We start from the raw sequence: 56,153 nt of genomic DNA, 5'->3' as shown, positions 1-56,153 counted from the left end.
TGCCAGCGCGACCCGGCGGGCAGCACCTCGCCGCGCATCACCAGGGACGCGGGGCCCGCCACCGCGGTGCGTTCCAGGCGGGTGGCGGGCAGCACCACCGAGTGCGGCCCGACGGTGGCGCCCGGCCGGAGCTCGACGGTGCCGAGGCTCATCACCCGGTCGTGGAACAGGTGGGTCTGCAGCACCGTGCCGCGGCCGACGGCGGAACCGTCGCCGAGGCGCACCAGGTCACCCTCGGGCAGCCAGTAGGTCTCGCACCACACCCCGCGACCCACGCGGACCCCCAGGGTGCGCAACCATCCGGTGAGCAGCGCGGTGCCCGTCACGTGATGGGCGAACCAGGGTGCGGCCACGACCTCCGTGAACGTGTCGGCGAGCTCGTTGCGCCACACGAAGCTGCTCCACAGCGGATGGTCACCGGCGCGGAAGCGGCCGACCAGCAGCCACTTGGCGGCCGACGTGACCAGGGCGGCGACGAGACCGGCGGCCAGCAGCGCCGGCCCGCCCAGCACGCCGGCCGCGACCCAGCCGGCGGTGCGAGCCACCTCCAGGACGACCGTCACGACCGCCACGCCGAGCGCCGCGGAGACGACCACGGCCGTCAGGCGGAGGACCTCCACGGCGCCGCGCGCCCACAGCAGCCGTCGGTTCGGGTTGAAGGTGAGTCCCTCGTCGGCGTCGTCGGCCGCCGCGCGCCGCAGCAGGACCGGCGGGCTGCCGATCCACGACGAGCCCTTGCGGGCCTTGTGCGGTGCCGCGGACAGCACGGCGACGAGCCCGTTCTTGGGGACGCTGCGACCGGGGGCGGTGATGCCGGAGTTGCCCAGGAAGGCTCGCCGCCCCACCTTCGCCCGGGCCACGCGCATCCATCCGCCGCCCAGCTCGTACGGCGCCACCATGGTGTCGTCGGCGAGGAACGCGCCGTCCGAGGCCTCCATCATCGAGGGGATGCCCACGACGGTGGACGCCTCGACGTGCTTGCCCATCCGGGCGCCGAGCAGGCGCAGCCAGCCGGGCGTGAACACGCTCGAGTAGAGGGGGAACAGCGCGGTGCGGGCCGAGTCCATCACTCGTTCGGTGCACCAGGCCTGCCAGCCGACGCGGCTGCGGACCGGGTGGTACCCGGCGGTCATCCGCAGGCTCAGCGCGCGGACGAGCGCGAGGGTGAGCAGGGCGTAGGCCGCGAAAGCGGCGAGGGCAGCCAGCGGGAGCCGCGCGGCGGCGGCGAGCATCGCGGCGGACGGCGTGGCCGGGCCGTCCGGCGGGGGACCACCGAGGAGCGCGAGCACCCCGACGGCGACGGCGACCACGGGCAGCAGCGAGAGCAGCACGCCGCCCAGCCCGTAGAGCGCTACCCAGGCCGGACCTCGTGCGGGACGCTCGTCCGGCCACGGGTGCTTGACCTGGCTGCGCCGGCGGGTCGCGGGCGACCCCTCCCAGTACTCGTGGCGGCCCGTGGAGCCGACGACGGCGGACCCGGCGGCCACGTCGGTGCCGCGGCGGACCCGGGCACCGGGGAGCAGGACGCTGCGCGCGCCGACCGTGGCGCCGCGTCCGACGGTGATCGGACCGACGTGCAGCACGTCGCCCTCGATCCAGTGCCCGGAGAGGTCGACCTCGGGCTCGACGGCGGCGCCGTCACCGACGCGGAGCATGCCCGTCACCGGTGGCAGGGTGTGCAGGTCGACGCCGCGGCCGATCCGGGCACCCAGCGCCCGGGCGTAGAGACCTACCAGCGGGGCCGCCGAGACGGTGATGCCGCCGAGCGCGTCGACGAGCCGTTCGGCCAGCCAGAGCCGCCGGTGGACCGAGCCGCCCCGGGGGTGGTCACCGGGGCGCACGCCGCGCAGCAGCAGCCTGGCCCCGAGGGCGGCGAGCGCGAGGCGGCCGAGCGGGGTCACGAGCAGCAACCAGGCGAGCACCACGCCGGCCGCGGGCGGCGCCGGGACGCCCGCCACCACCCGGGCGGCGCCGGACCCGGGGTCGAGGACGCCGACGTCGACGCCCGCCCGGGCGACGGTCACGGCCAGGGCGGTCCAGGTGGCCCAGCGGAGCCCGGAGACCACCCGCAGCAGCACGAGCATCACCTGCTGGAACAGGTGCGTCCCGGGCGTCGTCAGCGGGACGGGCGCCGCGGGGTCCGCGGCCGGGGCGAGGCCGGCGGGTCCGTAGGCCGTCTCGAGGCGGTCGGCGAGCCCTGCCACGGTGGGGTGGGCGTAGAGGTCGGCGACCGTGGCGGCGGGGTAGCGCTCGCGCACGGCCGAGACGACCTGGGCCGCGGTGAGGCTCCCGCCACCGAGGTCGAAGAAGTCGTCGTCGGAGCCCGTCGGCGCGACGCCCAGCACCGCCGCCCACCGCGCACCGACCCAGTCGGCGGTCGGTCCGCCGAGCGCGACGGGTCCGCCGTCCGTGGCGGTCCCGCCACCGGGCCCGGCGAGCGGCCAGGCGAGCGCGTCCCGGTCCACCTTGCCGCTGGTCCGGGTGGGGATCTCGTCGACCACGCCCAGCATCGGCACGAGCGCCGCGGGCAGCACCTCGCGCAGGTGGGAGGTCAGCGCGTGGGCGTCGAAGGTGCCCGGATCGGTGGGCACGACGTAGCCGACGATCACCTGGTTGCCGGCACCGGACCGGCGCACCGCCGCGGCCGCGGCCTTGACCTGCGGGTCGTCGAGCAGGGCGGAGTCGATCTCGCCCAGCTCGATCCGGCGCCCGCCGACCTTGACCTGGTCGTCGGCGCGCCCGACGAACAGCAGCCCGGCGGGGTCGTTGACCACCAGGTCCCCGGACCGGTACGCACGCTGCCAGCCGAGCGAGGGCAGGGGGGCGTACTTCTCCGCGTCCTTGGCGGGGTCCAGGTAGCGGCCGAGCCCGACGCCGCCGATGACGAGCTCACCGGTGGCGCCGGCGGGGACGGGGGTACCGGCGTCGTCCACCACGACGAGGTCCCAGCCTTCGAGGGGGAGCCCGATCCGGACCTCGCTCACCCCGTCGAGCGGCGCCGCGCAGGCCACGACGGTCGCCTCGGTGGGGCCGTAGGTGTTCCACACCTCCCGGTGCTCGCCGACGAGCCGGGCCGCCAGCTCGGGCGGGACCGCCTCGCCGCCGAAGATGAGCAGCCGGACCCGCGCCAGGTCGGCGGCCGGCAGCAGCCCGGCGAGCGTGGGGACTGTCGAGATGACGGTGATGCCGCGGTCGGCCACCCACGGGCCCAGGTCGAGACCGGTGCGCACCAGCGCGCGGTCGGCCGGGACGAGGCAGGCACCGTGGCGCCACGCCAGCCACATCTCCTCGCAGCTCGCGTCGAACGCCACGGACAGGCCCGCCAGCACGCGGTCACCCGGTCCCAGCGGTGACCGCTGGAGGAAGAGGCGGGCCTCGGCGTCGACGAACGCGGCCGCGCTGCGATGGGTGACCGCCACGCCCTTCGGCACGCCGGTCGACCCGGAGGTGAAGATGATCCAGGCGTCGTCCTCGGTCCGTGGTGCCTCCGGTCTCCCCGCGTCGCGGTCGCCGACGGCAGAGGCCGTGCCGTCCGGCCGGGTGCGGCCCGGTCCGGGGGAGAGCCGTCCGTCGTCGCCCAGCACGGCGACGACCCCGGCCTCGCCGAAGACGAGCTCCGCGCGTTCGGCCGGGTCGTCGCGGTCGACCGGCACGTAGGCGGCACCGGCGTGCAGCACGGCGAGGACCGACAGGTACAGGTCTGCGCGGCCGGACGTGGCCCGCACACCGACCCGGTCGCCGCGCCGCACTCCTGCCCGGGCCAGGGCGGCGGCTCGTGCGCGCACCTCCGCCTGCAGCTCGGCGTAGCTCCAGCTCCTGACGTCGTCCTCGACGGCGGGGGCGTCGGGGTACGTGGCAGCGGTGCTCGCCAGGACGTCGACGAGGGTGCGGGCCGGGGGCGTGCGGTCGCTCGCGAGCAGGGAGGGCGTCGGGGACACACGGGTCCTCTCGTGACGGACGAACGGGTGCGTCTTCACGCGGATCGTACGTTCCGGCGCCGTGGACCGCCTGCCGTGCCCGCGCGCGACGACGTCCCGCCGTGCGCTCAGCCCTCGGCCCGGTGCTCCCAGGCCTCGAGCCGGACCGTCCACGGCCAGGGCAGGGCTGCCTGGAGCGCGTCGCGCAGCTGCTCGCCCTCGGCCCGGTGGTCGCCCGCCACGGCGGCGTCGTCCCAGCCGTCGAACGGGTCGAAGTGCTCCTGGAACGTCGTCGCCCAGGTGCGGAGGCGGGTCCGCAGCGCGTCGTCGACACCGTTCTCGATCCGCGTCGGGAGGCTCGACCACAGCGGCCACCCGGCGGAGTAGTCGTTCATCAGGCGGACCTCGTACGCCGCGTGCGGAGAGCGGCTCTCGGCTGCGCGGTCGGCACCCGGGTCCGTGCTGTTCCCGGACACCTCGACGTCGTCGCCGGACCGAGCGTCGTCGGGGCGAGAGACGGCGCCGGACAGCGGCGCAGAGGCGAACCATCCGGACGAGCGAGCCACCTGTGGCTCCGCCAGCGGCCCGCCGCGGGCGTCGAGGCGGTCCAGCAGCTTCGTGAACACGTCGCCGGCGCGCAGACCGTCGTGCTCGAACTCGTTGGTGACCCAGGCGCGGGCGTTGCCGACACGGGCCGCGGTGTCCAGGGACAGGCCGGCGTCGACGAACATGTCGTCGTGGTAGACCGCCGCCTCGAGGGGCACCTCGTTCGCCGCCAACGCGTCGATGTCGTAGAGGTCGCGCCAGTCGCCGCGGGACGCGAGCGCCTCGGCGGCCTCCCGGAACGGCCTCAGAGCGGCGACCTGGTCGAACATCCAGGGGTAGATCATCTCGCCGGTGAACAGCAGCGGTCGCGCGTCCGTGGCGAACGCGGCGTCGCCGTCCCGCACCCGCTGCGCCGCCCACGCCGTCGGCCCGGTTCCGGACTGGGCGTAGATCGATTCGTGCAGCACGGCGTACAGCGGGTTGGTCGCGAACCCGGTGGTGGCCTCGACCTCGGCGAGGAACGTGTCCGTCAGCTCGCCCGGGGCGGCGTCGTCGAACGCCTCGTCGACGATCCAGTGCACCCGCTCGAAACCGGGCCCCATGCCGAACGCCATGCCGAGGGACTGGAACCGCTCGACGCTCAGCAGGTCCCCGCCCGGGAGCCGGACGTCGCCGACGGCGATCCGGTCGGCGATGCGCGCGATCCGCTCGACGTCGTCGCCGTAGCGGTGCCGGTACTGCTCGTTCTTCGCCACGACCCGCGCCTGGGTGCGTTCGTAGACCTCCTCGGCGCTCGCGGTCAGGCCCGCGAGCCCTCCGGTGACGTAGGACGCCGACACGCCCTCCGGCGCGAGCGACAGGTAGGTGAGGGTGAGGAACCCGCCGTAGGACTGTCCCAGGGTGGACCAGCGCCGCCCGTCGTAGATCGTGCGGCGCACATGCTCGGCGTCCAGCACGATCGAGTCGGCGCGAAAGTGGGTCAGGTGCTCGGCCTGCACCTCCGGGGATCCGAGACGCTGCAGCGCGCCCGCCCGGACCGCCGTCGACCGCCCGGTGCCGCGCTGGTCGAGCAGGACCACGCGGAACCGCTGCAGCGCCTCGCCGAGCCAGCCCTCCGCGCCGGTGGGCCGTGGGCCCTTGCCGCCGGGCCCACCCTGGAGGAACACCAGCAGCGGCAGGTCCTCGTGCCGTCGCCGGGGCGCGACGACCTCGCGCACGAACAGCGAGAGGGTGCGGTCGTCGTCGGGGGAGGCCCAGTCGAGGGGGACCGTGAGGGTGCGGTCGGTGACGTGGGCGCCGGGGATCGTGTAGGCGGAGGTCGAGGTGATGCTCACCGCCCCAGCCTACGAGCGCGGACGCCGGCTCGACCGACCTGCTTGATTTATTGGAGCGCCTGCTCCAATAATTGGCGGGTGAAGCCCACCGAGGTGCGCATGCCGCGTTCCGCCGCCGCCCTGGTCCTCCTGTGCGTGCTGGTGCCCAGCATCGGTCTGGGGTTCGGTCTGCCGGCGCTGGCGGGCTGGTTGCGATCCGGCCTGGAGGCCACCCCGATCCCCGTGCCGGGCGCGGTCGGCGTGGTGGCAGACCTGCCCCTGTCGTGGTCCGTGCCGATCGTCGCGACCCTGGGGCTGGTCGGTGGCACGTGGATCGCGCTGGCGATGATCAACGAGTCGTTGCAGGTCACCGTGTTCGACGACCACCTCGAGCACCGTACCGACGGCGGTGCGCTGCGCGGCGAGGGCTGGGTCGAGCGCAGCGAGGTCGCCGCGGTCTTCCGGGACGGCCGCCACCTGGTGCTCCTCGCGGCGGACGGACGGGTGCGGTCCCGCCTCGACGCCGACGACCTGCCCCGGACGGCGCTGCGGGACGCGTTCGTGGCGCACAGTTGGCCGTGGACCGATGCCGATCCGTACGAGACCGAATACGTCGGCTGGGTCGACGGGCGCCCGGGATTCACCGACGAGGAGCACGCCCTGCTGCGGCGCCGCGACCGCGAACGCCGGGACGCGGCGGCCGTGCAGGAGCTCGACGCCGCGCTCGGCCGCCTCGGCCTGGCGGCCCGGGTGCGCGACGGTCGCCTGCAGGTGCGCCGCTGCGACGTCGATGCCGGGAACGGTGGCCGTGGCGCGTCCCGTTGACCCCGAGCGGCACGCGGCCCGCCGGCTGCAGATCATCGACGCGGGGCTGACGGTCTTCGCCGAGCGCGGGTACGACGGCGCCACGACCGCACGGATCTGCCGGCAGGCCGGCATCGGTTCGGGAACGTTCTTCCACTACTTCGCCACGAAGGCCGACCTGCTGCTGGCGATCCTCGAGCTCGGCACCGCCGAGACGAGGGAGCGGGCGGAGGCGCTCGAGGGCCGCACGGACGCCTTGGGTGTCCTCCTCGAGCTGGTCGGCGCGACGGCGGACGACGCCGCCGACCCGCGGATACCCGGCTTCGTCCGGGCGGTGGCCGGGGTGATGCACGTGCCCCGGATCGCCGAGGCGCTGGCGGCCGACGACGACGCCCAGCGCGAGGTGCTGCGCGTCTGGGTCGTGCGGGCTCAGGCGAGCGGCCAGGCCCGCACCGACCTGCCGGCCGCTCGCCTGGTGTCCTGGCTGATGCTGCTCACCGACGGGTTCCTCGAACGGGTGGCCGTCGACGAGGGGTTCACGGCCGAGGGTGAGGGGGACGTCCTGGTCGACACCGCCCGCGGTTTCCTGCGCGGTGGTTGAGCGAGCCGCCGCCCCGGTGTGCCCCGGACGCACGACGGCGGGGACCGGTCGCGATGGCCGGCCCCCGCCGTCGCTCGTGCGGGCCGCCGGACTACTCGCCCGCGTCCTCGTCCACCCAGTCGAAGGTCTTGGTGACGGCCTTCTTCCACTGCCGGTAGAGACGCTCGCGCTCGCCCTCCGCCATCGACGGCGTCCAGCGCTTGCCCTCCGCCCAGTTCTCGGTGACGTCGGACTCGCCCTGCCAGAACCCGACGGCGATGCCCGCCGCGTACGCGGCACCGAGGGCCGTGGTCTCCGCGACCTCGGGGCGCACGACGTCGACCCCGAGCTGGTCCGCCTGGAACTGCATGAGCAGCTCGTTGGCCACCATGCCGCCGTCGACCTTGAGCTCGGTGAGGTCGACCCCGGAGTCGGCCCGCATCGCGTCCATGACCTCACGGGTCTGGTACGCCGTCGCCTCGAGGGCGGCGCGCGCGATGTGGTTGCGGTCGACGAACCGGGTCAGGCCGACGAGGGCGCCGCGGGCGTCCGGACGCCAGTACGGGGCGAAGAGGCCGGAGAACGCTGGGACGAAGTACGCGCCGCCGTTGTTCTCGACCTTGCCGGCCAGGTACTCGACGTCTGGGGCGTCCGCGAAGAGCCCGAGGTTGTCGCGCAGCCACTGCACCAGGGATCCGGTCACCGCGATGGAGCCCTCGAGCGCGTAGACGGCGTCGGCGTCGCCGATCTTGTAGCAGACCGTCGTGAGCAGCCCGTTCTCCGAGGGCACCTTCTCGGTACCGGTGTTGAGCAGCATGAAGTTGCCGGTGCCGTAGGTGTTCTTGGCGGTGCCGACCTCGAAGCAGGCCTGGCCGAACGTCGCCGCCTGCTGGTCGCCGAGGATGCCGGCGATCGGCACGCCGGGCACCATCCCGCGCGGACGGCCGCGGCCGTACACCTCGGAGGAGGAGCGGATCTCGGGCAGCATCGACATCGGGATGCCCATGTCGGCGGCGATGTCCTCGCGCCAGCTCAGGGTGTCGAGGTCCATGAGCATGGTGCGCGAGGCGTTGGTGACGTCGGTGACGTGGACGCCGCCGTCGGGGCCGCCGGTCATGTTCCACAGGACCCACGTGTCGGTGTTGCCGAAGAGCAGGTCGCCCTTCTCCGCGGCCTCCCGGGCGCCGTCGACGTTGTCGAGGATCCACTTGATCTTGGGCCCGGAGAAGTAGGTGGCCAGCGGCAGGCCGACGATCGACTTGTACTTCTCGGGTCCCTCGTCGCCGCCGAGCTCCTCGGCGATGGCCTGGGTGCGCGTGTCCTGCCAGACGATCGCGTTGTAGACCGGCTTGCCGGTGTTCTTGTCCCAGACGACGGCGGTCTCGCGCTGGTTGGTGATGCCGACCGCCGCCAGGTCCTCGTGCGAGATGTTGCCGCGGGTCAGGGCCAGCCCGACGACCTCTCGCACGTTGTTCCAGATCTGCTCGGCGTTGTGCTCGACCCAGCCGGCCCGGGGGAAGATCTGGTCGTGCTCGATCTGACCCGTCGAGACGCTGCGCCCCGAGTGGTCGAAGATGATGGCACGCGAGCTCGTCGTGCCCTGGTCGATGGCGAGGACGTAGTCGGCCATGCTGTGCTCCTTTGCGTTGACGTGTACGGGAAGAGTGGGTGGCGGGTCAGCCGAAGGCCACGGCGGAGGCGAGCAGTCCACCGAGGATGCCGCCGACGATCGGGCCGAGGACGGGGACCCACGCGTAGCCCCAGTCGCTGGACCCCTTGCCCTTGATCGGCAGCAGGGCGTGCGCGATCCGCGGGCCGAGGTCACGGGCCGGGTTGATGGCGTACCCGGTGGGGCCACCGAGGCTGGCACCGATGCCGACCACGATGAGGGCCACGGCGAGCGGACCCATGTCCCCGGGCCAGTTGGCGAACGACAGCACGAGGAAGACCAGGAAGAAGGTGCCGATCACCTCGGTGACGAAGTTCCACGCGTACGAGCGGAGCTCGGGGCCTGTCGAGAAGACGGCGAGCTTCGTCGCGGGCGGCGCCTCCTCGTCGAAGTGCTTCTTGTAGGCGAGGAACGCCAGCGCGGAGCCGACGGCGGCGCCGGCCATCTGGGCCGAGATGTAGATGAACCCGTTCGCCGCGGTCACCGGGATCCCGGGGCCGAACTCGGTGGCGCCGTTGGCCCAGAGCCCGAAGGTCACGGCGGGGTTGATGTGGGCGCCGGACTTGAAGGCCACGAACACACCGGCGAACACGGCGAGGCCCCAGCCGAAGTTGATCAGCAGCCAGCCACCGTTGAACCCCTTGGTCTTGGGCAGGATGACGTTGGCGACGACGCCGGCACCACCCAGCAGCAGGATCATCGTGCCCAGGAACTCGGTGATGAAGAGCTCACCTGACGACATTGTCGTACTCACCTTCTGTCGGACTTCGTTGTCGGATCCCCGGCGGGCGCCGGGGTCGTGCGGATTCGTGCGGCGGCCGCCGGGCGGCCGGCCGGGTCAGGAGCCGTGCAGCGGCCGCATCGGCGCGACGTCAGGCGCCTGCGAGCGAGCCTCCTCGGCCGAGGCGTCGTCGGTCTGGCGCGCGGCCGCGTCCTCGGCGTCGGCGCGGGCCTGGTACGCCTCGATCTCGGACCGGCGCGCCTGGTCGTCCCAGCCGAGCAGGGGGGCGGCGATCTCGGCGATCTCGTCGAGGGCTGCCCGGCCCTTGTCCGGCACCTCGTAGACCAGCCGCGTGCGGCGCAGCAGCAGGTCCTCCAGGTGCAGGGCACCCTCGTGGCTGACCGCGTAGTGGATCTCGGCGCGCAGGTAGGCGGGGGCGTGCTCCAGCGGTCGGGCGAGCGAGGGGTCCTCCTCGCAGAGGGTGACCAGCTCGCGCAGCGCCGAGCCGTAGCGGTGCAGCAGGTGGTCGAGCATGGCTGGACTCCAGCGGTAGCGCTGGGACCAGGCGCGGGCCTGGCGGCGCACGGCGGACAGCCCGACGGCGCCGACGAGCGGGATCTGGTGCGTCACCGACGGCAGCGCGTGGGCACGCTGGCCGATCGCGAAGTCCACGGCGTCCTTGGCCATGACGCGGTAGGTGGTGAGCTTGCCGCCCGCGATGACCGTGAGGCCGGGCGCCGGGGAGGCGACGGTGTGCTCGCGGGACACCTTGGAGGAGCCGGTGCCCTCCTTCGTGCCCGGCTGCAGCAGCGGCCGCAGGCCGGCATACGTCCCGATGATGTCGTCCCGGGTCAGGGGGTGGGCCAGGACCGCGTTGGCGTGGTCGAGCACGTAGTCGATGTCCGAGGCGTTCGCCACGGGGTGCACCGGGTCCTGCTCCCACGGGGTGTCGGTGGTGCCGATGACCCAGTAGCGCGACCACGGGATGATGAACAGCACGGACTTCTCGGTCTGCAGGATGAGGCCCACGGTGCCCTTGATGCGCTCACGGGGCACGACGATGTGGATCCCCTTGGAGGCCAGCACCCGCAGGCCGCCCTCGTCGCCGGCGAGCGCCTCGGTGTCCTCGGTCCACACGCCGGTCGCGTTGATGACGTGCCGGGCACGCACCGGGATCTCCCGGCCCGTCTCCAGGTCGACGACGACGGCGCCGTTGACGGCGCCGGTGGCGCTCTTGGTCAGGGCGACCACCTGGGTGCGGGACGCGGCGTGCGCGCCGTAGTCGGCGGCGGTGCGCACGAGCGTGCTGACCAGCCGCGAGTCGTCGACCGAGGCGTCCCAGTACTGGACGGCGCCGATGGCGGCCTCGTGCGCGAGGTCGGGGAACTTCTGCGCGATCTGGCGGCGGCTGAGGTGCCGGTGGATCGGCATCGCCCGGCGGCCCGGCGCGACGGCGGCGAGGGTGTCGTACAGCGCGATGCCGGCGCCGACGTAGGCCCGCTCCCAGACGCGGTGCTCGAGGGGATACAGGAACGGGACCGGCTTGACCAGGTGCGGTGCGAGCTCCTTGAGCAGCAGGTCGCGCTCGGTCAGGGCCTCGTGGACCAGGGAGAAGTCGAGCATCTGCAGGTAGCGCAGGCCGCCGTGGACCAGCTTGCTGGACCAGCTCGACGTGCCGGCGGACCAGTCCTGCGCCTCGACGATCGCGGTGGACAGGCCGCGGGTGACGGCGTCGAGCGCGATGCCGGCACCCGTCACACCGCCACCGATGACGAGCACGTCGAGCTCGGTGGCGGGCTCCTGCGAGCTCTCCAGGGCGGCCAGCGCTCGGGTGCGTGACTCTGCGGTGAGTCGGGAGGCCATCGGTCGGGCTCCTCTCGGTCGGGTTCTCCACCAGAGCACCACCACCGGAACGTTCTCGCAAGCCAGGTGCACGAACGTGCAGAATGCGTCGTCGCGCGTCATGCTGGGACGGTGACGACCTCTCGGGAACGCGACGTGGTGATGGCCGCGACGATGTACTACCTCCAGGACATGAAGATGGAGTCGATCGCGCGCCACCTGCGGACGTCGCGCTCGACGGTGTCGCGCCTGCTCAAGCGTGCGCGGGACACCGGCGTCGTCGAGATCACGCTGCGGCCGGCACACTCCCGCGCCCCCGGTCTGGGACGCGAGCTGGCCTCGCGGCACGGCATCGAGGTGTACGTGGTGCCCGTCGCGGACTCGGCCGACGAGACCGAGCGGCTCGGTCAGGTCGCCCGGACCGCGGCCCGCCTCGTGTCGCGCTGGTTCGACTCCGACATGGTGCTCGGCGTCGCGTGGGGCACCACCCTGGCGGCGGTGGCCGAGCACCTGACGGACAAGGCGACCCGTGGTTCGTCGGTGGTCCAGCTCAACGGGGCGGCGAACACCCGTACGTCCGGGGTGAGCTACGCCGGCGGGCTGATCGACCAGATCGGGAGCGCTTTCGAGGCGAACGTGCACCACTTCCCGGTGCCGGCCTTCTTCGACTACGCCGAGACGCGGGCCGCGATGTGGCGCGAGCGGTCCGTGCGCCGGGTGCTGGACGTCCAGACGCGCACCGACCTGGCGGTGTTCTCCGTCGGCGCGCTCACGGGCGTGCCGTCGCACGTGTACTCCGCCGGCTACCTCGACCCCGAGGACGTCGCGACGCTGGACCGCGCCGGGGTGGCCGGGGACGTGTGCACCGTCTTCCTGCGACCCGACGGCACCTACCGCGACATCGCGATCAACGCCCGGGCGACGGGCCCGACGCCCGACCAGCTGCGCCGCATCCCGCGGCGCCTGTGCGTCGCCGCCGGGGACAACAAGGTCGTGCCGCTGCGTGCGGCGCTCGCGGCCGGGGTGGTGACGGACCTCGTCGTCGACGAGGCGACGGCGGCCCGGCTCGCCGACTCCGGCGCGTGAACGTTCGTGCGCCCCGGCGGGGTGAGCGGCATGACGCGCGGGCCGCGTCCTACAGTGGCGACGTGCCCGCTGCGAGCTTCTCCGTCCGCCCGGCCCTCCCGGCCGACGTCCGCGTCGTGCGGGACCTCGTCGAGCCGTACGCCGCCGAGCGGATCCTGCTCGCCAAGGAGATGGTCGGCTACTACGAGGCCGTCCAGGAGTTCGTGGTGGCCGACGCCGGCCCCGACGACGGCGTGGTGGGCTGCGGTGCGCTGCACGTCATGTGGGAGGACGTCGCCGAGATCCGGACCCTGGCCGTCGACCCGGCCTGGACCGGTCGCGGCGTCGGTCACGCACTGGTCACCGAGCTGATCGGCCGGGCGCGCGGCATGGGCCTGCGCCGCTTGTTCTGCCTGACGTTCGAGGTCGACTTCTTCGCGGCGCACGGCTTCGAGGAGATCGACGGCACCCCCGTCACGCACGACGTCTACGCCGAGCTGCTGCGGTCCCACGACGACGGCGTCGCGGAGTTCCTCGACCTCGCCCGCGTCAAGCCGAACACCCTGGGCAACACGCGGATGCTGCTCGAGCTGTGAGCTCTGAGCCCGAGCGGACGGTCCCGGCGCGCCGTCACACCGGCAGCAGGTAGCGGCCGGCGTCGTCGGTCTCGGCCAGACCGTCCTCGACGAGCCCGGCGAGGCACCGGTCGAGCTGGGCCGGCGGGCCGGCGTCGGTGAGCAACGCCCGGGGCACGGGTACGTCGGCACCCCGCAGCGCGGCCATGACGCGACCGCGCACCTGCCGGTCGGTGCCCTCCCAGGCCTGGGTCCGCCGTCGGGCGGCGTGCTCGTCCGCGGGGAACCCGGCGAGGCGCCAGGCGCAGGTCGACCGCAGCGGGCAGGCCTCGCACCGCGGCGCGCGGGCGGTGCACACCAGCGCGCCGAGCTCCATCGAGGCGGCGGCCCAGGCTGACGCCGTCGCGTCGTCGTCCGGCGCCAGCGAGGTGGCGAGACGGCGTTCGGCCGCCGTGTACGACGGCGCGGGCAGCGCGACGCCGGTGACGGCCCGGGCCTGCACCCGGCGTACGTTCGTGTCGACGACGACGGCACGGCGCCCGAAGGCGAACGCCCGCACCGCCGCGGCCGTGTACTCCCCGACGCCCGGCAGCGCGAGCAACGAGACCTCGTCCGACGGCACGAGGCCGTCGTGCCCTTCCACGACCGCCCGGGCGCAGTCCGCGAGCCGCAGCGCTCGGCGGGGGTACCCGAGGCGCCCCCACGCCCGCAGCACGTCGGCCGTCGGGGCCGCCGCGAGGTCGGCGGGCGTGGGCCAGCGCTCCATCCACTCCCGCCACACGGGTTCGACCCGCACGACGGGCGTCTGCTGGAGCATCACCTCGCTCACCAGCACGCCCCACGGCGTGCGGTCGGTGGCCCGCCACGGCAGGTCCCGGGCGGCGTCCTCGTACCACGCGGTGACCCGCTCGACCAGTTCCTGCACGGCGCCATTGTGCCTGGTCCCGGCCTCCGGGTGATCCCGCCGGTACCGCGGCGCGGCTTCGTGGAGGAGCGCGCGCGACGACGTAGCGTTGCCGCGGAACGACGTGTCAGGAGGCAGGGGCGCAGTGGCGGCAGCGAAGGACCGGGGTCGGAGCGACCCCTCTCGCGGACGACGGACGACGCCGTCGGCGCGCTCGGCGTCGGGCGGCTCCGGCGGGTCGTCGCGGTCGTCTGCCTCCCGTTCGACGTCGTCCCGCTCGTCGTCGTCCCGAGGTACGAGCGGCACGGCCGCGAAGAAGTCTCCGCCCCGCAAGCCGGCGGCCAAGGGGTCGGCTACCGGGAAGGCGTCGACCGCCAAGGGATCGACCAGGAAGAAGCCGGCGTCCGGGTCGGCCTCGAGGACGTCCGCCGCGAAGAAGTCGTCCTCGGCCGGCCGGCGGTCGGGGCAGCGGCCGGCGGCGAAGAAGTCCGGCGGCCAGCGACCGGCCTCGGCCACGAGCGGCTCGGCGAGCTCCCGCGGCGCTCGTGGCCGGACCGGCCCCGCGCCGCGCAAGCCTGCGGCAGCCCGCTCCGGGCGCAAGGTGACGACGAACGGGCTGGTCGCCCCCGGCGCGACGCCGCGCCCGCGTGCCAAGCCGTCCGCGCGCACCGCACCGCGGCCCCGGCCCAAGAAGCCGACGGCGCGTGAGCTGCGCCGTCGTCGTGCGCTGCGCAACGGGACGCTGCTCGTCCTGCTCGGCGTCGGGCTGCTCGTCGGGCTCGGCACCGCGAGCGGGTACGGGATCGGCCGGGCCGTCGACGTCGTCCGGGACGCGTGGCCCGAGCCGCGCCCCGACCTGAGCGCCGACAAGGCGACGCCGCCCGAGCCGATCGACCTGTTCGGCCCCGCCGAGACCTGCCTGCCGAGCGCCGTCGTCCTGGACGTCACCCCGGGCACGGGCACGCTCACGTCCGGCGACGTGCTGTCGTACACGCTGCGCGTCACGAACGACGGGCGGATGCCCTGCCTGCTGGACGGACGGGGTTCCAGCATGCAGCTAGTGGTGACCGACGCCGAGGGTGAGCGCGTCTGGTCGTCCGCCGACTGCGGGAGCACCGGCGGGGACGACCTCCTGCTCGGCGTGGGGCAGTCCTGGGACCGGACCGTGCGGTGGAGCGGGTCGTCGTCGTCGCCGGGCTGCGAGGGCAAGCGGGAGCGGGTCCCGGCGGGGGACTACGTGGCCACGATGACCCTGGCGGACGTCCCCGACGCGGCCGGCGACCCGGCGTCGATCACCGTCGCCGAGCCGCCGGCTCCCGAGCCGGAGAAGTCGGCGGAGGCCGAGAGGTCGGCCGACGCCGAGGACACGGCGACTGGCGAGGGTGAGGACGACGCCTCGCAGGACGCCGCGGACACGGACGGCGACCGCGGTGACTCGGGCGAGACGAAGGACCCGCCGGCCGGGGACGACGAGAAGTAGGACTGAGCCCTACACGTAGCGTTCGAGGATGCTGGACTCGGCCAGCCGGGACAGCCCCTCGCGGACGGCACGGGCCCGCTGGTCACCGACGCCGTCGACGCCCATGAGGTCCTCGGCGCTCGCGGCGAGGAGCTTCTGCAGCCCGCCGAAGTGGGCGACCAGCCGGTCGATGATCGACGTGGGCAGCCGGGGCACCTTCGACAGGAGCCGGTAGCCGTGGGGAGCCACCGCCGCGTCGAGGGCGACGCCGCCACCGGGCAGGTCGAGCACGCGGCCGATCTGCGACAGGTCGAGGAGCTGCGCCGAGTCGAGCGCCGCGAGGTCGGCGTGGACGTCCTGGATGGTGCGGCCCGGACGGTCCACGTCGACGTAGTCGCGCACGACGAAGTCGCGGTCGGCGCCGATCCCGCCGAGGAGCTCGTCGAGCTGGAGCCGCAGCAGCCGGCCGTCGGTGCCGAGCTCGACGACGTAGCCGTCGATCTCGTCGGAGATCCGGCGCACCATCTCCAGGCGCTGGACGACCGCGCAGACGTCGCGGATCGTGACGAGGTCCTCGATCTCGAGGGCGGAGAGGGTCCCGGAGACCTCGTCGAGGCGTGAGCGGTACCGCTCCAGGGTGGCCAGGGCCTGGTTGGCACGCCCGAGGATCGTGTCGGAGTCCTCCAGGACGTGCCGCATGCCGCCGATGTAGATCGCCACGATCCGCATCGACTGGCTGACCGAGACGATCGGCAGGCCGGTCTGCTTCGCGACGCGCTCGGCGGTGCGGTGCCGGGTGCCGGACTCGCTCGTCTCGATCGTCGGGTCGGGCAGGAGCTGGACGGCGGCGCGCCGGATACGGGTGGAGTCCCGGTCGAGGACGACGGCGCCGTCCATCTTGGACAGCTCGCGCAGCCGGGTCGCAGAGAACTCGACGTCGAGCACGAACCCGCCGGAGCAGATCTCCTCGACGGTCTTGTCCAGACCCAGGACGATCAGTGCGCCGGTGCGGCCCCGCAGGATGCGTTCGAGGCCGTCCCGCAGCTCGGTGCCGGGGGCGACCGCGGCAAGGGTCTCCCGCAGCAGGGCGTCGGGGTGCGCGTTGGAGGGAACCACCTGCGCATTCTACGACGGACTGTCCTCCCGGGGACGGGTTGTCCGCGTGGTGTCGCCCTGCGCCGCGAGCTCGACCGCCTCGGCGATGTGCCGTGCCTCGGCCAGCCGGAGACCGACAGGTGCCTTCACGGAGGTGCCGGCCGGTACGACGGCGCGGCTGAACCCCAGCCGCGCGGCCTCGGTCAGTCGCCGCTCCAGCCCGGTCACCGGCCGGATGTCGCCCGCGAGCCCGACCTCACCGACGGCGACCGTCCCGGCCGGCAGGGCGTCCCCGGTGCGCGCCGAGACGATGGCCAGCGCGGTGGCGAGGTCCGCCGCCGGCTCCGTGACCCGGGCGCCGCCGATGGTCGAGGCGTAGACGTCGGAGTCCGCGAGCCGCAGGCCGGCGTGCCGGTGCAGCACCGCGAGGATCATGGCGAGCCGCTGGGACTCGACCCCGCTCGTCGCCCGCCGCGGGTTGGCCAGCGGTGACGGCGCCACGAGCGACTGGATCTCCAGGGCCAGCGGACGGCGGCCCTCGAGCGTCACCGTGACGCAGGTGCCCGGCACGCCCGCGCCCAGGTGCGACAGGAAGAGCCCGCTGGGGTCGCTGAGCCCCACGATCCCCGACTCCGACAGGTCGAAGCAGCCGACCTCGTCCGTAGGGCCGAACCGGTTCTTGACCGCCCGCACCATCCGGAGCCGCGAGTGGCGGTCGCCCTCGAACTGGCACACCACGTCGACCAGGTGCTCGAGCGTGCGCGGTCCCGCCACCGTGCCGTCCTTGGTGACGTGCCCGACGAGGAGCACCGGCACCTGGCGGGCCTTGGCGGCCGCGATGAGGGCGCCCGCGACCTCGCGCACCTGGCTGACGCCGCCGGGCGCGCCGTCGACCTCCGCCGAGGCGATCGTCTGCACCGAGTCGACCACGAGCAGCGCGGGGTCGGCGGCCTCCAGGTGCCCGAGCACCGTGGCCAGGTCGGTCTCGGCCGCCAGCAGGAGCGTGTCCGCCAGCGCGCCGATGCGCTCGGCCCGCAGCCGGACCTGTCCGGCCGACTCCTCGCCCGTCACGTACAGCACGGGGCGGGCCACGCCGTCGGCCCCCCGCGCCGCGTTCGAGGCGACCGAGAGCAGCAGCGTGGACTTGCCCACGCCCGGCTCGCCCGCGAGCAGGACCACGGCCCCGGGCACGAGGCCGCCGCCCAGGACCCGGTCGAGCTCCTCGACGCCGGTCGGGGTCGCCCGGGCGGAGTCGACGTCGATCTCCGCGATCGGCCGGGCGGCCGAGCGCACCGGGTTGACCGCCGTCGTGCGGGGCCCTGCCGAGGCCGGACCCTCCTCGGCGACGGTGCCCCACTCCTGGCACTCCCCGCACCGGCCCACCCACTTCGCGGTGGTCCAGCCGCACTCGCTGCAGCGGAACGCCGGACGGGAGGACTTGGCGCGCGAGCGCGCGGAGGTGGTGGTGCTCACGGGGCAACGCTAGGTGTCGGCACCGACACCGGACGGAGCCCGGCCCCGACACCGGTGCCGGGACCGGTGCCGGCGCGGACGCCAGGCCGTAGGCTGCTGCGCGACACCTCGTCGGCAGCGCCGCGCGAGGGGAGAGCAGGAGGACGTCGATGGTCGACCAGAGGCCCGGGTACATGTCCCCGGGATTCCGGACCCCGGGGAACAAGGTGCACCAGAAGAAGTCGCGGGCCGCCGCCGTCCGCCGCCGCAAGGTCGGGCTCGTCGTGGCACTCGTGGTGATCGCGGCCGTCGCCCTGGTCACCGCGTTCGTGTGGCCAGGGTTCGCCCGCCAGGACACGGACCCGCAGCCAGACACCACCGTGACCGCCGCCCCGCCCACGCCGACGGCCGAGCCCGCGGACCTGCCCGAGGACGCCACCGAGCTCCTCGCCGCCCTGCCCGACGACGTGCTGCAGCTCGTCCGGCTCGACGTCGCCGAGAGCGACTGGGTCGAGGGCGCCGACGCGATCGAGGCGTGGGACGTGACCTACGGCGACGGCTCCGACGGCGGTGAGCAGGTGGCGCTGGTGGTCGGCCAGTGGGTCGAGGCGGAACCTGCCGCCGAGGTGCACTCCGCGCTCCTGGAGGCCGCCGGCGCCCCCGTCGCGGAGGGCGACGTCACCGTCGACGGCGAGACCGTCGGTCCGTACGTCGTCACGCCGGGCGCCACCGCGGGCGAGGCCGTGGTGACCTGGCGCAACGGCACGGTCGTGCTCCAGGCGACCGGTCCCGACCAGCTCGTCCAGGACTTCTACCGGGCGTTCCCGCTGTAGGGCGCCCCCGTCACAGGAGAGAGACCAGATGACCACGCAGATCGCCGGCACGAGGGTCGCCTTCCTCGGCACCGGGAACATGGCCGAGGCGGTCCTCGCCGGAGCGCTGACGTCGGGCCTCGCGCCGTCGGACGTCGTCGCCACCGTGCGTCGGCCGGAACGCGGTGCCGAGCTCGCCGACCGGTACGGCGTCGGGACGACGACCGACAACGCCGAGGCCGTCGCCGGGGCGAAGGTCGTCGTCGTCGGCGTCAAGCCGAAGGACGTCGCCGCGATGCTCGACGCCGTGGCGGGCTCCCTCGCTGCGGACGCCGTCGTGGTGAGCGTCGCCGTCGGTCTGCCGCTGTCGGTCTACGCCCGCCACCTGCCCGCGGGACAACCGGTGGTGCGGACCATGCCCAACACGCCCGCGCAGGTGGGTGCCGGGGTGACCGCCGTCGTCGCGGGCCCCACGGTCGCGGACGCGGACGTCGCGCTGGTCGAGGCCCTGCTCGGCGGCACCGGGGAGACGCTCCGGATCACCGAGAAGGAGATCGACGCGTTCGGCGCGGTCGCCGGGTCGGGGCCCGCCTACGTGTTCTACGTGGTCGACGCGATGGCCGAGGCCGGGGTCCTCCTGGGGCTCGCCCGGGACGTCGCCCGCCGGCTGGCGGTGCAGACGGTGCTCGGCTCGGGCCGGCTGCTCGCCGAGACCGGCGAGCACCCGGCGATCCTGCGCGAGAAGGTCTCCTCGCCCGGTGGCACCACCATCCAGGCGCTGAAGCGCCTCGACGACGGCGGCGTGCGAGCCGCGTTCCTCACGGCGATCGAGGCCGCGCGGGACCGCTCGCGCGAGCTCGGCGAAGAGCTCGGGACGGAGCCGCAGGCTCGGCCGACGCCCCGAGGCTGAGCCCGGTGGCGGACGGAGCGACGTCGCGGCGTGGTCGGCGGCCCGCCGGTCAGGGGACGCGCGCGCTCGTGCTCGACGCGGCCCGTGCGGAGTTCCTCGAGCGGGGCTACGACGCCGCCTCGGTCCGGGGCGTCGCGCGGCGCGCGGGCGTGGACCCCGGCACGGTGCGGCACTGGTTCGCCGGCAAGCGGGAGCTGCTGACGGCCGTCCTGGGCATCTCGCCCGTCGACCCGGCGGCGATGGTGCAGGGCGCGCTCAGCGGCCCGGTCGACGAGCTGGGGGAGCGGCTGGTGCGGGGCGTCCTGGGGCTGTGGGACGGCGACGGTGGCGCGACGGTCCGGCTCGTGATGCCGGCGGTGATGGCGGACCCAGGGCTGCGCGCCCTGCTGCCCGGCTTCCTGGGCTCCGCGGTGCTCGGCCCGATCGTGGAGCGGCTCGGCGTCTCCGACGCACGACGGCGCAGCTCCCTGGTCGCCTCGCAGGTCGCCGGGATGCTGCTGACCCGGTACCTGGTACCGATCGACCCGCTGGCCTCGATGCCTGCCGACGAGGTCGCCCGGCTCGTGGGCCCCACCGTCCAGCGGTATCTGACGGGCGACCTGGGCTGAGCCCCTTGCGCGGCAGCTCCACGAGGAGCAGAATTCACCACATGGAGAAAAGGTGGTCGGGCCCGGCGGTACGGACCCGTGGGCTGGGCGTCGAGCGGGGCGGTCGCCAGGTGCTCGGCGCCCTCGACCTGGAGGTCCCCACCGGGCAGGTCGCCGGCCTGCTGGGCCCCTCCGGCTCCGGCAAGACCACGCTCCTGCGTGCCGTCGTCGGCGTCCAGGACCACGTCACCGGTGAGGTGACCGTCCTCGGCGAACCGGCCGGCGCCGCGGGGCTGCGACGCCGCGTCGGCTACGTCACGCAGGCCGCGTCCGTCTACACCGACCTCACCGTCGCCCAGAACCTGCGGTACTTCGCCCGGCTGGCAGGTGTGCCGGCGTCGGGCGCCGAGAAGGCCGTCGCGGGCGCCGTCGACACCGTCGACCTCGCCGGCCACGAGGACCAGGCCGTGGGCACCCTGTCCGGTGGGGAACGCTCCCGCGTGTCCCTCGCCGCCGCGCTCGTCGGGGACCCCGAGGTGCTCGTCCTCGACGAACCGACCGTGGGGCTCGACCCCGTGCTGCGCCGCGACCTGTGGGCCACCTTCCGGGCGCTCGCCGCCGAGGGTCGCACTCTGCTGGTGTCGAGCCACGTCATGGACGAGGCCACGCGGTGCGACCGGCTGCTGCTCCTGCGTGCCGGGACGCTCGTCGCCGACACGACCCCGGACGAGCTGCTCGCCACCACCGGGGCCCCCGACGCCGAACGGGCGTTCCTCGCGCTCGTCGACCGCTCGACCCAGGAGTCCCGATGATGCTCGTCACCGCCGGACGGGTGCTCGCCCAGCTGCGCCGCGACCACCGCACCGTCGCCCTCATCCTCGCGCTGCCCTGCCTGCTGCTCGGGCTGATCGCCTGGATGTTCGACGGCACTCCCGTCCTCGACCAGTTCGGGCCCCTGCTGGTCGGGATCTTCCCGCTCATCGTCATGTTCCTCGTCACCAGCGTCGCCACGCTGCGCGAACGGCAGTCCGGCACGCTGGAACGCCTCATGACGACCCCCGTGCGCCAGGGGGACCTCGTCGGCGGCTACGCGCTGGCGTTCGGCGCGCTGGCGCTGCTGCAGGCGCTCGTCGTGGTCGGCTTCGCGCTCGTCGTCGGCATGGAGGTCGCCGGCCCGGTCTGGCTCGTGGTCCTCGTCGCGCTGCTCAACGCCGTCCTGGGGTCGTGCCTGGGCCTCGCCGCCTCCGCCCTCGCCCGCACCGAGTTCCAGGCCGTCCAGATGATGCCCGCCCTGATCTTCCCGCAGCTCATCGTCTGCGGCCTGCTCATGCCGCGCGACCAGATGCCCGAGGTCCTCGAGTGGATCTCCCGCGCGTTCCCGCTCACCTACGCCGTCGACGCCATGCAGCAGGTCGCCGCCGGTGCCGGGTGGGCCGACGTCGCCGGCGCGGTGGGGGTCACCGTCGCGTTCATCGTCGGGGCCGTCGCCCTCGGCGTCGTCACCCTGCGCCGTCGGACCCCGTGAGGTTCCCGCCCGACGCCGACGCTCGGCGAGGGCGTCAAGGCCTCGCCGAGAACCGCTCCAGCAGGTCCGCGTGCCCCGAGCACACCAGCAGGTCGTTCGCGCTGACGCGCGTCTCCGGCGTCGCGTAGGCGAAGTCGATTCCCGGTGACTTCACCCCGATCACCGTCACCCCGTACTTCTTGCGGATGTCGGACTGTGCGAGCGTGAACCCCTGCATCTCGCGGGGCGGGCGCATCTTGACGATCGTGAACCCGTCCTCCACCTCGATGTAGTCCAGCATCTTGCCGCTGACCAGGTGCGCCACCCGCGAACCCGCGTCGGACTCCGGGAAGACGACGTGGTGCGCCCCGATGCGCGTCAGGATGCGACCGTGCTCGGCGGAGATCGCCTTCGCCCAGATCTGCGGCGTGCCGAGGTCCACCAGGTTGCCCGTGATGAGCACCGACGCCTCGAGCTGCGTCCCGACCCCGACGACCACTACGCCGAAGTCCCTCGCGCCGAGCTGCTCCAGCGCCTCCGGGTTCGACGCGTCGGCCTCCACCACCGGGAGCCGACCCGACCATTGCGCGACGAGCCGGTCGTCGGTCTCCACGGCGAGCACGTCCTGGCCCAGCCGGTCCAGCGTCGTCGCGATCGCCGAGCCGAACCGGCCCAGCCCGATCACGAGCACACCGGCGTCCCGCTCGGACGCCTTCTTCTCAGCCACGTGTTGCTCCTCCAGCTCGTCTCAGCGGTCTGCTCGGGTGTCGGGTGAGCCTGCGGTTTGCTTCGCTGCACCTCCGTCTCACCCGGTGTTGTTCGTCGGGTGAGCCTGCGGTTTGCTTCGCTGCACCTCCGTCTCACCCGGTGTTGTTCGTCGGGTGAGCCTGCGGTTTGCTTCGCTGCACCTCCGTCTCACCCGATGACCGGGCGCTCCTCGGGGAAGCGTACGACGCGCCGCCGGTCACGCAGCGCGATCGCGCCGAGGACGGAGATGGTCCCCACGCGGCCGAGGTACATCAGCGCGCACAGCACGTACTTGCCGCCGTCCGGCAGGTCCCCGGTGACGCCGGTGGACAGCCCCACGGTGGCGAACGCCGAGATGACCTCGAACAGGATCTCCGACAGCGAGAAGTCCGTGATGCTGAGCAGGGCGATGCAGGAGGCGAGCACCATCGTCGCGCCGATGAACACCACCGCGATGGACAGCCGCAACGTGTCGCGCGGGATCCGTCGGCCGAACACGTCGATGTCCCGGTCGCCGCGGGCCTCCGCGAGGATCGCGAGGAGCATGACCGCCAGGGTGGTCACCTTGATGCCGCCCGCCGTCGACGCCGACCCGCCCCCCACGAACATCAGGGCGTCCATCACCAGCCACGACTCCCCGTTCATCTCGCCGGTGTCGACCGTGCTGAACCCGCCCGACCGCGGCATGACCGACGCGAACGCCGCCGACAGGAGCTTCGTCGGCACGTCTTGCCCGCCGAAGGTCCGAGGGTTGGTCCACTCCATCGCGCCGATGGCCACGAAGCCCGCCACGAACAGCGCGACGCTCGTGCTCACGGTCAGCTTCGTGTGCAGGGAGAGGTGGCGGTACCAGCGCCGGCCGTACCGGCGCGCCTGCAGGACGTTCGCCATCACCGGGAAGCCCAGCGCCCCGACGAACACCCCCAGACCGATCGGGACGACGACGAGCCAGTCCGAGGTGTACGGCATCAGGCCCTCGGTGGTCGGCACGAAGCCCGCGTTGTTGAACGCTGAGACGCCGTAGAAGACGGCGTGCCACAGCGCCGAGCCGAAGCTCTCGCCCAGTGCCAGGAAGCGGGGCAGCAGGATCGCCGCGACCGCCGCCTCGATGCTCACCGAGACCACGACGATGAGCCGGATGAGGTAGCCGACCTCGCCCAGGCTGCTGGTGCGCACCTTGGCCTCGGAGGCCGTCAGCAGCTTCTGGGTGAGACCGATGCGCCGCGAGACGGCCATGCCGAGCAGGGAGGCGAGGGTCATCACCCCGAGCCCGCCGATCTTGATCCCGGCAAGGATGACGGCGTGCCCGTACTCGGACCAGTAGGAGCCGGTGTCCACCACGACGAGCCCGGTCACGCACACCGCCGAGACGGCGGTGAACAGCGCGTCGACGAAGCGTGCCCCCTCGCCGGACCCCGTGGCCCACGGAGGCAGCAGCAGGAGGGTGAAGACGACGATGACCGCGCCGAAGACGGTCATCGCCAGGCGCGCCGGGTACTCCCGGGCCGTGCGGTCCGTCCACTCCCGGAGCGTCGCACCGCGGTCCCGCCACCTCGTCGCCACCGACCGGTTCCTCCGTCGTCTCATCCGCCAGGCGTCTGGCCCAGCCTGCCACGGGTTCGGCTACCGTGGCGGGATGTCCGTCGCCCGGCTGCTGTGGAGCCCCGAGCTCCTGACCTACGACTTCGGCCCGGGGCACCCGATGGCGCCGGCCCGGCTCGACCTCACCCTGCGGCTCGTCACGGCGTTCGGTCTGCTGGACCAGCCCGGGCTCGGCCTGGCGTCGATCCCTCCGAGCAGCGACGCGCTGGTCCGCACGGTGCACGACGCGGAGTACATCGCCGCGGTGCAGCACGCGGCGCGGACCGGCGAACCGGACCTGGCGCGCGGCCTCGGCACCGAGGACGACCCCATCTTCGCCTCGATGCACGAGTCCGCCTCCCGGCTCGTCAGCGCGTCGGTGGCGGCCGCCGAGGCGGTGTGGACGGGCGAGGTGCAGCACGCGGTCAACGTCGCCGGCGGGATGCACCACGCCCGACGGGGTGCCGCCTCGGGGTTCTGCGTCTACAACGACGCCGCGGCCGCGGTGCAGCGGCTGCTCGACCTGGGTGCCGAGCGGGTGGCGTACGTCGACCTGGACGCCCACCACGGCGACGGGGTCGAGTCGATCTTCTGGGACGACCCTCGCGTGCTGACGGTGTCGGTCCACCAGGACGGCCACACCCTCTTCCCGGGCACGGGCAACCCCGCGGACACCGGTGGCCCCGGCGCGGAGTGCTCGGCCGTGAACGTCGCCGTGCCGCCCCGTACCGACTCGGCGCGCTGGCTGCGGGCGGTCGACGCCGTGGTGCCCTTGGTGCTGCGGGAGTTCCGGCCGGACGCGATCGTGTCGCAGCACGGCACGGACGCGCACGGCAACGACCCGCTGACGGACCTGAACGTGGGGATCGACGCCCAGGTGGAGGCGGCCTCGTGGGTGCACGCGCTGGCGCACGAGCTGTGCGACGGCCGGTGGGTCGCGCTGGGCGGGGGCGGCTACGCCGTCGTCGACGTGGTGCCGCTCGTGTGGTCGGCACTGGTGGCCGAGGCGGCCCACGTCCCGATCTCGCCGGGCACACCGCTGCCCGCGACGTGGCGTACCGCCGCCGAGGAGATGTCCGGGCTGGTGCCCGCGACGGCGCTCGGGCGCGGCGAGGTGGCATGGCGGTCCTGGAGCGAGGGCTACGACCCCTCGGACGCGGTGGACCGCGCGGTGCTGGCGACCCGCCGGCACGTCTTCCCGGGCCTGGGCCTCGACCCGTTCCTCGACTGACGTTCGAGGCACCGGCTCGGGTCGGGTATTCTGGGGGACGGACTTTTTCGCGTTGGTCGGCAGTGCTTGGTCCCGGGGTTCGTTCGCACGGACACCGGGCACAGGATCGTCGGGACCAACCGGCCTCCATCACCGATCAGCATTGTGAGGACCTCATGGGCTCCGTCATCAAGAAGCGTCGTAAGCGCATGGCGAAGAAGAAGCACCGCAAGCTGCTTCGCAAGACGCGCCACCAGCGCCGCAACAAGAAGTGACGCCGCGCCCGCCGACGGCGGGCCGCGCGCAGCGAGCCCGGACCCCGATCAGGGGTGCCGGGCTCTTTGCGTGCTCTCAGCGTCCTCGAAGCCGCCGGCGCACGCTGCGCTGGGCGGCGCGCAGCACGAGGCCCAGCACCCAGGCGGCGCCGGCCCAGGAGGCCGTGCGCATCCCCCGTCCCGCGACCCGCTGGCTGCGTCCGCGGAACTCCCGGATGGGCCAGCCGACCTCCTTGGCGTGCCGGCGCAGGCGGGCGTCGGGGTTGATCGGGCAGGGGTGACCGACCGACCGCATCATCGGCAGGTCGTTGAGCGAGTCGCCGTAGGCGAACGACGCGTCGAGGTCGAGGCCCTCGCGCTCGGCGAGCTCGCGGACGGCGGCCCCCTTGGCCTCGCCGTGCATCAGGTCGCCGACGAGGGCGCCGGTGTAGTAGCCGTCGGAGTGCTCGGCGATCGTGCCGAGGCAGCCCGTGGCGCCCAGCCGGCGGGCGATGAGCCCGCCGATCTCCACGGGGGTGGCGGTGACGAGCCAGACCTCGTCCCCGGCGGCGAGGTGCTCGTCGAGGAGGCGCTTGGTGCCGGGGAAGATGCGCAGCTCCAGCACGGTGTCGTACACCTCCTCGCCGACCGCGGTGATCTCGGCGACGGACCGGCCGGCGATGAGGGACAGCGCCCGCGTGCGGACGGTCTCGATCTGGGAGCGCGACTCGCCGAACACGAGGTACTTCGCCTGGATCCAGCCGAAGCGCAGCAGGTCCCGGGTCCCGAAGAACTTGCGCTGGTACAGAGCCCTGGCCAGGTGGAAGGCGCTGGCGCCCCGGATGATCGTGTTGTCGACGTCGAAGAAGGCTGCTGCCGTCGGTCCGACCGTGGGCGCAGCATGAGACGACATGTCGCCCACTGTAGTAGCGCCGATACGCTGTGCTCGTGAGCAGGACCTCGACCCGACCAGACGCGTCCCGGGTGGTCGTGTACAGCAGGGCGGACTGCCACCTGTGCGACGAGGCACGGGCGGTGGTCGCCGCGGTGTGCGCCGAGATGGGCGAGACCTGGCAGGAGATCGACATCGACGCCGAGCCCGCTCTGGTGGAGCGGTACGGCGACTACGTGCCCGTCGTCGAGGTGGACGGCGTGCAGCAGGGGTTCTGGCGGATCGACGCGGCACGATTGGCGCGGCGGCTGGCCCGGCCCCCGGGAGGGAAGAACACGTGATCGAGATCGGTGAGGTGACGGTGCCCGCGGCGACGGTGGCGCGGCTGCCGTACTACCTGCGCGCCCTGCGGGACCTGATGCGCGAGGGGGTGGCGACGACGTCGTCGTCCGACCTCGCGGACCGGTCGGGGGTGGGGTCGGCACAGCTGCGCAAGGACCTGTCTTACCTGGGGTCGTTCGGGACACGAGGGGTGGGGTACGACGTCGAGTCGTTGTCGTCGTACATCGCCACCGCCCTGGGCCTGGGGTCCGAGCACCGGCTGGCGATCGTCGGCGTCGGCAACCTGGGGCACGCGCTGGCGAACTACTCGGGGTACGCCGCGCGGGGGTTCCAGGTGGTCGCTCTCCTGGACGCGGACCCTGCCGTGGTGGGCGGCCGGGCCGCCGGGCTCGAGGTCGAGCACGTCGACGGGCTCGAGCGCATCATCGTCGAGCGGCACGTGTCGATGGTCGTGCTCGCCACGCCGGGTCCCCCGGCGCAGGAGATCGCCGAGCGTGTGGTGGGCGCGGGCGTGCGCGAGATCCTGTCGTTCGCGCCGGTCGCGCTCCACGTGCCCGACGACGTCGTCGTGCGCAGCGTGGACGTCGCGGGCGAGCTGCAGATCCTGGCGTTCCACGCCGCGGCACGCCATGCCAACGGCGTCGCGTCCGCAGGAGCGGACGGGGTGACCGCCGGCTGACGCTCCGCCGGGTGAGGGTTCTCGTGCACGGTCGCGTTCACGGGCGCTGCGCGCCCTCCGCTTCGGGGTGGACGACCGTGCCTGAGAACCCTCACCCGGCTCTGGCGTTCTGTCGGAGCGGGCTCGCGCCGGTCAGCCCTGGGCGATCGCGGAGACGTCGAGCGCGATCTTGACCTTGTCGCCGACGAGGAGGCCACCGGTCTCGAGCGCGGCGTTCCAGGTGAGGTCGAAGTCCTTGCGGTTGATCTCCAGCTCGGACTCGAACCCGGCGCGGTCGTTGCCGAAGGGGTCCTTCGCGGTGCCGGCGAACTCGGTCGGCAGCGCGACCGTCTTGGTGACGCCGTTGATCGTGAGGTCGCCGGAGATGACGTAGTCGTCGCCCTCGTTGTCGATGCTCTTCGAGGCGAAGGACCACACGGGGTTCTCCTCGGCGTGCCAGAAGTCGGCGCTCTTGAGGTGGCCGTCGCGGTTCTCGTCGCCGGTGTTGACCGACGCGGCGTCGAGCTCGGCGGAGACCGAGGTGGTCTCGAGGTCGTCGCCGACGGTGATCTCGCCGGCGGCGATGCCGATGGTGCCGCGGACCTTGGAGATGCCCGCGTGGCGGACGGAGAAGGACGCGGTGGAGTGCGCGGCGTCGATGACGTAGGTACCGGAGTTGAGACCTGCGGGCAGCGGCGTGGCCATGAGTGATGCTCCTTGTGAGTGGCTGTCGTGGGCGATGTGGTCGTCCCACGGGGCGATTCCATCGAAATGCATGAACAGTCGGTCGTCAACGGGTATTCCCGGACCGGGGGACCACCGCCCACGACCGTGAGGCCCGTCACGGAGGGGCTGGGACGAGCCTGGACCGGACCTGAGGACCCCTCCGGTCTGGGACACTGGGGGCCATGGCCACCACCACCGTCCATCTCCTGCGGCACGGCGAGGTCCACAACCCTGACGGCGTCCTGTACGGGCGCATCGCCGGCTACCGCCTGTCCGACCGCGGCCGGCGGATGGCCGAGCGCGTCGCGGAGCACCTGTCCGACGGCGGACGTGACGTCGCCGCCGTCGTCGCCAGCCCCCTGCAGCGTGCTCAGGAGACAGCCCGGCCGACCGCGTCGGTGTTCGGCGTCGAGCTCGCGACCGACGACCGGCTCGTCGAGGCCGGCAACAGCTTCGAGGGCACCACGATCGGCAAGCGTCCCGGACAGCTCGCGCACCCCCGGTACTGGAAGTACCTGTGGAACCCGCTGCGGCCGTCCTGGGGCGAGAGCTACGCCGCGCAGGTCGCCCGGATGCGGGCCGCCGTCGACGACGCGCGCCGCACCTATGCCGGCCACGAGGTCGTGCTGGTCAGCCACCAGCTCCCCGTCTGGGTGACGCGGCGGGCCTTCGAGGGGCGCCGGCTCGCGCACGACCCGCGTCGCCGCGAGTGCGCCCTCGCCTCGCTGACGTCCCTGACGTTCGACGACGACCGGTTCGCCGGTCTGCACTACTGCGAGCCCGCCGACGACCTGCTCGCCGGTGCCGACCCCGTGCCGGGCGCCTGATGGGTCGCGCCACCCGGTCCCGCGTCCGGGCGATCGCCCTGGCAGCCTCCCTCGGGCTGCTCGCCGCGTGCGGGCCGGCAGACTCCGGGGCGGGCGACGTCGTCGGGCAGGGCTTCGTCTCGGGCGACGGCTCGGTCCAGCAGTGGGAACCCGACGAGCGCGGCGACGCCGTCGTCGTCGAGGGCACGTCGTTCGAGGGGGACGAGATCTCCACCGCCGACTGGAGCGGCGACGTCGTCGTGCTCAACACCTGGTACGCGGGGTGCGCGCCGTGCCGCGCTGAGGCGCCCGACCTGGTGGCGCTCGCCGAGGACCGCGCCGACGACGGTTTGCACCTGCTCGGCATCAACACCGAGGACGACGCCGGCACCGCCCTGGCCTTCCAGCGCACGTTCGACGTGGGCTACCCGTCGATCGAGGACCGCAGCGGACAGGTGGTCGCCGGCCTGTCCGGCGTCGTGCCGCTGCAGGCCGTCCCGTCCACCGTGGTGCTCGACGGCGAGGGACGCGTCGCCGCGCGCGTCGTCGGACAGGTCGCCGGCTCCACCCTCGACGGGATCGTCGACGTCGTGCTCTCCGAGGACGGCGGAGACGTCGCGCAGGGTGAGGGGCGAGGGACGAGGCACTCGGCCGGAGCAGAGGCGCAGGTGTCCGCGGTGACCAGTTCCGAGGACGGCGGAGACGTCGCGCAGGGTGAGGGGCGAGGGACGAGGCGCTCGGCCGGAGCAGAGGCGCAGGTGTCCGCGGTGACCAGTTCCGAGGACGGCTGACCCATGGGTGAGTTCTTCGCGACGACGGCGGTCAGCGGCTCCCTGCTGCTGGCCGTGCTCGTCGCGCTGCTCGCCGGCCTGGTGTCGTTCGCCTCGCCGTGCGTCCTGCCGCTGGTGCCCGGGTACGTGGGGTACGTCGGTGGTCTCGCCGCGGCCAACGCCGGGACCACGGGCGGTGCAGCGGGCGGGACGACGACGGCCGCACCCGCGCGCGCTCCCGGGCGCGGTCGCGTCGTCGCCGGGGTCGGGCTGTTTGTGCTCGGCTTCACCGCGGTGTTCGTGGCCCTCATGGCGGCCGCCGGCGCCGTGGGCTCCTACCTCGTGCGGTACGAGGACGTGCTGGTGCGGGTGCTGGGACTCGTCGTGATCGTCATGGGGGTGGCGTTCCTCGGCGGCATCGGGATCCTGCAGCGTGAGCGCCGCCTGCACGTCAGCCCTCGCGCGGGCCTGTGGGGCGCGCCGCTGCTCGGCGTGGTGTTCGGGCTCGGCTGGACCCCGTGCCTCGGCCCCACGCTCGCCGCGGTGCAGTCCCTCGCCCTCAACGAGGCGTCGGCCGGACGAGGCGTGGTCCTCGGGATCGCGTACTGTGTCGGGCTCGGCGTGCCGTTCCTCCTGGTCGCCCTCGGTCTGCAGTCCTCGCAGCGCATGCTCGGGTTCCTGCGCCGGCACCGGCTCGCGATCATGCGGATCGGCGGCGGGCTGCTCGTCGCGATCGGGCTGGCCATGGTCACCGGCCTGTGGGGCTCGCTGACGAGCGTCCTGCAGAGCTGGATCAGCGGATACACGACGGTGGTGTGATGAGCGGTCGCAGCTATCGTCCCGAGGGGATCGCGGACGAGTTCACCCAGGGCGCCCGCGGCGGCGAGACGACCGACGCCGAGGCCGGGCCGGCGGCCGGTGCGCCGCCGTCGGGCACCGCACGGGCACCCAGGATCGGCTGGCGCGGCATGCTGCGCTGGACCTGGCGCCAGCTCACGAGCATGCGCGTGGCGCTCATGCTCCTCATGCTCCTCGCCGTGGCCGCGGTGCCGGGGTCGATCCTGCCGCAGCGCAGCCAGGACCCCGCGGCCGTCCTCGAGTACCTGGGCGACAACCCGACGGCGGGGGAGTGGCTCGACCGGCTCGGGTTCTTCGACGTCTACTCCTCGGCCTGGTTCTCGGCGATCTACCTGATGCTGTTCGTCTCGCTGGTGGGCTGCATCGTGCCGCGCACGATCGCGCACGCCAAGGCGCTGCGGAACCGGCCCCCGCGCACGCCGGCGCGGTTCGGCCGCTTCCCCGCCCAGGCGTCCGGGACGACGTCCGCGTCGCCGCAGGCGGTGACCGACGCCGTCGCGCAGCACCTGCGCGGCCGGTCACGGTGGCTCCCGACGTTCCGCGTGGACACGGCGGACGACGAGGCGCGCGCGGCGCGCGGCCGGGTGCCCGCCCGGCCGGCGGCCCGCACCGTGGCCGCCGAGCGCGGCTACCTGCGCGAGAGCGGCAACCTGCTGTTCCACCTGGCGCTGCTCGGCCTCGTCGTCGCCGTCGGCGTCGGGCAGCTGATGCACTACCGCGGTCAGGCGATCATCACCGAGGGGCGCGGGTTCGCCAACGCCGTCGTCGACTACGACACGTTCGAGAGCGGTGCCTGGTTCCAGCCCGAGTCGCTCGTCCCGTTCTCCATGACGCTGGACGAGTTCACGTCGGAGTTCGCGACCGACGGCGCGGCGTTCGCTCAGTCGCGGGACTTCACGGCCTCGGTGACGGTGACGGAGCCGGACGGGTCGGCGTCCGAGGAGACCATCAAGGTCAACCACCCGCTGGTGATCGACGGGTCCAAGATCTACCTGCAGGGCAACGGCTACGCCCCGGAGATCACGGTGGAGGACGCCGAGGGCGAGGTCGCGTTCTCCGGGCGGGTGCCGTTCATCCCGGAGGACCAGCTCTACACCTCGCGCGGCGTCGTCAAGGTCCCGGACGTCACGGGCGGGCTCGACCAGGTGGGGCTCATCGGCTACTTCCTGCCGACGGCGGTCATCGACCCCGACGGCTCGGCCCGCTCCGTCTTCCCCTCGCCCGAGGACCCGCTGCTCGTGCTGGAGGTGTACCGCGGCGACCTCGGCCTGGACGACGGTGTGCCGCAGAACGTGTACCGCCTCGACACCGAGAACCTCACGGCCTCCGTGGACGAGGACGGCGAGCGGGTCACGCTCCTGCTCGAACCGGGGGACCGCGTCGAGCTGCCCGACGGTCTCGGGACCGTCACGCTCGGCGAGGACGTCCCGCGGTACGTCGCCCTGGACCTGCGCCACGACCCCTCCCTGGGCTGGGTGCTGGGCTTCTCCCTGGCCGCGCTCGTCGGCCTGACCGGCTCGCTGTTCCTGCCGCGCCGCCGCGTCTGGGTGCGATCCTGGGAGCACGAAGGCGTCACGCACGTCGAGGTCGCGGGCCTGGCCCGCGGGGACGACCTCGGCCTGCAGCCCGAGGTGGACCGCACGCTGGCCGCGGTCCCCGAGCTCGCCCCCCTGCCCGACCCCGTACCGACGCACGACCCCGAGAGAGGCTGACCATGGAGATCGCCGAGCTGAGCGACCTGCTCGTCTGGGCTGCCGCGACCGCGCTGGCCGTCGCGATGATCGCGTTCGCCGTCGACCTGGGCCGGCGCACCGACGAGCGCGTCGGCGCCCGCACGCAGGAGCGGGCGGTCGTCGGTGCCGGGCCGACGACGAGCGTGACCGCCGACGCACCGGTCGGGGCCGAGCCGCGCCGTCGGGCCGCCGGGATCGCGATGTCCACCACCTGGCTGGCGACGGCGATGCTGCTCGCCGCGATCGTCCTGCGCGGGCTCGCCGCGGGGCGGGCGCCGTGGGCCAACATGTACGAGTTCACGATGGTCGGCTCGTTCATCGCGCTCGTCGTGTTCCTCGTGCTCAACCTGCGCCGGGACGTGCGGTTCCTCGGGGCGTTCGTCACCGGGCTCGCCACCCTCTTCCTCGTGGTGGGTCTCAACTCGTTCCACGTCGCCGCGACCGGTGTGCAGCCGGCGCTGCAGAACTACTGGCTGGTCCTGCACGTCGGTGTCGCCATCGTGGCCACCGGCATCTTCACCGTCTCGTTCGTGATGTCGGCGCTGCAGCTGCTGCGCGACTCCCGCGACACCGGCAGCCCGTTCCTCACCCGGCCGGGCTTCCGGTGGCTGGACCGCACCCCGGGCCCGACCGCCCTGGAGTCGATGTCGTTCCGGCTCAACGCGGTCGGGTTCGTGCTGTGGACGTTCACGATCATCGGCGGCGCGATCTGGGCGGAGGACGCCTGGGGCCGCTACTGGGGCTGGGACCCCAAGGAGGTCTGGAGCTTCGTCATCTGGGTCGTCTACGCGGCCTACCTGCACGCGCGCACGACGCGCGGCTGGTCGGGGCGCCGGGCAGCGTGGTTCGTCGTCGTCGGCTACGCCTGCGTGCTGTTCAACTTCACCGGCGTGAACCTGATCTTCAACGGCAAGCACTCCTACTCGGGCATCAGCTGACCCGCACCGCGAGGTAGCGCTCGCGGACCGCGAGGTAGCGCTGGCCCCCGCGAGGTAGCGCGCACCCACCTCGTGGGACCGGGCGTCAGCTCGCGGTGTCGTCGCCGCCCTCGCGGCGCTGCTGGCGACGCTTCTCCTGCTCCAGCCGCCACAGGAAGTCCGGGTCGTCGTCCGGGGCCACCGGGCCGGACGGCCGGCGAGGACCGCGACCGGGGCGCGCCCCGCGGCCGCCGGATCCTCCGCGGCGGCGCGACTGCTTGGTGGCGATCCAGGTGATCGGGCCGAAGATCGGCAGCAGGACGATGATGACGACCCACAACCACTTCGGCAGACCGGCGCGATCCTCCTCCTCGGACGCGGAGAGGTCGGCGAGGCTGTACACCAGCAGGCCGACGACGGCGAGGCCGACCAGGACGCGGAACATTCCTCCAGCCTAGTTCGCCCACGGACCGGGGCCGAATCGCGGTCGGCACGGACGGGACCGACCGGACCGACCGGACCGGCCGACGGAGCGCCGGACGTATCCTGGGGCGGTGCCTCTCGTGATCTACACCCTGCTCCGCCTGCTGCTGTTCGCCGTCGCGCTCGGCGGTGGCTACCTGGTCGGCCTGCGGAGCTGGCTGCTGGTGCTGGTGGCCGTCGTGGTCGCGTTCGCGGTGTCCTACCTGGTGCTGCCGAAGCAGAAGGACGCGGCCGCGCGCTGGCTCGCCGAGCGCGCGGAGCGTCGTCGCGCCGGCCAGGAGGGGCTGGGCCGGATCATCGACGAGGACGCCGCCGCGGAGGACTGGGACCACGAACCCGGCCGCGCCGACGCGCCGAACAGGAAGCCGGGCCCGCAATAGCGGCCCGTTCCGGGCCCAGCTTCCTGGTCGGCGTCGGGAGGCGGTACTACAGCGCCAGGCCGAGCCCGAGCAGCACGCCGTAGGCGAGCTCGAACATCCCCGTGCCGGCGAGCACCGGGACCAGCGCCCTGCCGCGTGCACCGGCGATCACCGGCACCGCCAGCAGCACGGCGGGCAGCAGGAGCAGGGCGACGAGGAACGCCCACGGGTTCCAGACCGCGCAGGCGAGCCCGAGGAGCACCGGCAGCACCACCCACAGCGCGTACAGCCGCCGGGCCCGGTGGTCGCCGAGGCGCACCGCCAGCGTCCGCTTGCCGGCCACTACGTCGGTGGGGATGTCCCGGATGTTGTTGACCATCAGCAGCGCGCAGGCGATGAGTCCCACCCCGACGGCGCCCAGCACCGCGGGCCAGGTGATCCGGTCCGCCTGGGTGTACGTCGTGCCGAGGGTGGCCACCAGCCCGAAGAACACGAACACGCCGACCTCGCCGAGACCCGCGTACCCGTACGGCCGCTTGCCGCCGGTGTAGTACCACCCGGCGAGCATGCTGACCGCGCCGACGGCGATCAGCCACCAGTGCCCGCTCACCGCGCACAGCGCCAGCCCGAGCACACCCGCGACCCCGAACGCGCCGAACGCGGTGGCCCTGACCTGTCCCGGCCGCGCGATGCCGGAGGCGGTGAGCCGCAGCGGGCCGACCCGGTCAAGGTCGGTGCCGCGGACGCCGTCGGAGTAGTCGTTCGCGTAGTTGACGCCGACCTGGAGCGCGAGGGCCACGCCGAGCGCGAGGACGGCGGGCAGCCAGGCGAAGGCGTCGACCTGCGCGGCGGCACCGGTGCCGATAGCCACCGGTGCGGCGGCGGCGGGCAGGGTCCGGGGGCGCGCTCCGGCGACCCACTCGGCCGTGGTGGCCATGCGTGCTCCTCTCAGTCGCGCGCCGCACGGGCGCGCACCAGGTCGACGACGGCGGCACGGTCGACCTTGCCGGGACCGCGCAGCGGCAGGGAGGCCACCCGCAGGATGCGGCGGGGCGCGGCGGCCGGGCCGAGTCTATCCGCGACGACGGACCGCACCCGGGCCAGCTCGGCCGCCTCCCACGCGCCAGACCCTGTGGGTGCACGACGCGCCGCTGGGCCGGGCGTCTCGACGGCGTGTCGTGCACCCACAGGGTCGGAGAGCACGGCCACGAGCTCCTGACCCCACTCGTCGTGGGGCACGCCGACGACGCACACCTCGGCGCCGAGCAGCTCGCCGAGCACGGACTCCACGGCCGCGGGGGCGACGTTCACCCCGCCGGTGACCACGACGTCGTCGGCGCGGCCGAGCACGCGCAGCACCCCGTCGGTCAGCGTGCCGAGGTCGCTGGTGCGGAACCAGCACCCGTCCGCGTCGTCGTGGAACGCCGCAGCCGTGGCGTCGTCGTCACCGAGGTACCCGACGGCGAGCGTCGGGCCCGCGAGCTCCACCACCCCCACCGAGCTGTCAGAGCGAGCAGTCGGTACACCCCGTCCGCGTTCTGACAACTCGGAGAGGGGAGCGAGCCGGACCTGCACGCCCGGCAGCGGCACGCCGTCGTACACGCACCCGCCGGCGGTCTCCGACATGCCGTAGGTGCGTACCACGGGCACGCCGGCGTCGCGGGCGCGGGCCAGCAGCCGCGGTGGGGTCGCGGCCCCGCCGAGCAGCACCGCACCACAGCGGGCCAGCGCGTCGAGGGCGGCCGGTGCACCGCCGTCGGCGGCCTCGACCACGCGGTGGAGCTGGGTCGGCACGAGGGAGACGTGCACCGGGTCGCCGGTGGCCAGGGGTGCGTCGAGCAGGTCCGCGAGCCCCGCGGGCGTGAAGCGGCCCTCGGGGGCGGCGGTCAAGGGGGTGCCGGCGAGCAGTGCGCGGACGATCACCTGCATGCCAGCGACATGGGTGGGCGGCAGGGTCAGCACCCAGCGGCCGGCGGCACCGAGGCGCTCGCGGGTCGCGGTGGCCGACGCGCGCAGTGCCTCAGCGGTCAGGGCGACCTCGCGCGGCGTCCCCGTCGAGCCGGACGTGCGCACCACCAGCGCGGTGCCCGACGGCGGTGCCTGCGCCGTGAGGCGGGGCAGCGGCGCGACGGGTGGGCCGCCGTCGAGCGCACGGCGCACACCGTCGACGAGCGTGGCGAGGTCGGGAGTGCTCACCGGCTCACGATAGGCCGCGCGGGGCGGTGGTCACGGGGCGCCCGGTTCACGACCTGCTCTGCGCGGACGGCGCGACGTCTGCTCGCGCCCAGCAGAGTCGTCCCGGGCGCGCGTCGAGCGGCTGGACAGCCTCGCAAGGTGCCCCGTGACGTACCGTGTGCGGCAGAACACACCGTTGGAGGACTGATGACCGCACGGTTGACGCGGCTGGCGGCGCCCGGCGCGCTCCTCGGGACCGCCCTGCTCCTGGCTGCCTGCAGCGGGGAGGAACCGGCCCCCGCGCCCACGACGACCGTCCCGGCCGCCGTCGACGGTGCCCCGAAGGCGTCGCCGCCCACGCCGGAGGTGCCGACGGTGTGGCCGCTGACCGGGGTCGAGTCGGACGAGGTCGCGGACCGTCCGGCGTTGGCGATCAAGATCGAGAACTCGCGCGAGGCGCGGCCGCAGACCGGGCTGACGCAGGCCGACATGGTCTGGGAGGAGGTCGTTGAGGGCGGCATCACCCGCTACGTGGCGGTGTACCACTCGAGCGTCCCGGAGACCGTGGAGCCGGTGCGGTCGGTGCGGCCGATGGACCCGGCGATCGTCGCGCCGCTGGACGGCATCCTCGCCTACTCCGGCGCCCAGCCGCCGTTCATCGACGCGGTGAACGACAGCGGTACGCAGTCGGTGATCATGGACGCCGGCGACGCCGGGTTCAGCCGTGACCCGAACCGGTACGCCCCGCACAACGTGATCGGTGACCCGGAGGCGTTCCTCGCCCAGGCCGACGGCGAGCGGACGGTCCCGCCGCCGGAGCAGTTCGCGTTCCGGGACGACCCGGGGGAGAGCACCGCGGAGACCGACGGGAAGCCCGCCTCCGGTCTGGAGGTCGTCATGTCCCGCATGCAGACCACCGGGTGGACGTGGGACGGGGACTCGGAGACCTGGCTGCGCAGCGAGGGCAGCAGCCCGTCGATGGCGGCGTCGGGGGACCAGCACGCGGCGACCAACGTGGTCGTGCTCGAGGTGGAGGTCGTCGCCACGGAGTTCCACGACTCGTCCGGTGCGGCGGTGCCCGAGACGAAGCTCGTCGACTCCTCCGGGCCCGGTGTGGTGGCGAGCGGGGGCAGCACGGTCGAGGTCGAGTGGTCCAAGGGCGCGCTCGACGACCCGATCGAGCTGACGGCCGGCGGTGAGACCGTCGAGCTCGAGCCGGGCAGCACGTGGATCGGACTGATGCCGCAGTCGACCGGTTCCCTCACCGTCTCCGAGTGAGCGACGCCCGGCGGGCGGATCCGGTCAGTAGGCGTAGGGAAATCCCGACCAGTCGGGGTCGCGCTTGGCGAGGAACGCGTCGCGACCCTCGACGGCCTCGTCCGTCATGTACGCCAGGCGGGTCGCCTCCCCGGCGAACACCTGCTGGCCCATGAGCCCGTCGTCGGCCAGGTTGAAGGCGAACTTCAGCATCCGGACGGCCTGCGGCGACTTGCCGGCGATGGTCCGGGCGTACTCCACCGCGAGGTCCTCCAGGCCTTCGTGGTCCGCGACCTCGTTGACCCCGCCCCAGCGCTCGGCGTCATCCGCCGAGTACTCCCGCGCGAGGAAGAAGATCTCCCGCGCCCGCTTCTGGCCGACCTGGCGCGCCAGGTAGGCCGAGCCGTACCCGCCGTCGAACGACCCGACGTCGGCGTCGGTCTGCTTGAACTTCCCGTGCTGACGGCACGCGATCGACAGGTCGGCGACCACGTGCAGCGAGTGCCCGCCCCCGGCGGCCCAGCCGTCGACGACGGCGATCACCACCTTGGGCATGGTGCGGATGAGGCGCTGCACCTCCAGGACGTGCAGCCGCCCGGCGCGGGCCGGGTCCACGGCGTCGGCGTCGTCACCGAGGCGGCCCGCGCCGTCGGGCGTCGTGTACCGGTAGCCGGAGCGTCCCCGGATGCGCTGGTCCCCGCCGGAGCAGAACGCCCAGCCGCCGTCCTTGGGAGACGGTCCGTTGCCGGTGAGCAGCACGGTCCCGACGTCGGAGGTCATCCGGGCGTGGTCGAGCACCCGGTACAGCTCGTCGACGGTGTGCGGGCGGAACGCGTTGCGCACCTCGGGCCGGTCGAAGGCGACCCGGACGACCGGCAGGTCGCGCACGACGGCGCCCGCTGTGTCGCGCTCCACGCCCCGGTGGTACGTGAGATCCGTCAGGTCGTCGAACCCGGCGACCGTGCGCCAGCGGCCGGCGTCGAACGTCTCGGAGACGGGTGCGGGGAGGTCGCTGTTGCTCACGCGAGCCAGCGTAGTGCGCTCCACGGGCTGTCGGCCGCTCCGGTCCCTGTCTGCAGAGTGACGTCCTGTACCACTGCAGGATGCAGCCTGGACGGCCTGCAAACTGTCGTCGTCGCTGGTGGCGTACATCGAGAGGATCGCCGAGCGCACCGGTGTACCCGCGGTGCTCGGCGTGATCACCGGCAGCGAGTACGGCTACGTGCGACCGGACGGGGTGGTTGTCGCCTCACAGGTGGATGGTCACGTCGCCCTCGTCACGGAGCGTGGCCACGATCTCGTCGACCGCCGCGCTCTGCTGCTCGCCCATCGCCTGCTGGGCCAGCTGGTCGCGGACGTCCTCGAAGGGCGGGATCTCGGCCTGCGAGGCACCCTCGCCACCCTGGGACTCCATCTGCTCGACGATCGTGTCGTACTGCTCGCGCAGCTCGTCCTCGCTCGGTTCCTCGACGTCCGCCTCGGCCTCGATGTAGGCGTTGACCTCGAACTGCGAGGCCGCGTCCGAACGCACCTCGTCCTCCGAGATGCCCTGCTCGCCGAGAGCGGCGATCACCTCGTCCGCGGACTGCATCCCGTTCTGCGTCGCGATGCCGGCGAGCGTGGTCCGGACGTCCTCCTCGGTCGCCTCGATGCCGGACTGGTCGGCCGCCTGCGTCAGCAGCCGGTTGCCCACCAGCTGCTCGACGACCTGCTTCTTGAGGGCGGCCTGGTCGACCTCCTGGCCGGTGCTCTGCTGGGACATCGCCGCCTGCTGCAGCTGACCCTCGTAGGTGGTGACGAACTCCTCACGCTCGACCTTCTCACCGTTGACCTCGGCGACGACGTCGGGCACGTCCTCCAGGTCGGCCTCGGGCAGGCCGGCGCCGGCCTCGGGCGCCCCCGCGCTCGGGCTACTCTCAGGATTCTGGTCGTCGGTCTCGGACGTGCAGCCGGCGAGCGCGACGACCGCGGCCACAGAGAGCGCGACGAGCGGGCGCTTGATCGACATGGTCACTCCTCGTGATGGGTACTGGTCCACCGACCGTAGTCACACGAACCTGGGAGCGGGTCGACCGGATGATCAGGTCCCGTTCAGGAACGGGGCGGGGCGAAGCGCCCTCGGCACGCCAAGCTCTTGCAGGGCATGCCGAGCATCCGCGCGCGTCGTCCTGAAAATCTGCACACACGGGAGGCACCATGGAGGCATGAACACGATGCCACCTCGAGACACCGAGGTCGCCGACCCGGACGAGGTCGTCGACGAGCTCATCGCCTACGACGCCGCCTCCTTGCGCCGTGCGACCGCCGCCACGCAGTCGGTCCCGGTGACGACGGCGCGCGGCGGGAACCGCTGGACGTACCGCACGCCGCCCGAGGAGTTCACGGACTGACGGAGGGACCTGCGCGGCACCGGCCGCGCGGCCCGGCCCGCTCGTCCTACCCTGAGAGCGTGCCCGCCACCCTCTCCGCGACGAGACAGGACCGGTTCGTCTGGTCGTCCTCGTTGCGCACCCGGTTCCGCCACCTCGACGTCCGCGACGGAGTGCTCCTGCGCGGCGAGGCCGGCTGGGGCGAGCTGAGCCCCTTCTGGGAGTACGACGACGCCGAGTCGGCCGCGTGGCTGCGCGCTGCCCGGGAGGCGGCGGACCACCCGTTCCCCGTGCCCGTCCGCGACCGTGTGCCGGTGAACGTCACCGTGCCGGCCGTCGGGCCGGAGCGCGCCCGCGAGATCGTGCTCGCCTCCGGTGGCTGCCGCACGGCCAAGGTCAAGGTCGCGCAGCGCTCTGCCGGGGCCGGGCCGGGTCCGGTCGAGCCCGTCGGTGCGGAGATCGCCCGCCTCGAGGCCGTGCGGGCCGCCTTCGACGAGGCCGGGATGCCCGACGCTGCGATCCGCGTGGACGCGAACGGCGCCTGGTCGCTCGACGAGGCGCTGCACCGCATCCCGTTGCTGGACGCGGCGGCCCGCGGGTTGGAGTACGTCGAGCAGCCGTGCACGACGGTCGCCGAGCTGGCGGCGGTCCGCCGCGGCACCGACGTGCCCGTCGCGGCCGACGAGTCGATCCGGCGCGCCGCCGACCCGCTGCGGGTGGTCCGCGAGGAGGCCGCCGACGTCGTGGTCCTCAAGGTGCAGCCGCTCGGCGGCGTCCGGGCGTGCCTGGAGCTGGCCGAGCAGGTCGGGCTGCCGGTCGTCGTGTCCTCGGCGATCGAGTCGTCCGTGGGACTCGCGGCCGGCGTGGCGCTCGCCGCCGCTCTGCCCGAGCTGCCGCACGCCTGCGGGCTCGCCACCTCCCAGCTCCTCGTCCGCGACGTCACCGACGTCCCGCTCCTGCCCGTCGACGGCAGCCTGCCGGTGGGCCGGGTCGCCCCGCAGGCGCGGGCCCTGACGGCCGCCGCGGCGCCGTCTGAGCTGCGCGAGAGGTGGTTCGCCCGCCACGACCGGCTGGCCGCCCTGCTGGACGCGGAGGGCGCCGCATGACCGCCGTGCCGCCGCCGGACCCCAGCCCGGCCGTGGACGCGGCGCGTGCCCTGGTCGCCGACCTCGTCGCCCAGGGCGTGGGCGACGTCGTGCTGGCACCCGGTTCGCGCTCCGCCCCTCTGGCGTACGCGCTGGCCGAGGCGGACGCGCGCGGCGACCTCGTCCTGCACGTGCGGATCGACGAGCGTTCGGCCGGCTTCCTGGCTCTCGGCCTGTCCCGCGGGTCGGCCGTCGGTCCGGCGGCCGACGGCGGCGCCCCGGCCGCGCTGGGTCCGGCGGTGCGACCTGTCGGCGTCGTGACGACGTCGGGCACCGCGGTGGCGAACCTGCACCCGGCGGTCCTCGAGGCGCACCACGCCCGGCTGCCGCTGGTCGTGCTGACCGCCGACCGGCCGCACGAGCTGCGCGGGACCGGCGCGTCCCAGACCACCGACCAGGTGGGGATCTTCGGGACCGCGGTGCGTGCCGCCGTCGACGTCCCTGCTCCGGACGGCCGCCCCGGGGAGGTCCGCGACCTCCTCGCCACGGCCCGCCGGGCGCTGGCTGCCGCCCGCGGGCTGCGCGACCGGTACCCGGGTCCCGTCCACCTCAACCTGGCCTACCGCGATCCGCTGCACCCCCCGAGCTGTCAGGACGTGGACGACGCCAACGTCGCGGAGAGCCTGACAGCTCGCGCGGCTCCCGAGCTGTCAGGACGTGGGCGACGCATACCTCGTGGAGAGTCTGACAACTCGTGGGGGGCGGTCGACGTCGTGGAGCCCGCTCCGGGCCCCGGCGCCGACCCGGCCCTGCCCGGCCACCCGTCCCGCACCCTCGTGGTCGCCGGGGACGGCGCCGGACCGGACGCCCGGCGGCTCGCCGAGGCGCAGGGCTGGCCGCTGCTCGCCGAACCCTCCTCGGGCAGCACCGGCGGACCGCTCGCCGTCGTCGCGCACCGCTCGGTGCTCGGGGCCGACGGCCTGGCCGACGACGTCGCGCACGTCGTCGTCCTGGGTCACCCCACCCTGTCCCGCCCCGTGCAGCGGCTGCTCGCCCGGCCCGGCGTCGCCGTCACCGTCGTCGCCCCCGGAGGCGGCCCCTGGCCCGACGCCGCCCGCAACGCGCGCCGCGTCGTCGAGTCGCTGCACGAGCGGTGGTTCGTGCCTACCGAACCGGCCGATGGCGGGGCCTTCCGTACCCGATGGCGCGCGGCCAGCGACGCCGCGGCCGCCGTCGTCGACGCGGCGACGTGCGACGAGGCGGTGGCGGACGGGCTGCTCACCGCCCCCCACGCGGCGCTCGCGGTCGCCCGCGCCGTCGTCACGGTCTCCGCCCCGCACGACGTGCTGGTGGTCGGGGCCTCGAACCCGGTCCGCGACGTCGACCTCGTGCTCGGCCTACGGACCGAGCCGTCCCCGCTGGTCCTGGCGAACCGGGGCCTGGCGGGCATCGACGGCACCCTGTCCACCGCCGCGGGTGTCGCGGTCGGCGCCGCGCGCACCGGGCGCCGCACCCGTGCCCTCGTCGGAGACCTGACGTTCCTGCACGACGTCGGCGGGCTGCTGCACGGCCCGGGCGAGCCCGCCGTCGACCTCGACGTGGTCGTGGTCAACGACGACGGCGGCTCGATCTTCGCGACGCTGGAGCACGGGGCGCTCGCGGCGGCGGGGCCGACGGCGGCCGCGACCTTCGAGCGCGTGTTCGGCACCCCGCACGGGGCGAACCTGGCCACGCTCTGCGCCGGGTACGGCGTCGACCACCGGCTCGTCGAGGACGTCTCCTCGCTGCGCCACGCCCTGGCCGGCCCCTCGCACGGGGTGCGGGTGGTGGAGGTGCGCGTACCGCGCGCCGACCGGCTCGCCGAGTCGCGCGACCTCACGGCTCGCATCCACGCCGCGGTGGTCGGCGGAGGGAGTCGCTGACGGCCCTCGACCGGCACTGAGCGTCCACGTCTCAGGCGATTCACAGGTTCGCCCAAGGGGTGCCCCAGGATCAGGGTGTTGTCTGGTGCCAGGACATCGAGGAGAGGGCACATGAGCACCGACAACACGTCACCGCAGAACCCGTCGCGCGACGAGCACCCGGTCGAGCACCCGACCGTGCCGTTGCCGCCCGTCCAGCAGCCCCAGCCCGCGCAGTTCGCGCACCCGACGGAGCCCGCGCATCCGGAGCACCAGCGGGCGGCGGCCGCCCCGCCGTACCAGGACCGCACGTCGCCGCAGGCGCCCACCGCGACCGGAGCGCCGTCGTCGTACCCCGCCGGCTACCCGCAGCAGCCGCCGGCACCGTACGGAACCCCGCAGCAGCAGCAGCGCCCGCAGCGTCAGCGCGGGGTATGGGTCCCGGTCGTGGCCGCCGCGGCCGGTGCCGCGGTCCTGGCGAGCGGTGCGACCTACGCGCTCACCGGCCCCCTGGCCGGGGACGGCGCCTCGTCGCTCGCGGACGTCGGCACGCCCGAGCAGAGCACCACCGCTCCCGTCGCGAGCTCGTCCGACCAGAACCCCGACTGGCAGGCGGTCACCGCGGCCGTCGCGCCGTCCGTCGTCGCCATCCAGGTCGCCGGGCAGGGTGGCGGGTCCGAGGGCTCCGGCGTCGTCCTCGACGCCGAGGGGCACATCCTCACGAACAACCACGTGGTGTCCGGCGCGGCCGACGGCGCCGTCCAGGTCACGCTCAGCGACGGCCGCCTCTACGAGGCGTCGATCGTGGGCACGGACCCCACCACCGACCTCGCCGTCGTGCAGCTCGACGACGCCCCGGACGACCTGGAGCCCGCCACCTTCGGTGACTCCGACGCCGTGCAGGTCGGCGACTCGGTCCTCGCGGTCGGCAACCCGCTCGGCCTGGCGAACACGGCGACCACCGGCATCGTCTCCGCCCTGGACCGGCCCGTGGCCGCCTCGGGCGACGACTCCGGCGAGGTCGTGGTCACCAACGCGATCCAGATCGACGCCGCCATCAACCCCGGCAACTCCGGCGGGCCGCTGTTCGACGCCCAGGGTCGCGTCGTGGGCATCACGTCGTCCATCGCCACGCTCTCCGGCGGTGGGCAGTCCGGCTCGATCGGTCTCGGGTTCGCGATCCCCGTGAACCTCGGGACCGACGTCGCCGAGCAGCTCGTCGAGGGCGGGACGGCCGAGCACGCGTTCCTCGGCGTCTCCCTCGGGGACGCCGCCGCGGAGGCCGACGGCGTGACGCGCCGCGGGGCCGAGGTCGGGCAGGTCACGGACGGCTCGCCCGCCGCCGAGGCAGGCCTGCAGCCCGGCGACGTCATCGTGGCCATCGACGACGACGCCGTCAACGGCGCGGAGTCGCTCACGGCGTACGTGCGCGAACGGTCCGCCGGCGAGCAGGCCACGATCACGTACGTGCGCGACGGGCAGACCCAGACCGCCGACGTGACCCTCGCCGTCCGCGAGGAGACCACGGGCTCGCAGGGCTCCCAGGCCCCGGAGCAGGGCGGCCCCCAGGACGGCCAGGACAGCCAGGACGGGCAGGACGACTCGTCCACCGACCCGACGCAGCCCGACAACATCCCGGACTGGTTGCACGAGCTCTTCGGCGACTGATCCCCCACCCTCCCGCGGCGCACCGGTGTCCCCCCTTCGTCCGTCGCTGCCGCGGGACCGGTCGGACCTCCCCGGTCCGGCCGATCGCGGCCGGGTCGGCACGGTGCCGACCCGGCCGCGTCGTGCGTGAGCGCCCGCAGGGCGGCGCTCACCTCCGCCTCAGGGTGCTGTCGGGCGCCTGCGGCTCAGGCGCCGAGAGCCCAGCGCATGGGGACCAGCTTCGCCTCCGACTCGGCCAGCTCGGCCTGCGGGTCCGACGCCGCGACGATGCCGCAGCCCGCGAAGAGCCGCACGTGGCGGGGGTCGTCACCGAGCTCCGCGGACCGCAGCGCGATGCCCCACTCGCCGTCGCCGTCGGCCCCGACCCAGCCGACCGGTCCGGCGTACCGGGAGCGGTCGATCCCCTCGATCTCGCGGATGAGGTCCCGGGCCGCCGTCGTCGGGGTCCCGCACACCGCGGCCGAGGGGTGCAGCGCCGCGGCGAGTGTCAACGAGCTGGCGTGCGTCGCGGGATCCAGCACCGCCGTGACGTCCGACGCGAGGTGCATGACGTTGGGCAGGTGCAGCACGAACGGTGCGTCCGGGACGTTCATCGACGAGCAGAACGGTTCCAGGGCGTGGGCGACCGAGCGCACGGCGAACTCGTGCTCCTCGAGGTCCTTGGAGGACCGGGCGAGCTGAGCCGCGTGCAGCAGCGCGTCGTCGTCGCTCATGCCCGGTTCCCGGCGGATGGTGCCCGCCAGCACCCGCGACGTCACCAACCCCTTCTCGCTGCGCAGCAGCAGCTCCGGCGTGGCCCCGACCATCCCGGCCACGGAGAAGGTCCAGCACGAGGAGTAGGCCTCGGCGAGCCGCGCGAGGACCCAGCGCGGGTCGACCGGCCGTTCGGTCGTCGCGAGCACCTCGCGGGCCAGGACGACCTTCTCCAGCTCGCCCGCCTGGATGCGCTCCACCCCCTCGGCGACGACGGCCGGCCAGTCGCGGGCGGCCACGGCGCCGTCGGACAGGGTCACCCGTCCCGGGTCGCCGACCGGGGCGCGCCCCGTGCGCGCGAGGGCCTCGGAGCTCGGCGCGTCGAGCTGGTCGGCGCGGGAGACCGTCGTCATCCAGCACACGTCGCCGCGCCGTCCGACGATCACACGGGGCACCACCAGCGTGCCCTCCGGGCGGGCGCCGCCGAAGTGGTCGCCGGTGCCGCCGTCGTCGAACGCGAAGGTGCCGAACGCGACGGGCCCGGTGCCGGGCAGGCCCACCTCGTCGCGCACGACGGCGTGGTCGAGGGTCGCGCGCCAGGCAGCCTCCGCGTCGGCGAACCGGCCCGGCCCGAAGGTGTCGAGGCGGAGCACCTCGCCCCAGCCCACGATCCCGTCGCCCCGGCGCACCCACGCCAGGGGGCGGGTGTCGGGAAGCAGGTCGACCAGCGCGGTGAGGTCGGCGGGCAGCCGCTCGATCCGGGTGGTACGCACGACGAGCGGTTGCGGCTCGGGGGCCTGCGCGTGGCTGCCGGAGGACGCGCCCGACGGCGGGACCGGCGCCGGGTAGGGCGTGGCGGACATCGGTCCCAGGATACGCCGCGCACGGTGACCGGCTCGCGGGCGGGCCCGCCCGCGCGTGCACGACGGCGCCGGCGTCGTCGTGGGACGATGTGGCCCATGTCCCGCGCCAGCCTGGAGAAGAACCCCGCCGAGGTCGCGTCGATGTTCGACGGGATCGCGCGGCGGTACGACCTGACGAACGACCTCATCTCGCTCGGCCAGGACCGCCGCTGGCGCCGAGCCACCGTGGCGGCGGTGGGGGCGGGGCCGGGGGAGAAGGTGCTCGACCTGGCCGCCGGGACCGGGACGTCGAGCGAGCCGTTCGCGGACGCGGGCGCCGTCGTCGTGCCCTCCGACTTCTCGCTGGGCATGCTGCAGGTCGGCAAGGAGCGCAGCGCCGACCTGCCGTTCGTGGCGGGGGACGCCACGCGGCTGCCGTTCGCGGACGCGGCGTTCGACGCGGTGACGATCAGCTTCGGGCTGCGCAACGTCGTGGACACCCCGGCCGCGCTGGCCGAGATGCTGCGCGTGGTGCGGCCGGGCGGACGCGTGGTGATCTGCGAGTTCTCGCACCCGACGTGGGCGCCGTTGCGCGCCGCCTATCTCGAGATGTTCCTCCGAGGGCTTCCGTCCGTCGCCGGTGCGGTCACCCGGGAGAAGGGCTCCTACGAGTACCTCGCGGAGTCGATCCGGGCCTGGCCCGACCAGGAGACGCTGGGCCGGATGCTGCTGGCGGCCGGCTGGTCGCGGGTCGGCTACCGGAACCTCTCGGGCGGCATCGTCGCCCTGCACCGGGCGACCCGGCCCGCCTGAGCACCGAATGTCTCGATTCGGTACGGTTCGGCGCTCCGAAACGTATCGAATCGAGACTTTCGCAGCCTGCGGGGTCAGCTCTTGCTGAACTCGGCGACCTTCTCCTGGACGCGGGGGTCGTTCCAGGTCTCGGTGGCCCATCCCTTGGCCTGGTCGAGGGTCGAGCGACCCTTCTCCGTGCCGAGGAAGTAGCCCAGCGCGGCGCCGATGACCAGCGCGGTGGTTGCCTTCATGGTGCGGTGCCTCCTGTGGCAGATGCGGGTGGAACGGTGCGTGGATGCGGTTCGACCGTATGCCGCCACCTGCCCCGACGCCACCCTGCACGTCAGGGAAGGGTTGCCTTCCTACACATCTGCCGAGGAACGTGACTAGAGTGACGGCTGAACGTTGTGACTGAGTTCACAAGACGTCCCCGGCAACGGAGTCGGGGTCTCTCGTCAGGGAGGTGAGGCAGTGCGTGCATCGCATCGCGACGACGCCGACGTGATCGTCGTCGGCGCCGGTCCGGCCGGTGCCTCGACCGCGCACTGGTGCGCCTCGGCGGGCCTGGACGTGATGCTCCTCGACAAGGCGTCCTTCCCCCGCGACAAGGTCTGCGGCGACGGTCTGACGCCGCGCGCCGTGGCCGAGCTCGCCCGGATGGGCGTCGACACCCGTGCCGACGACGGCTGGATCCGCAACGAGGGCCTGCGCGTGGTCGCCGGCGGACGGTCCTGGGAGCTCGCCTGGCCCGAGCTCACGACGTACCCGGGCTACGGGATGGCCCGGTCACGCATGTCGCTCGACCACCGCCTGGTCCAGCACGCCCAGGCCTCGGGCGCCAAGCTCGTCGAGCGCACCCGCGTCGCCGGTGCGCTGACGGACGACGCCACGGGTCGTGTGGTGGGCGTGACGGCGCGGCCGCTCGACGGCCGCGGGCGCGCCGACGGCCCCGCGACGGCCTACCGCGCCCCCGTCGTCGTCGCCGCCGACGGCGTGTCCTCACGCTTCGCGACGACGCTCGGCATCACCCGCCGCGACGACCGCCCGATGGGCACGGCGGTGCGCACCTACTTCCGTACCGACCAGGCCGGTGGCGCGACCTCGCGCCACGAGGACGCCTTCATGGAGTCCCACCTCGAGCTGTGGGACGGCGTACCGGGAGAGTCGAACCTGCTGCCCGGCTACGGCTGGATCTTCGCGCTCGGGGACGGCACCGCGAACGTCGGGCTGGGATCCGTGAGCTCGACGCCCGCGCGCCAGTCCGCCACGGGGCACGACTACCGCGCGCTCATGGCCGCGTGGATGCGCAACACGCCGGCGGAGTGGGGCTTCACGGAGGAGAACCAGGTGGGCCCCGTCCGCGGTGCCGCGCTGCCGATGGGGTTCAACCGGTCCCCGATGTACTCGGCCGGCGCGCTGCTCGTCGGCGACTCCGCCGGGATGGTCAGCCCGTTCAACGGTGAGGGCATCGCCTACGCGCTGCAGGCAGGTCGCGTCGCCGCCGACGCGATCGCGCAGGCCCGCACCCGGGTCACCGACGACGCCCGCGAGCGCACCCTGGCCACCTACGCCGACCGGATGCGTGACGACCTGGGCGGGTACTACACGCTCGGTCGCTGGTTCGTGCGGCTCATCGAGCACCCCGCGGTGATGCGGCTGTGCGTGCGGCACGGGCTGCCGCGCCGGGTGGTCATGCAGTTCGTCCTCAAGCTGCTCTCGGACTGCTACGAGCCCCGCGGCGGTGACTGGGTCGACCGGGTCATCGCAGGGCTCACCAGGGTGGTGCCCCGTGCGTGAGATCGAGGAGTCCCCGCGGAGGGACGCCGAGGGACGTGGTGTGCCGGAGCGAGGCACCGCAGAGCTCGCGCGGAGGAGTGTGGCATGAGACCCGACGTGGCACGAGGGAGTGACACCGACGTGATCGATCCAGGCGAGGAGATCCGATGAGCAACCCGTACGTCCCGGTGCTGGTCCTCATGGGGATCGCGGCCGTGCTCGCCCTGGGCGGCGTGGCGGCGAGCGCCGTCATCGGTCCGAAGCGCTACAACCGCGCCAAGCTCGACGCCTACGAGTGCGGCATCGAGCCGACCCCGCTCGCGATGGGCGGCGGTCGCCTGCCCATCAAGTACTACCTGGTGGCCATGACGTTCATCGTCTTCGACATCGAGGTGGTCTTCCTCTACCCGTGGGCGGTGGACTTCGCCGTCCTGGCCGGGTTCGGGCTGGCGGCGATGCTCATCTTCCTGGTGCTGATCACCGTGCCGTTCGTCTACGAGTGGCGGCGCGGCGGGTTCGACTGGGTCTGACAGGCAGTTCGGCAAGGGTGCCGCCCGCGGCGGCACCGACGCTCCGCGAAGGAGGAGACATGGGGCTGGAGGAATCGCCGTCGGGCTTCCTGCTCACGACGATCGAGGACCTCGCGGGCTACCTGCGCAAGGCGTCCGTGTGGCCGGTGACGTTCGGGCTGGCGTGCTGCGCCATCGAGATGATGGCGGCCGGCGCGTCGCGGTTCGACCTGTCCCGGTTCGGCATGGAGGTCTTCCGTGCCTCGCCGCGCCAGGCGGACCTGATGATCGTGGCGGGCCGGGTGAGCCAGAAGATGGCGCCCGTCGTGCGCCAGGTCTACGACCAGATGAGCGAGCCCAAGTGGGTGCTGTCGATGGGCGTGTGCGCGTCCAGTGGCGGCATGTTCAACAACTACGCGATCGTGCAGGGCGTCGACCACATCGTCCCGGTCGACATCTACCTGCCCGGCTGCCCACCGCGTCCCGAGATGCTGATCAACGCGATCCTGGCGCTGCACCAGCAGATCCAGGACACCCCGCTCGGGGTCAACCGGGTCGAGGCGGCGAAGGCGGCGGAGGCGGCGGCCCTCGAGGCCACGCCCACCTCGCAGATGATCGGGCTGCTGCGATGACCGCGGACGACGGGCGCGAGGTCGCCCGGGGCGGTCACGACCTGCCCGAGCCGACGGCGGAGCTCGTCGCCGAGCGCACCGGCATGTTCGGGGCGCACGGCACGGGGGACACGTCGGGCTACGGCGGGCTGGTGCGCACGGTGACGATGCCGCCGGCCGCGTCGCGGCCGTACGGCGGCTGGTTCGACGAGGCGGTCGACGTCCTCGCGGAGGTCCTGGACGAGCAGGGCGTCGCCTTCGCCGACGCCGTCGAGCGGGTGGTGGTCTTCGACCCGTGTCGGCGGGACGACGCCGGCCCGGGCACGGGCCCGAGCGACGACGCGGAGCTGACGCTGTACGTCGCCCGCGAGCACCTCGTGGCGGTGTGCCAGGTGCTGCGCGACGACCAGGACCTGCGCTTCGAGCTCTCGCTGGGCGTGTCCGGCGTGCACTTCCCGGACGACCCCGGCCGTGAGCTGCACGCCGTCTACCACCTGACGTCCGTGACCCACGCCCGTCGCTTGCGGCTCGAGGTGACGTGCCCCGACGAGGACCCGCACGTGCCCACCACCACGGGCGTGTACCCGACGAACGACTGGCACGAGCGCGAGACGTGGGACTTCTTCGGGATCGTCTTCGACGGGCACCCCGGGCTGGCGCGCATCGAGATGCCGGACGACTGGCCGGGTCACCCGCAGCGCAAGGACTACCCGCTCGGTGGCATCCCCGTGGAGTACAAGGGCGCCACGGTCCCGCCGCCGGACACGAGGAGGCAGTACTCATGAGCGCGCCTGCCAGCGACATGCCGCGCACGCCGCCCCGTGCGCGTTCCACGCGGCCGCCCGAGGAGGACTACGGGCCCGGGGTGCCGGGCTTCGAGGCCTCCGGCGGTGACTGGGACGAGATCGCTCGTGAGGCGATCGGCGAGGAGCGGATCGTCGTCAACATGGGCCCCCAGCACCCGTCGACGCACGGCGTGCTGCGGCTGATGCTGGAGATCGACGGCGAGACGGTCACGGAGGCCCGCTGCGGCATCGGCTATCTGCACACCGGCATCGAGAAGAACATGGAGTTCCGTACCTGGACGCAGGGCACGACGTTCTGCACCCGGATGGACTACCTCGCGCCGCTGTTCCAGGAGACGGCCTACTGCCTGGGCACCGAGCGGCTGCTCGGCATCACCGACGAGGTCCCCGAGCGCGCGAGCGTCATCCGCGTGCTGATGATGGAGCTCAACCGCGTCGCCTCCCACCTGGTCTGCCTCGGCACGGGCGGCAACGAGATGGGCGCCACGACGGTCATGACGATCGGCTTCACGGCGCGCGAGGAGATCCTGCGGCTCTTCGAGGCGATCACGGGGCTGCGGATGAACCACGCGTACGTGCGTCCGGGCGGGGTCGCGACGGACACCCCCGAGGGCTTCACCGACCAGGTCCGGGCGGCGCTGCCGAAGGTCCGCGGCTACCTGGGCCAGCTCGGCGACCTGATGCTGGCCAACCCCATCTTCAAGTCCCGGCTCACCGACGTCGGGGTGCTGAACCTGGCCGGCTGCTTCGCCCTCGGCATCACGGGCCCGGTGCTGCGCTCGGCCGGTCACCCGTACGACGTGCGCAAGACCTTCCCGTACAGCGGCTACGAGACGTACGACTTCGACGTGCCCACCGACACCGCGGCCGACTCGTACTCGCGGGTCGTGCTGCGCCTGGAGGAGTGCTACCAGTCGCTGAAGATCGTCGAGCAGTGCTTGCGGCGGCTCGACGACACCGTCGGCGCCCCCGTGATGGTGGCGGACAAGAAGATCGCCTGGCCCGCACAGCTCGCCGTCGGCGCGGACGGCCAGGGGAACTCGCTCGACCACATCCGCCACATCATGGGCACCTCGATGGAGGCCCTCATCCACCACTTCAAGCTGGTGACCGAGGGGTTCGGCGTCCCCGCCGGGCAGACCTGGCAGACGATCGAGCACCCGCGCGGGGAGCTGGGCGTGCACCTGGTCTCCGACGGCGGCACGAGACCGTACCGGGCGCACTTCCGCGACCCGTCGTTCAACAACCTCCAGGCCGTGTCGGTGCTGTGCGAGGGCGGCCAGGTGGCCGACGTCGTCGTCGCCGTCGCGTCCCTGGACCCGGTGCTGGGAGGGGTGGACCGATGACGGCCGAACCGGTGGGGGCGCGTTCCCGCACGGGCTACGACGCCGAGACGCTGGCCGCGCTCACGGCCGACGCCGAGCAGATCGTGGCCCGGTACCCCGACCCTCGTTCAGGCTTGCTGCCGCTGCTGCACCTGGTGCAGTCCGTGGACGGCTACGTGAGCCGCGACGGCATCCTGTTCTGCGCCGAGCAGCTCGAGATGACCGCGGCGGAGGTCTCGGCCGTGGCGACGTTCTACACCCAGTACAAGCGGCACCCCAACGGCACGTACACCGTGGGCGTGTGCACCAACACGCTGTGCGCCGTGATGGGCGGGGACGCGATCTTCGACCGGCTCTCGGAGCACCTCGACGTCGGGCACGACGAGACGACCGAGGACGGCTCGATCACCCTCGAGCGCGTCGAGTGCAACGCCGCCTGCGACTACGCGCCGGTGATGATGGTCAACTGGGAGTTCTTCGACAACCAGACGCCGGACTCGGCCGTCGAGGTCGCCGACCGCCTGCGGGCGGGCGAGCAGGTCGCCCCGACGCGCGGCGCGGCCAGCGTGTGCTCGTTCCGGCAGACGAGCCGGGTCCTGGCCGGGTTCACCGACGGTCGTGCCGACGAGGGCGTCGGGGCGGGAGGTCCCACCCTCGAGGGGTTGCGGATCGCGCGCGAGCAGGGGTGGACGGCGCCCTCCGCGGACCGCTCCGAGCCTGCCGTCGAGCCGGCGGCCGAGGTGCCTCCGGAGACCGGCACCGCGCAGTCCAGCGCCGAGCGCAAGCCCGCCACGACGCAGGACGAGAAGCCGGGCATGCCGGACGCCGCGGAGCCCGGCAAGGGAACGGAGGGTTCCGATGACTGACATGCTCACCCCCGTCCTCACCGAGACCTGGGACGCCGAGCGGTCCTGGAGCCTGGACACGTACCTCGCCCACGGCGGCTACGAGGGCCTGCGCACCGCGCTCACGCGGGACCCCGCCGACCTGGTGCAGCTCGTCAAGGACTCCGGCCTGCGCGGACGCGGCGGTGCCGGCTTCCCCACCGGCATGAAGTGGGGGTTCCTGCCCCCGCCCGACGGCGGGCCGCGCTACCTCGTGGTCAACGCCGACGAGTCCGAGCCGGGCACCTGCAAGGACATCCCGCTGATGCTGGCCAGCCCGCAGCACCTCGTCGAGGGCGTGGCGATCACCAGCTACGCCATCGGGTGCCACCACGCGTTCATTTACGTGCGCGGCGAGGTGCTGCACGTCTACCGGCGGCTGCTCGCCGCCGTCCAGGAGGCCTACGACGCCGGGTACCTGGGCATCGACGTCCAAGGGTCCGGGTACGACCTCGAGGTCACCGTGCACGCAGGGGCCGGGGCGTACATCTGCGGCGAGGAGACGGCGCTGCTGGACTCCCTCGAGGGCAAGCGGGGTCAGCCCCGTCTCAAGCCGCCGTTCCCCGCCGTCGCCGGCCTGTACGCCCGGCCCACGGTCGTCAACAACGTGGAGTCGATCGCGTCCGTGCCGGGGATCGTGGCCCAGGGCGCCGACTGGTTCGCGTCGATGGGCACCGAGAAGTCCCAGGGCCACGGTCTGTTCTCCCTGTCCGGGCACGTCACCCGGCCCGGCCAGTTCGAGGCGCCGCTGGGCATCACCCTGCGTGAGCTGCTCGACCTGGCAGGCGGGGTGCGCGAGGGCCACGAGCTGAAGTTCTGGACGCCCGGAGGGTCGTCGACGCCCCTGTTCACCGCCGAGCACCTGGACGTGCCGCTGGACTACGAGTCCGTGGGCGCCGCGGGTTCCATGCTCGGCACGCGGGCGCTGCAGATCTTCGACGAGACGACGTGCGTCGTCCGCGCGGTGAGCCGGTGGACCGACTTCTACGCCCACGAGTCCTGCGGCAAGTGCACGCCCTGCCGGGAGGGCACCTACTGGCTCAAGCAGGTGCTGCACCGCATCGAGGCCGGTGACGGCACCGGTGCCGACATCGACCTGCTGCTCGACCTGTGCGACAACATCCTGGGGCGTGCGTTCTGCGCGCTCGGCGACGGGGCGACCTCGCCCATCACGTCGAGCGTCCAGTACTTCCGCGAGGAGTACGAGGCGCACCTCGACGGGCGCGGGTGCCCGTTCGACCCGGCCCGGTCCACCCTGTTCGACGACACGCCCCAGGCGCCGCCGGCGCTCGCGGGCGCGGGAGGCCACTGATGACCGCCACCACCGAGAAGACGAGCGCGGGCGGCCCGGCGGAGCGACCCGTCGAGACGGTGACGTGCACGATCGACGAGGTCGAGATCACCGTGCCGAAGGGCACGCTGATCATCCGTGCCGCCGAGCAGGTCGGCATCGAGATCCCCCGGTTCTGCGACCACCCGCTGCTCGAGCCGGCGGGCGCCTGCCGCCAGTGCCTCGTCGAGGTCTCCATGCCGGACCGCGAGGGCAACCTGCGGGCGATGCCGAAACCGCAGGCCTCCTGCACGATGACGGTCACCCCGGGCATGGTCGTCAAGACCCAGCGCACCTCGGCCGTCGCCGAGAAGGCGCAGGAGGGGGTCATGGAGCTGCTGCTCATGAACCACCCGCTCGACTGCCCGGTGTGCGACAAGGGCGGCGAGTGCCCGCTGCAGAACCAGGCCATGAAGAACGGGCGGGCGACCTCCCGGTTCGCGGACGTCAAGCGGACCTTCCCCAAGCCGATCCAGGTCTCGTCGCAGGTGCTCCTGGACCGCGAGCGCTGCGTCCTGTGCCAGCGGTGCACCCGGTTCAGCGAGGAGATCGCGGGCGACGAGTTCATCGCCCTGCAGGAGCGGGGCGCGGACCAGCAGATCGGCCGGTTCGACGAGGAGGTCCTCGACTTCGCCCCGCCCGGGGACGACCGTTCGAAGGTGGTCGACGTCCCGCTCGGCATCGCCCAGCCGGACGCCTCCGGGCAGCCCTTCGCGTCGTACTTCTCCGGCAACACCGTGCAGATCTGCCCGGTGGGTGCGCTGACCGGGGCGAGCTATCGGTTCCGCTCGCGCCCGTTCGACCTGGTCTCCACGCCGGGCGTCGCGGAGCACGACGCGTGCGGGGCGGCGATCCGCGTCGACCACCGGCGCGGCAAGGTGATGCGGCGCCTGGCCGGCGACGACCCGACAGTCAACGAGGAATGGATCACCGACAAGGACCGCTTCGCGTTCACGTGGCAGTCCGCCCCGGACCGGATCGCGACCCCCCTGGTGCGCCAGGACGGTGAGCTGCGGCCCGCGTCGTGGGTCGAGGCCCTCGAGGTCGCGGCGCAGGGGCTCGCGGCGGCCCGCGACGACGGCGGCGTCGGCGTCCTGCCGGGCGGCCGGCTCACCGTGGAGGACGCGTTCGCCTGGTCGCGGTTCGCCCGGACCGTGCTGCACACCGACGACGTCGACCAGCGGGCCCGGGTGCACTCGGTCGAGGAGACCGCGTTCCTGGCCCATGCGGTGGCGGGGACGGGCGTCGGCGTCACGTTCGCCGAGCTCGAGGCCGCCCCCGCGGTGCTGCTCGCGGGGCTGGAGGCCGAGGAGGAGGCCGGGATCACGTTCCTGCGGCTCCGCAAAGCCGCCCGGGCCGGCTCCCGCATCTTCTCGGTGGCGCCGTTCCGCAGCCGAGGTCTCGCCCGTCTCGACGGGACCCTGCTGCCGACGGCACCCGGCACCGAGGCCGACTGGCTCGGCACGCTGGCCACCCAGGCCGCCGGTGACCTGCCGCCCGCGGGAGCCGACCGCGGCTCCCTCGAGGACGTGGCGGGCGCGCTCGGCCAGGAGGGCGCCGTCGTGCTGGTCGGTGAGCGCCTCGCCGGCGCACCGGGAGGCTACTCGGCGGCGCTGCGGCTGGCCGCGGCGACCGGTGCCCGGCTGGCGTGGATCCCCCGGCGTGCGGGGGAGCGCGGCGGTGTCGAGGCGGGCCTGCTGCCCGGCCTGCTGCCCGGCGGCCGGCCGCTCGTGGACGAGGACGCCCGCGAGCAGGTCGCCGCGGCGTGGGGCGTCGACGCGTCGACGCTCCCGGAGAACCCCGGTCTCGACACGGACGGCATCCTCGACGCACTCAGCGTCGGGCAGCTCTCCGGGGCTCTGGTCGGTGGTCTCGAGCTGGCCGACCTGCCGGCTCCCGAGCACGCGCGGCGGGCGCTGGGCGGGGCCCGGTTCGTCGTCGCCCTGGAGGTGCGGCGTACGGAGGCGACCGACCTGGCCGACGTGGTGCTGCCCGTCGCCCCGCCGGTCGAGCGGGCCGGCTCGTACTGGAACTGG

The 56,153-nt window shown here is 73.7% G+C and carries 53 protein-coding genes (2 of these 53 cut by a window edge); 34 read left to right on the top strand and 19 right to left on the bottom strand.

Going from position 1 to position 56,153, the window contains the following annotated elements; genetic code table 11:
* On the bottom strand, nucleotides 1-3,938 hold the 5' portion of the coding sequence (locus tag UQW22_RS01595; protein ID WP_407319088.1) for a Pls/PosA family non-ribosomal peptide synthetase. The gene continues 40 nt to the left of window position 1, outside the view; the window shows 3,938 of its 3,978 coding nt (coding positions 1-3,938); its start codon is at nucleotides 3,936-3,938; its stop codon lies beyond the left edge, outside the window.
* Between the two features lie 107 nt (nucleotides 3,939-4,045).
* Complete coding sequence (locus UQW22_RS01590; RefSeq protein WP_407319087.1) at nucleotides 4,046-5,797, bottom strand: alpha/beta fold hydrolase; 1,752 nt, start codon at nucleotides 5,795-5,797, stop codon at nucleotides 4,046-4,048.
* Between the two features lie 78 nt (nucleotides 5,798-5,875).
* Between UQW22_RS01590 and UQW22_RS01585 the strand changes: the two genes are divergently transcribed.
* A complete protein-coding gene (locus UQW22_RS01585) occupies nucleotides 5,876-6,601 on the top strand; it encodes a hypothetical protein (RefSeq protein ID WP_407319086.1) in 726 nt (241 codons plus the stop codon).
* The gene (locus tag UQW22_RS01580; RefSeq protein ID WP_407319085.1) at nucleotides 6,585-7,181 is read left to right on the top strand and encodes a TetR/AcrR family transcriptional regulator; all 597 of its coding nucleotides are present in this window, start codon (nucleotides 6,585-6,587) and stop codon (nucleotides 7,179-7,181) included. The genes UQW22_RS01585 and UQW22_RS01580 overlap by 17 nt, the downstream gene beginning before the upstream one ends.
* A 91-nt stretch (nucleotides 7,182-7,272) precedes the next feature.
* Here the strand turns inward: UQW22_RS01580 and glpK are convergent, their stop codons facing one another.
* From glpK to UQW22_RS01565, 3 genes are all read right to left on the bottom strand, one after another.
* Nucleotides 7,273-8,790, bottom strand: coding sequence for a glycerol kinase GlpK (glpK, locus tag UQW22_RS01575; RefSeq protein ID WP_407319084.1), 1,518 nt, complete (start codon nucleotides 8,788-8,790; stop codon nucleotides 7,273-7,275).
* Between the two features lie 46 nt (nucleotides 8,791-8,836).
* On the bottom strand, nucleotides 8,837-9,571 hold the full coding sequence (locus UQW22_RS01570) for an MIP/aquaporin family protein (RefSeq protein WP_407319083.1): 735 nt from the start codon (nucleotides 9,569-9,571) through the stop codon (nucleotides 8,837-8,839).
* Between the two features lie 96 nt (nucleotides 9,572-9,667).
* On the bottom strand, nucleotides 9,668-11,413 hold the full coding sequence (locus UQW22_RS01565; protein ID WP_407319082.1) for an FAD-dependent oxidoreductase: 1,746 nt from the start codon (nucleotides 11,411-11,413) through the stop codon (nucleotides 9,668-9,670).
* Nucleotides 11,414-11,524: 111 nt separating this feature from the next.
* On the opposite strand from UQW22_RS01565, the gene UQW22_RS01560 reads away from it, so the two are divergent.
* The gene (locus tag UQW22_RS01560) at nucleotides 11,525-12,478 is read left to right on the top strand and encodes a sugar-binding transcriptional regulator (protein ID WP_407319081.1); all 954 of its coding nucleotides are present in this window, start codon (nucleotides 11,525-11,527) and stop codon (nucleotides 12,476-12,478) included.
* A 62-nt stretch (nucleotides 12,479-12,540) separates the two neighbouring features.
* Nucleotides 12,541-13,053, top strand: a complete 513-nt coding sequence (locus tag UQW22_RS01555; RefSeq protein ID WP_407319080.1) for an amino-acid N-acetyltransferase — start codon at nucleotides 12,541-12,543, stop codon at nucleotides 13,051-13,053.
* A gap of 34 nt (nucleotides 13,054-13,087) precedes the next feature.
* On the opposite strand, the gene UQW22_RS01550 is transcribed toward UQW22_RS01555, so the two are convergent.
* Nucleotides 13,088-13,957 (bottom strand): A/G-specific adenine glycosylase, encoded by an 870-nt coding sequence (locus tag UQW22_RS01550; protein WP_407320695.1) that lies wholly within the window; start codon nucleotides 13,955-13,957, stop codon nucleotides 13,088-13,090.
* A 580-nt stretch (nucleotides 13,958-14,537) separates the two neighbouring features.
* Here UQW22_RS01550 and UQW22_RS01545 point away from each other — a divergent pair.
* On the top strand, nucleotides 14,538-15,416 hold the full coding sequence (locus tag UQW22_RS01545) for a hypothetical protein (protein ID WP_407319079.1): 879 nt from the start codon (nucleotides 14,538-14,540) through the stop codon (nucleotides 15,414-15,416).
* 9 nt (nucleotides 15,417-15,425) lie between these two features.
* Here UQW22_RS01545 and disA read toward each other — a convergent pair whose 3' ends face one another.
* Entirely contained in the window at nucleotides 15,426-16,511 is a 1,086-nt protein-coding gene (gene disA / locus UQW22_RS01540) for a DNA integrity scanning diadenylate cyclase DisA (protein WP_407319078.1), read from the bottom strand.
* A 9-nt stretch (nucleotides 16,512-16,520) separates the two neighbouring features.
* Nucleotides 16,521-17,963, bottom strand: coding sequence for a DNA repair protein RadA (radA, locus tag UQW22_RS01535; RefSeq protein ID WP_407319077.1), 1,443 nt, complete (start codon nucleotides 17,961-17,963; stop codon nucleotides 16,521-16,523).
* A gap of 149 nt (nucleotides 17,964-18,112) precedes the next feature.
* On the opposite strand from radA, the gene UQW22_RS01530 reads away from it, so the two are divergent.
* Genes UQW22_RS01530 through UQW22_RS01510 form a run of 5 tightly spaced genes read left to right on the top strand, consistent with a single transcriptional unit; the run spans nucleotide 18,113 to nucleotide 21,776 of the window.
* The gene (locus tag UQW22_RS01530; RefSeq protein WP_407319076.1) at nucleotides 18,113-18,775 is read left to right on the top strand and encodes a hypothetical protein; all 663 of its coding nucleotides are present in this window, start codon (nucleotides 18,113-18,115) and stop codon (nucleotides 18,773-18,775) included.
* Between the two features lie 28 nt (nucleotides 18,776-18,803).
* Complete coding sequence (gene proC, locus UQW22_RS01525; protein ID WP_407319075.1) at nucleotides 18,804-19,664, top strand: pyrroline-5-carboxylate reductase; 861 nt, start codon at nucleotides 18,804-18,806, stop codon at nucleotides 19,662-19,664.
* Nucleotides 19,665-19,669: 5 nt separating this feature from the next.
* Nucleotides 19,670-20,272, top strand: coding sequence for a TetR/AcrR family transcriptional regulator (locus UQW22_RS01520; protein ID WP_407319074.1), 603 nt, complete (start codon nucleotides 19,670-19,672; stop codon nucleotides 20,270-20,272).
* 41 nt (nucleotides 20,273-20,313) lie between these two features.
* The gene (locus UQW22_RS01515; RefSeq protein WP_407319073.1) at nucleotides 20,314-21,063 is read left to right on the top strand and encodes an ABC transporter ATP-binding protein; all 750 of its coding nucleotides are present in this window, start codon (nucleotides 20,314-20,316) and stop codon (nucleotides 21,061-21,063) included.
* Nucleotides 21,060-21,776 (top strand): ABC transporter permease, encoded by a 717-nt coding sequence (locus UQW22_RS01510; RefSeq protein WP_407319072.1) that lies wholly within the window; start codon nucleotides 21,060-21,062, stop codon nucleotides 21,774-21,776. The genes UQW22_RS01515 and UQW22_RS01510 overlap by 4 nt, the downstream gene beginning before the upstream one ends.
* A gap of 34 nt (nucleotides 21,777-21,810) precedes the next feature.
* Here the strand turns inward: UQW22_RS01510 and UQW22_RS01505 are convergent, their stop codons facing one another.
* Nucleotides 21,811-22,482: a potassium channel family protein gene (locus tag UQW22_RS01505; RefSeq protein WP_407319071.1), complete on the bottom strand. Its 672-nt coding sequence runs from the start codon at nucleotides 22,480-22,482 to the stop codon at nucleotides 21,811-21,813.
* Nucleotides 22,483-22,670: 188 nt separating this feature from the next.
* Complete coding sequence (locus UQW22_RS01500; protein ID WP_407319070.1) at nucleotides 22,671-24,089, bottom strand: TrkH family potassium uptake protein; 1,419 nt, start codon at nucleotides 24,087-24,089, stop codon at nucleotides 22,671-22,673.
* A gap of 49 nt (nucleotides 24,090-24,138) precedes the next feature.
* Between UQW22_RS01500 and UQW22_RS01495 the strand changes: the two genes are divergently transcribed.
* On the top strand, nucleotides 24,139-25,314 hold the full coding sequence (locus tag UQW22_RS01495; protein WP_407319069.1) for an acetoin utilization protein AcuC: 1,176 nt from the start codon (nucleotides 24,139-24,141) through the stop codon (nucleotides 25,312-25,314).
* 155 nt (nucleotides 25,315-25,469) lie between these two features.
* Entirely contained in the window at nucleotides 25,470-25,568 is a 99-nt protein-coding gene (locus UQW22_RS01490) for a 30S ribosomal protein bS22 (protein ID WP_003792170.1), read from the top strand.
* Between the two features lie 76 nt (nucleotides 25,569-25,644).
* On the opposite strand, the gene UQW22_RS01485 is transcribed toward UQW22_RS01490, so the two are convergent.
* Nucleotides 25,645-26,460, bottom strand: coding sequence for an HAD family hydrolase (locus tag UQW22_RS01485; RefSeq protein ID WP_407319068.1), 816 nt, complete (start codon nucleotides 26,458-26,460; stop codon nucleotides 25,645-25,647).
* Between the two features lie 35 nt (nucleotides 26,461-26,495).
* Between UQW22_RS01485 and UQW22_RS01480 the strand changes: the two genes are divergently transcribed.
* Together UQW22_RS01480 and UQW22_RS01475 are read left to right on the top strand one after the other, a co-directional pair.
* Entirely contained in the window at nucleotides 26,496-26,780 is a 285-nt protein-coding gene (locus UQW22_RS01480; RefSeq protein WP_407319067.1) for a glutaredoxin family protein, read from the top strand.
* Entirely contained in the window at nucleotides 26,777-27,460 is a 684-nt protein-coding gene (locus tag UQW22_RS01475; RefSeq protein WP_407319066.1) for a redox-sensing transcriptional repressor Rex, read from the top strand. The genes UQW22_RS01480 and UQW22_RS01475 overlap by 4 nt, the downstream gene beginning before the upstream one ends.
* Nucleotides 27,461-27,592: 132 nt before the next feature.
* Here the strand turns inward: UQW22_RS01475 and UQW22_RS01470 are convergent, their stop codons facing one another.
* Nucleotides 27,593-28,144 (bottom strand): YceI family protein, encoded by a 552-nt coding sequence (locus UQW22_RS01470; RefSeq protein WP_407319065.1) that lies wholly within the window; start codon nucleotides 28,142-28,144, stop codon nucleotides 27,593-27,595.
* Between the two features lie 203 nt (nucleotides 28,145-28,347).
* Between UQW22_RS01470 and UQW22_RS01465 the strand changes: the two genes are divergently transcribed.
* The 5 genes from UQW22_RS01465 to ccsB are packed head-to-tail and all read left to right on the top strand — an operon-like array spanning nucleotide 28,348 to nucleotide 33,270.
* On the top strand, nucleotides 28,348-28,992 hold the full coding sequence (locus UQW22_RS01465) for a histidine phosphatase family protein (protein ID WP_407319064.1): 645 nt from the start codon (nucleotides 28,348-28,350) through the stop codon (nucleotides 28,990-28,992).
* Nucleotides 28,992-29,762: a TlpA family protein disulfide reductase gene (locus UQW22_RS01460; protein ID WP_407319063.1), complete on the top strand. Its 771-nt coding sequence runs from the start codon at nucleotides 28,992-28,994 to the stop codon at nucleotides 29,760-29,762. Before UQW22_RS01465 ends, UQW22_RS01460 begins: the two co-directional genes overlap by 1 nt.
* A gap of 3 nt (nucleotides 29,763-29,765) precedes the next feature.
* A complete protein-coding gene (locus UQW22_RS01455; RefSeq protein WP_407319062.1) occupies nucleotides 29,766-30,560 on the top strand; it encodes a cytochrome c biogenesis CcdA family protein in 795 nt (264 codons plus the stop codon).
* Nucleotides 30,560-32,311, top strand: coding sequence for a cytochrome c biogenesis protein ResB (locus UQW22_RS01450; RefSeq protein ID WP_407319061.1), 1,752 nt, complete (start codon nucleotides 30,560-30,562; stop codon nucleotides 32,309-32,311). The genes UQW22_RS01455 and UQW22_RS01450 overlap by 1 nt, the downstream gene beginning before the upstream one ends.
* Before the next feature lie 2 nt (nucleotides 32,312-32,313).
* Nucleotides 32,314-33,270 (top strand): c-type cytochrome biogenesis protein CcsB, encoded by a 957-nt coding sequence (ccsB, locus tag UQW22_RS01445; RefSeq protein ID WP_407319060.1) that lies wholly within the window; start codon nucleotides 32,314-32,316, stop codon nucleotides 33,268-33,270.
* An 85-nt stretch (nucleotides 33,271-33,355) separates the two neighbouring features.
* Here ccsB and UQW22_RS01440 read toward each other — a convergent pair whose 3' ends face one another.
* Nucleotides 33,356-33,694, bottom strand: a complete 339-nt coding sequence (locus UQW22_RS01440) for a PLD nuclease N-terminal domain-containing protein (RefSeq protein ID WP_407319059.1) — start codon at nucleotides 33,692-33,694, stop codon at nucleotides 33,356-33,358.
* Between the two features lie 109 nt (nucleotides 33,695-33,803).
* Between UQW22_RS01440 and UQW22_RS01435 the strand changes: the two genes are divergently transcribed.
* Complete coding sequence (locus tag UQW22_RS01435; protein WP_407319058.1) at nucleotides 33,804-34,112, top strand: DUF4229 domain-containing protein; 309 nt, start codon at nucleotides 33,804-33,806, stop codon at nucleotides 34,110-34,112.
* Between the two features lie 46 nt (nucleotides 34,113-34,158).
* On the opposite strand, the gene UQW22_RS01430 is transcribed toward UQW22_RS01435, so the two are convergent.
* Complete coding sequence (locus tag UQW22_RS01430) at nucleotides 34,159-35,028, bottom strand: 1,4-dihydroxy-2-naphthoate polyprenyltransferase (protein ID WP_407319057.1); 870 nt, start codon at nucleotides 35,026-35,028, stop codon at nucleotides 34,159-34,161.
* Nucleotides 35,029-35,039: 11 nt separating this feature from the next.
* Nucleotides 35,040-36,287 (bottom strand): AMP-binding protein, encoded by a 1,248-nt coding sequence (locus tag UQW22_RS01425; protein WP_407319056.1) that lies wholly within the window; start codon nucleotides 36,285-36,287, stop codon nucleotides 35,040-35,042.
* 186 nt (nucleotides 36,288-36,473) lie between these two features.
* Here UQW22_RS01425 and UQW22_RS01420 point away from each other — a divergent pair, with 186 nt between their 5' ends.
* Nucleotides 36,474-37,544: a DUF3048 domain-containing protein gene (locus UQW22_RS01420; protein ID WP_407319055.1), complete on the top strand. Its 1,071-nt coding sequence runs from the start codon at nucleotides 36,474-36,476 to the stop codon at nucleotides 37,542-37,544.
* A 24-nt stretch (nucleotides 37,545-37,568) separates the two neighbouring features.
* Here UQW22_RS01420 and UQW22_RS01415 read toward each other — a convergent pair whose 3' ends face one another.
* Nucleotides 37,569-38,546: a 1,4-dihydroxy-2-naphthoyl-CoA synthase gene (locus UQW22_RS01415; RefSeq protein ID WP_407319054.1), complete on the bottom strand. Its 978-nt coding sequence runs from the start codon at nucleotides 38,544-38,546 to the stop codon at nucleotides 37,569-37,571.
* A gap of 226 nt (nucleotides 38,547-38,772) precedes the next feature.
* Nucleotides 38,773-39,531 carry a SurA N-terminal domain-containing protein gene (locus tag UQW22_RS01410; protein WP_407319053.1) on the bottom strand — a complete coding sequence of 253 codons (759 nt, stop codon included), beginning with the start codon at nucleotides 39,529-39,531 and terminating at the stop codon, nucleotides 38,773-38,775.
* 196 nt (nucleotides 39,532-39,727) lie between these two features.
* Here UQW22_RS01410 and UQW22_RS01405 point away from each other — a divergent pair, with 196 nt between their 5' ends.
* The 4 genes from UQW22_RS01405 (at nucleotide 39,728) to UQW22_RS01390 (ending at nucleotide 44,546) form a co-directional block, all read left to right on the top strand.
* Nucleotides 39,728-39,913, top strand: coding sequence for a hypothetical protein (locus tag UQW22_RS01405; RefSeq protein ID WP_407319052.1), 186 nt, complete (start codon nucleotides 39,728-39,730; stop codon nucleotides 39,911-39,913).
* Between the two features lie 59 nt (nucleotides 39,914-39,972).
* Nucleotides 39,973-40,998, top strand: a complete 1,026-nt coding sequence (locus UQW22_RS01400) for an o-succinylbenzoate synthase (protein ID WP_407319051.1) — start codon at nucleotides 39,973-39,975, stop codon at nucleotides 40,996-40,998.
* Nucleotides 40,995-42,899 (top strand): 2-succinyl-5-enolpyruvyl-6-hydroxy-3-cyclohexene-1-carboxylic-acid synthase, encoded by a 1,905-nt coding sequence (gene menD / locus UQW22_RS01395; protein ID WP_407319050.1) that lies wholly within the window; start codon nucleotides 40,995-40,997, stop codon nucleotides 42,897-42,899. The genes UQW22_RS01400 and menD overlap by 4 nt, the downstream gene beginning before the upstream one ends.
* A gap of 111 nt (nucleotides 42,900-43,010) precedes the next feature.
* Nucleotides 43,011-44,546, top strand: coding sequence for a S1C family serine protease (locus tag UQW22_RS01390; RefSeq protein WP_407319049.1), 1,536 nt, complete (start codon nucleotides 43,011-43,013; stop codon nucleotides 44,544-44,546).
* Between the two features lie 185 nt (nucleotides 44,547-44,731).
* Here UQW22_RS01390 and UQW22_RS01385 read toward each other — a convergent pair whose 3' ends face one another.
* A complete protein-coding gene (locus UQW22_RS01385) occupies nucleotides 44,732-46,102 on the bottom strand; it encodes an isochorismate synthase MenF (protein ID WP_407319048.1) in 1,371 nt (456 codons plus the stop codon).
* 96 nt (nucleotides 46,103-46,198) lie between these two features.
* Between UQW22_RS01385 and UQW22_RS01380 the strand changes: the two genes are divergently transcribed.
* On the top strand, nucleotides 46,199-46,894 hold the full coding sequence (locus UQW22_RS01380) for a demethylmenaquinone methyltransferase (RefSeq protein WP_407319047.1): 696 nt from the start codon (nucleotides 46,199-46,201) through the stop codon (nucleotides 46,892-46,894).
* A gap of 74 nt (nucleotides 46,895-46,968) precedes the next feature.
* Here the strand turns inward: UQW22_RS01380 and UQW22_RS01375 are convergent, their stop codons facing one another.
* Nucleotides 46,969-47,127: a hypothetical protein gene (locus UQW22_RS01375; protein ID WP_407319046.1), complete on the bottom strand. Its 159-nt coding sequence runs from the start codon at nucleotides 47,125-47,127 to the stop codon at nucleotides 46,969-46,971.
* A gap of 220 nt (nucleotides 47,128-47,347) precedes the next feature.
* Here UQW22_RS01375 and UQW22_RS01370 point away from each other — a divergent pair, with 220 nt between their 5' ends.
* The 8 genes from UQW22_RS01370 to UQW22_RS01335 all read left to right on the top strand — a co-directional run.
* Nucleotides 47,348-48,673 (top strand): geranylgeranyl reductase family protein, encoded by a 1,326-nt coding sequence (locus UQW22_RS01370; RefSeq protein ID WP_407319045.1) that lies wholly within the window; start codon nucleotides 47,348-47,350, stop codon nucleotides 48,671-48,673.
* Nucleotides 48,674-48,819: 146 nt separating this feature from the next.
* A complete protein-coding gene (locus tag UQW22_RS01365; RefSeq protein ID WP_407319044.1) occupies nucleotides 48,820-49,182 on the top strand; it encodes an NADH-quinone oxidoreductase subunit A in 363 nt (120 codons plus the stop codon).
* Nucleotides 49,183-49,241: 59 nt separating this feature from the next.
* The gene (locus tag UQW22_RS01360; RefSeq protein WP_171782371.1) at nucleotides 49,242-49,793 is read left to right on the top strand and encodes an NADH-quinone oxidoreductase subunit B family protein; all 552 of its coding nucleotides are present in this window, start codon (nucleotides 49,242-49,244) and stop codon (nucleotides 49,791-49,793) included.
* Complete coding sequence (locus tag UQW22_RS01355; RefSeq protein WP_407319043.1) at nucleotides 49,790-50,557, top strand: NADH-quinone oxidoreductase subunit C; 768 nt, start codon at nucleotides 49,790-49,792, stop codon at nucleotides 50,555-50,557. The genes UQW22_RS01360 and UQW22_RS01355 overlap by 4 nt, the downstream gene beginning before the upstream one ends.
* Nucleotides 50,554-51,924: an NADH-quinone oxidoreductase subunit D gene (locus tag UQW22_RS01350; protein ID WP_407319042.1), complete on the top strand. Its 1,371-nt coding sequence runs from the start codon at nucleotides 50,554-50,556 to the stop codon at nucleotides 51,922-51,924. The genes UQW22_RS01355 and UQW22_RS01350 overlap by 4 nt, the downstream gene beginning before the upstream one ends.
* Nucleotides 51,921-52,769 carry an NADH-quinone oxidoreductase subunit NuoE gene (gene nuoE, locus UQW22_RS01345; RefSeq protein WP_407319041.1) on the top strand — a complete coding sequence of 283 codons (849 nt, stop codon included), beginning with the start codon at nucleotides 51,921-51,923 and terminating at the stop codon, nucleotides 52,767-52,769. Before UQW22_RS01350 ends, nuoE begins: the two co-directional genes overlap by 4 nt.
* Nucleotides 52,762-54,099 (top strand): NADH-quinone oxidoreductase subunit NuoF, encoded by a 1,338-nt coding sequence (gene nuoF, locus UQW22_RS01340; RefSeq protein ID WP_407319040.1) that lies wholly within the window; start codon nucleotides 52,762-52,764, stop codon nucleotides 54,097-54,099. The genes nuoE and nuoF overlap by 8 nt, the downstream gene beginning before the upstream one ends.
* Nucleotides 54,099-56,153, top strand: partial view of an NADH-quinone oxidoreductase subunit G gene (locus UQW22_RS01335; RefSeq protein WP_407319039.1) — the 5' portion only. 540 nt of this gene lie beyond the right edge of the window; only the first 2,055 of its 2,595 coding nucleotides appear in the window; it begins with the start codon at nucleotides 54,099-54,101; its stop codon lies beyond the right edge, outside the window. Before nuoF ends, UQW22_RS01335 begins: the two co-directional genes overlap by 1 nt.

This window comes from Isoptericola halotolerans, from assembly GCF_045689585.1.
Lineage (GTDB): Bacteria > Actinomycetota > Actinomycetes > Actinomycetales > Cellulomonadaceae > Isoptericola > Isoptericola halotolerans_B.
This window is presented reverse-complemented; position numbering and strand designations above follow the sequence as displayed.

Coding starts and splice junctions, on each gene's coding strand:
- glpK (WP_407319084.1), bottom strand. CDS start 8,790: ATGGCCGACTACGTCCTCGCCATCGACCAGGGCACGACGAGCTCGCGT.
- UQW22_RS01570 (WP_407319083.1), bottom strand. CDS start 9,571: ATGTCGTCAGGTGAGCTCTTCATCACCGAGTTCCTGGGCACGATGATC.
- UQW22_RS01565 (WP_407319082.1), bottom strand. CDS start 11,413: ATGGCCTCCCGACTCACCGCAGAGTCACGCACCCGAGCGCTGGCCGCC.
- UQW22_RS01530 (WP_407319076.1), top strand. CDS start 18,113: ATGGTCGACCAGAGGCCCGGGTACATGTCCCCGGGATTCCGGACCCCG.
- proC (WP_407319075.1), top strand. CDS start 18,804: ATGACCACGCAGATCGCCGGCACGAGGGTCGCCTTCCTCGGCACCGGG.
- UQW22_RS01515 (WP_407319073.1), top strand. CDS start 20,314: ATGGAGAAAAGGTGGTCGGGCCCGGCGGTACGGACCCGTGGGCTGGGC.
- UQW22_RS01510 (WP_407319072.1), top strand. CDS start 21,060: ATGATGCTCGTCACCGCCGGACGGGTGCTCGCCCAGCTGCGCCGCGAC.
- UQW22_RS01500 (WP_407319070.1), bottom strand. CDS start 24,089: ATGAGACGACGGAGGAACCGGTCGGTGGCGACGAGGTGGCGGGACCGC.
- UQW22_RS01495 (WP_407319069.1), top strand. CDS start 24,139: ATGTCCGTCGCCCGGCTGCTGTGGAGCCCCGAGCTCCTGACCTACGAC.
- UQW22_RS01490 (WP_003792170.1), top strand. CDS start 25,470: ATGGGCTCCGTCATCAAGAAGCGTCGTAAGCGCATGGCGAAGAAGAAG.
- UQW22_RS01485 (WP_407319068.1), bottom strand. CDS start 26,460: ATGTCGTCTCATGCTGCGCCCACGGTCGGACCGACGGCAGCAGCCTTC.
- UQW22_RS01470 (WP_407319065.1), bottom strand. CDS start 28,144: ATGGCCACGCCGCTGCCCGCAGGTCTCAACTCCGGTACCTACGTCATC.
- UQW22_RS01465 (WP_407319064.1), top strand. CDS start 28,348: ATGGCCACCACCACCGTCCATCTCCTGCGGCACGGCGAGGTCCACAAC.
- UQW22_RS01460 (WP_407319063.1), top strand. CDS start 28,992: ATGGGTCGCGCCACCCGGTCCCGCGTCCGGGCGATCGCCCTGGCAGCC.
- UQW22_RS01455 (WP_407319062.1), top strand. CDS start 29,766: ATGGGTGAGTTCTTCGCGACGACGGCGGTCAGCGGCTCCCTGCTGCTG.
- UQW22_RS01450 (WP_407319061.1), top strand. CDS start 30,560: ATGAGCGGTCGCAGCTATCGTCCCGAGGGGATCGCGGACGAGTTCACC.
- ccsB (WP_407319060.1), top strand. CDS start 32,314: ATGGAGATCGCCGAGCTGAGCGACCTGCTCGTCTGGGCTGCCGCGACC.
- UQW22_RS01440 (WP_407319059.1), bottom strand. CDS start 33,694: ATGTTCCGCGTCCTGGTCGGCCTCGCCGTCGTCGGCCTGCTGGTGTAC.
- UQW22_RS01430 (WP_407319057.1), bottom strand. CDS start 35,028: ATGGCCACCACGGCCGAGTGGGTCGCCGGAGCGCGCCCCCGGACCCTG.
- UQW22_RS01420 (WP_407319055.1), top strand. CDS start 36,474: ATGACCGCACGGTTGACGCGGCTGGCGGCGCCCGGCGCGCTCCTCGGG.
- UQW22_RS01410 (WP_407319053.1), bottom strand. CDS start 39,531: ATGTCGATCAAGCGCCCGCTCGTCGCGCTCTCTGTGGCCGCGGTCGTC.
- UQW22_RS01405 (WP_407319052.1), top strand. CDS start 39,728: ATGAACACGATGCCACCTCGAGACACCGAGGTCGCCGACCCGGACGAG.
- menD (WP_407319050.1), top strand. CDS start 40,995: ATGACCGCCGTGCCGCCGCCGGACCCCAGCCCGGCCGTGGACGCGGCG.
- UQW22_RS01390 (WP_407319049.1), top strand. CDS start 43,011: ATGAGCACCGACAACACGTCACCGCAGAACCCGTCGCGCGACGAGCAC.
- UQW22_RS01385 (WP_407319048.1), bottom strand. CDS start 46,102: ATGTCCGCCACGCCCTACCCGGCGCCGGTCCCGCCGTCGGGCGCGTCC.
- UQW22_RS01380 (WP_407319047.1), top strand. CDS start 46,199: ATGTCCCGCGCCAGCCTGGAGAAGAACCCCGCCGAGGTCGCGTCGATG.
- UQW22_RS01375 (WP_407319046.1), bottom strand. CDS start 47,127: ATGAAGGCAACCACCGCGCTGGTCATCGGCGCCGCGCTGGGCTACTTC.
- UQW22_RS01365 (WP_407319044.1), top strand. CDS start 48,820: ATGAGCAACCCGTACGTCCCGGTGCTGGTCCTCATGGGGATCGCGGCC.
- UQW22_RS01360 (WP_171782371.1), top strand. CDS start 49,242: ATGGGGCTGGAGGAATCGCCGTCGGGCTTCCTGCTCACGACGATCGAG.
- UQW22_RS01355 (WP_407319043.1), top strand. CDS start 49,790: ATGACCGCGGACGACGGGCGCGAGGTCGCCCGGGGCGGTCACGACCTG.
- UQW22_RS01350 (WP_407319042.1), top strand. CDS start 50,554: ATGAGCGCGCCTGCCAGCGACATGCCGCGCACGCCGCCCCGTGCGCGT.
- nuoE (WP_407319041.1), top strand. CDS start 51,921: ATGACGGCCGAACCGGTGGGGGCGCGTTCCCGCACGGGCTACGACGCC.
- nuoF (WP_407319040.1), top strand. CDS start 52,762: ATGACTGACATGCTCACCCCCGTCCTCACCGAGACCTGGGACGCCGAG.